Origin of the sequence: Microcoleus sp. PH2017_08_TRC_O_A (genome assembly GCF_020738665.1) — a bacterium.
Lineage (GTDB): Bacteria > Cyanobacteriota > Cyanobacteriia > Cyanobacteriales > Microcoleaceae > Microcoleus.
The window spans coordinates 1-57,671 of the sequence record NZ_JAEQCE010000005.1 but is presented as its reverse complement, the minus strand read 5'-3'; the positions used below and the strand labels follow the sequence as shown (position 1 = coordinate 57,671).

Sequence of the window (57,671 nt, the reverse complement as noted above, 5' to 3'; positions counted from 1 at the left end):
TCCCAAATACAGCCCGAAGCTACCAATAATCATCGCTGGGATGACAATTCCCACAGGCCCCTTAGCCAGAATTGCTAAGGCAATTAGTACGTAACAAGTCAAATACCATTTATTGGGAAATCGCCCAGCATAAATGGTGGAAAGTTCTGCTTTTTCTCTCTGTTCTTCTAGCGTGTAACCGAGAAAAAATGCCAAAAGTGACGAACAAATACAGGCAACTAATAGCATATCAGAAACGCCAGTCCGCCCCCAGGCAATAGTTTGGGGATTTAAAGCTATTAATGCCGCACCAATCCAAGGAGTAGAAAGAAAGAGGGGGAGATTGGGAGATTGGGAGAATTTTGCTTCTTCCTCATTCACTCTTCCTTCTTCCTCATTCCCTCTTCCTTCTTCCTTCTTCCTTCTTCCTTCTGTTTTCGATAGAGTGTAGAATCCGAGGCAAGTCAGGGCGATCGCACAAAAAGCCGACGGAAGGCGCACAGCCCACTCGTTAACGCCCAGAGTGTGGTAAGCCACCGCCATCAGCCAGTAAATCAACGGCGGCTTGTCAAACCTGGTTTCGCTGTTGAAATAAGGAGTGATCCAATCCCCTGTCACCGTCATTTGACGGGCGGCTTCAGCAAACAGCGGTTCGGTTTCGTCAACTAAGCCGATGTTGCCTAAATTCCACAAGAAAGCTACCCAGGCGATCGCGCACAGCCACAACACCGATAGCAACAAAGGTACCATCGGCCGATGCCTGTAATATTCTGACAAATTTTTAATAACTTCCTTCACCCAAACTTCCTGCGATTTTAGATTTAAAATTTTAACTCGCATAGAAGTCTACCGAAAAATTGCCTTCTCGAAACTGGGAATTCGATCTAATCCGGTTCAATTCAAATCTTGCAGCGTTCTCAAGAACAGGCAAGATGCCTGTTCCACAAGACATCAAGCTTCTTGTGGGGTGTCGGGCCCGCTCTTGAAAAACGCAATATCTCAGGTTCAATTCAAATCTTGCACCGTTCTCAACAAAACCGCAGAAACCGGGTTTCTCAATCAAAATCTCAGCCCGCAGCTAAGCTTTCACTGCTGCAAAGTTAATTGCCATTCTTCGGCTTTGGGATTCCAAGCGGGCGAGGCTGTCTCCCCGGCGACGTAAGGCCCCCAGTAGCGGCGGGAACCATCCTGAGCAAAAACCACCAGAATGTCTCCCTGTTTGACTTTTAACTTGCCCTCCGGCAGCGATAGCATCAGTCCCTTACCACCACCTTCCCCCGGCGCAAAATCCCAGTGGGCCGGTTTTCCGTAGGATTTCTCGGTTTGCCGTTTCGACAGCAAGGCCACTCGCACTGGGTGTTCGCTGCGGTTGCTGACTCGCAAACTGCCGGCAGCTTTGCCATTGACAGGGATTGAGGAATTGCTTTCTTCCTCTGCTTCTGGGGGTAACTCGGGTTTGGGCTTGCTAGCGGTGTCTGCGGCACCTGTCGCGACTCTCGAAACCGGGGGTGTTGGGGGGAGTGCGGTGGCTGCTGAGGGCAAATCGCTCGATCGATTTGCACCGTTGGAGATGGTGATTTCAAAACGTCCGAGAAACATTCCTGTAAATAGAACGATCGCCATTCCAATTAATATCTGGTAATTTTGAAGTTTCATAAATTTTATGCTTAAAGGATAGACTGCACCCCTGCAATTAGTCCTACCAATCTTGAATGTAGAATCCGGGGCTACTGTGCCACAAGATACAGCTACACTTAATTACTTGACGGTTCGGGGCTATAAAGCTCCAGATCGCTCAATACCATTTTAGATGTTAAATTTGAGACTTGACATTGCCGGATACTGATCCGGTAAGGATTTGGGGTTGTTCGCGATCGGCATTTTTTAACCCCGCTCAAAAACAGCTACAAGCCCCGATACTCTTGAGGATCTAGCCAAAAACTTGAGACTCCTGTTCAATCTCCCAGCAGATTCAATCCTGCAAGTAAATCTAAAATCTAAAATCTAAAATCTAAAATCGACTGACTCATCCGCATAACTTTTAACTTTTATGCAGAATACCCGAATTAACAGATTGATTGATGTTCTGGGCGAGCAATTTGCACGCTGGGCTAGCAATCCTTGGCGGCGGATTTCGCTGCTGGTAATTAGCCTGCTGTTCGGCAATTTTTTGGGAACTGCTCTTTCGACGATCGCCGGACAAGCCGCTAATTGGGATATTATCGTAGCCGGGATGTTGGTGTTGTTCGCCGAGTTGGCGAACCGACTGGTTTACAGCAGCAGGCGGCTGGTGGCTGGTGCTTTGTGGGTGGAAATGCTCAATGCTCTAAAAATTGGCGTGACTTACAATTTATTTGTAGAAGCTTTCAAACTTGGCTCTTAAAAAATGGTAAAATATTTGTCGCTTGCAGATATTATTTGCCTAAAACTAGCCTCCCCTTAGAAAGTTTTGATACAAGTTTAAAAAAATAATTCCAGTCCGCGCGGCCTCCCAACTCATACAGAATTTTTGAATTAGACCTCTTGCACAATAGCTAGGAACGGGCAAGATGCCCGTTCCACAATTTTTTTTTCTGTGGAATGGGCATCTTGCCCGTTCCAAAATGTGATTAAAACGACTTTTGTAAGATATCTATTATTAAATCATATCGTGTCTGATCGATTAATCGCAGTAAAATTAGTTCGTAGTGCGGACTTTAGTCCGCAGCGTGAAAGCGGACTTCAGTCCGCACTACAAACAGTAAAATTAGTTCGTAGTGCGGACTTCAGTCCGCAGCGTTAGAGCGGACTTCAGTCCGCACTACAAACCATTTTTGTTATGGTAATCGACTCGATATAATATCATCCCATTATCCAATCCTAAAATCTACAATGGTTGGCTCGACTTTAACGCCTGTTGAAATTTTACACCGCTGGCGATCGGGCGATCGCCCGATCGCTCCCGATTTCGATCGCCTCGCCTGTTGGGAACTTGCCGACGATCTGCGATCGCGCGCTTTTAACATTACTCCTGACAACGCAGCCGATGTTGTCCGCCACAAAACCGATTTATTCCTGTCTGTACTCGATCGACTGCATACTTTCCCCGTCAAGTCAAGTGTTTTTCTAGAAAGTTTGTGGAATCTGTGGCTGCCACTGGCGATGCAATTATCGACTGAAAAACAAAGTTTAAACCGGACTTTAATTCAAGGAATTTTAGGAGTCCAAGGAACGGGAAAAACTACTTTATGCCAAGTTTTGAGGCTGATGCTGGGAAAATTGGGATATTCCACAGTCAGCCTTTCTTTAGACGATCTTTACAAGACTTATGCCGATCGCCAAAATCTCCAACAAGCTGACCCGCGTTTAATTTGGCGCGGCCCCCCCGGCACTCACGATATTGACTTGGGAATCTCCGTTTTAGACCAGTTGCGCGCTTCTCACACGGGGGAATTAGCAGCATTTGACAGTCAAAAAATAGAAATTCCCCGGTTTGAAAAATCAGCCTGGGGAGGTGCGGGCGATCGAAGTCAATCAGAACTTATTTCCGGTGCGGATATTGTACTGTTTGAAGGTTGGTTTGTCGGCGTAAATCCAGTCGCCGATCGCAAATTGAACGAGTTTTTGGCGGCGGCGCCGTTTCCGATTTCCACAGAGGGCGACTGTCAGTTTGCGCGCGATATGAATGCGAAGCTGCACGACTATTTGCCACTGTGGAACCGATTAGATCGGTTGATGGTTTTGTATCCCCGAGATTATCGCCTTTCTCAAGTGTGGCGCAATCAGGCGGAACGGGAAATGATGGCTGCGGGGAAGTCGGGAATGTCAGAGTCGGAAATTAATCGGTTTGTGGAATATTTCTGGAAAGCACTGCATCCTGAGTTATATATTCAGTCGATGCTTGAGGGCGATGGCGTGGATTTGGTGGTGGAAATTTTGCCCGATCGCGCGATCGGCAAGATTTGTCGTGCGATCGACTTGATACATTAGCAATACCAATTTTAAACAAATTAGGTACGTAGTTGCGCTTCAGCGCTCTTAGCAAATATCAGCAAAGAGCGCTGAAGCGCAACTACGTACCTTAGAGGGCTAAATTTAAGTCTCGATTCTAAATTAACTGCCGGGAGTACCCATTTCGATCGCCTTTTGCACCAAATCGTCCGTAACATTGCCCGGTGCACCTGTGCGGTTAACTTCCTTAGCCATCGCTAAAAAATCATCGGGATTGCCCTGTGAATCTGCCGGCATTGGGATTTCTTTAGCAGCGGGAATCTCAAATTTAGGCGCAGTTGCAGCAGCGGCAGCTTCGGCGCCGGCACTCGTGCGATCGATATCGCTAACGCTGAATTCTTTTGAAGCTTCGTAGTCGGCTGATACATTAACCTCAGGCAACTTTTGTTCTCCAGCTTCTACGCTTTCAGTTATCTGTTGAGCATCAAATGTTTGAGTGTTATCTAATTCTGTATTCACTTGAGGATTAACTTCAGACATAGCCGACTCCTTGTTACTTTTATTTAACAATTCAATATAATTATTGTCGCTAAAATTCCTATTATTTTCATCTTCCCGCAGATGTATTGTTGGCTTCTATCTCAAGGATGATTTATTTTAAGACCTTGGCTCAGCATTACACCAGTTTCCGAAAACAAGACAACTCTCTGCAAGCTCAAAACCCTTATGAAATAAGTCATTTCAAAATCTAAAATCTAAAATCTAAAATCTAAAATCGCATTACCTCTCGGGGATGGTGACTTGTACCTACAAATGTTGATATTTATATATTCTGGAAGCATTTTTAAGGAATTTTAACTTATGAACTCACCCGCCGCGACCAATACTCACGCTCTCTCAGACGATACTCAAAACATGGTTGATAAAATAAACGGTTTGGGTACAGATGAAAAACTGGCACTGCTCTACTTTATTTATGAAAAAATGGGAGACTCAATTACACCAGCCGCTCCCACTGCTGCGGAACCAGAGTTAGCTCCCATGTTGCTAAATGATTTTTACAACCTTTCCCACGACCAACAACTGAATATAATGCGAGGTATTGTCAACGGTGACGACACGCCTTATTCTCGCGCTTACGGAGCTTTAACTGCTAACAATCAGTTGCTGGTTTGGTATGCTTGGGCTATTGATATGGGGGATAAAATTGTCGATATCCCCGAAGGATATGAGGCAACTGAGGCTGTGAATGGCGTGTTAGATCAAATTGAAGGTCTGGAGTTTGAACAGCAAATTTCGGTGCTGCGCGATGTAGCTAATAATATGGGCTACACCGATGTTAAACCAATTGCTACTCAGGCTCAAGTTGGGAAAACTTCTAGTCTTTAGATCGGACTTTGCTAAAGCCCTCACTATAAAATTGATTGCAGGTTCGTAGTGAGGACTTCAGTCCTTTCCATTCCTAAGCGGTAAGGTGCACACCCTACTGATATCAATTCCGGTTACACCGGAATTGCAGAGGAGACGGCAGTGCCGTTTCCCCACAATTAATAGCGGTAGGGAAACGGCACTGCCGTCTCCTCATTTCGGCTACTAATAATTCCGATGCTACCGGATTCGATAATTCGATATTCGATATTCGATATGACCTTCGTTAAATCCGTTACATCCGTTCCAAAATCGGTTGCCGAACTTGCTTCTGCTATCAATATCAAAAATGTTTGCAGTCAGGAATTGACTTTTTGGGGTTAATTTTTCGCGGGATTTCGATCGCAAATCTCGAACCTTTTTTTAGTTGACTTTCGACCGTAATTGTGCTGTTCATTATCTTGACTAACGAGGCACTAATCGCTAGTCCTAAACCAGTGCCTGGATATGGGCGGGTTGTGCTTTGGTCGGCTTGATGGAATTTGTCGAAAATGTGGGGCAGATCTGTTTCGGAAATGCCGATTCCTGTATCCCGAACGGTGATAATTAGCCGATCGCCCTCTAATTCCCCTACCTCAATGCAAATGCAGCCCTGATGAGTGAATTTAACCGCGTTGGAAATCAGATTCACCAAAACTTGCCGCAGCCGCAACTTGTCATTAACGATACACCGATCCTGCAAGCCCACGCAGACGGACATTGCCACATTCTTTTCGGTAGCTTGATTTCCGAATTCCAGAGCCACATCCATTACTAAATGCGCTAAATCAAATTCTTCAATTTCTAATTCGGTGCGACCGCTCTCGATTTTGGAGAGGTCGAGGATATCGTCGAGCAGGACTAGCAGGTTTTTGCCGTTATTTAAAATTCGCCCCACCATATCTATTTGCTGCGCGCTCAGCAGTTGTTTGTGCTGGCGCAGCAGCAATTGGGAAAAGCCGATAATCGCATTCATGGGAGTTAGCAATTCGTGGGACATGGTGGCCAAAAATTGCGATTTTAACTTTGCTGCTTCTAGCAGTTGCAATTTTTGCTGTTGAATGCGCCGCCCCTGATTTTCCAGTTCTTCCTGTTGGCGAATTAGCAGCTCGTTTTGCAAGTCTAAAAGTTGTTCCTGCTTTTTTAATTTTTCGATCGCCCGCGCGCTGTTAATCGCGATCGCAGCTTGTCTTCCCATCACCGCCAGCAGTTGCACAGATCCGCTGTCAATAGCCGTCCTGTCTTGGACATTACCGATCGCCAAAACGCCCAAACGCCCGGTTTCCCGCGACTCGATCGCCGCAGCACAGGCCGCCGCCGGCACTCCTGGGCCCGACTCTGAGCGCCACAGTTGAGACTCTCCCGTCGCAAACGCTTTCAGCAGAAGCTTGTCTTGTATCTGCGGGGTTCTGCCCGCAGAAAAGTTGGCCGCGCCCCCGACAGCGCTGAGTTTGAGGCCGCTGGAATCCCACTCCGGGAGCGCAACCAGGCAAAATTCAGCTCCGGCGATCGCCTCCACAGTCGCGTCTGCGATCGCTTGCAACAACTCGCACAAGTTACCGTTGCGCTGGCTCAACAAATTTGTAAACCGCTCGATCGCCTGCAAATCACTCCCTGCGTCTATTTTGCCCAAATTTTTGCCTGTGAAGTTAACTTCCGGACACGCTTGGCGGCGCCAAATTTCTGCTTCTGCTGCGAGCGAGCCTTGAGTTTGTGCGATCGCCTCCATATCTGTGTAAGTTCCCACCCACTCCAAAACATCATGACTGTCAGGGTTGGCGGGCGATCCTCTGGCCAAGTTCCAGCGGTAAGTGCCCTCTTGCGCCCGGAGACGAAATTGTATTTCGTAACTTTGGGGCGGCCCAGCATCCGGGCGCGATCGCGCCAACAGACGAGCGCAGTCTTCTGGGTGAACCTGCGCCAGATAGCCGAAACCCAATGCTGCTGCTACTGGTACCCCCGTGTACTCCTCCCAGCGCTCGCCTAAATAAGTCGCCCAGCCGCTGGCATTTGCTTTCCAAACTATATGAGGAATTGCCGACCACAGGCGATCGTTCAGAGTTTCGCCGTCGCAAACTAGGTGTTGGGGGGCTGTTATTTCTGATACCTTGTATAGTATTTCCGCGTCGGAAAAGTCCGAGCGAAAAGAGTTATTGGCGTGATAGTGAGTCATAACTGGTTTTATAAATAAGCATTCAACTTGAGCCCTAACACCGGCTCAAGACTCGTGCTGCTAGCTTTATTAATTTTGACGGCCAATGTGCATCAAAAGTTTTTATACTTTAAATCTATCTCGGTAGTGATATCTTTACCTCTATCAAGGGGCGGACAATGGGATAATTCAGTTACACTGTTTAAACATTGAGAGCTTACCTGTCCCGATCGCGCTTTCCCCGCGCCGCAAAATAATTTAAAAATTTACTTGCAATCTTGGCGGCTGCATGAGTATGCTGGAAAAAGATGTGCGGGCTGTCAAACCCTAAATCAGGACACATTCTCAAATTTACTCAGTTTGGCTGAGTCACTTGACGATATTTTAAAAGTTTAGCGGACTATTGGAAGAAAGATGAGTAAAATTCGCGTTGCTTTAATAGAAGACCACGACCTGACAAGAGTCGGCATCCGCACAGCTTTACAACAGCGTGACACCATAGAAGTTGTCGGGGATGCAGCTAACGCTACAGACGGATTGAAACTGCTTCAGTCTACCAAACCTGACGTGGCAATTGTAGACATTGGCTTGCCAGATTTTGACGGCATTGAACTGACACAAAAATTCAAAAAATCGATAGCAGCCGACTCCGATCCCGATACCAAAGTTTTGATTCTGACTTTTCAAGACAACGAAGAAGAAGTTCTGGCAGCTTTTGCCGCCGGAGCTGACTCTTACTGCATGAAAGATATCAGCTTCGACCAGTTGTTGGACGTAGTAAAAGTAACCCATGAAGGTAACTCTTGGATCGATCCGGCGATCGCTCGTATCGTGCTGAAACAAGCTCGCACTAAGGAGTCGGCTCCAGAAGAGCCGAAGCCTGAGGGCAAAAGAGTCACAATTAAGGCTGCCGAACCCGAGTTCAGTCACATCATTGAAACTTACCCTTTAACCGAGCGGGAGTTAGAAGTTTTGGAACTGATCGTGCAGGGTTACAGCAATGCTGCTATCGCCGAAAAGCTGTACATTACTGTCGGTACAGTCAAGACTCATGTCCGCAATATTCTGAACAAGCTGTGCGCTGACGATCGCACTCAGGCGGCCGTTCTCGCCCTGCGTTCTGGCTTGGTTGGATAAAGCCTCACCAGCAGGCAAAAGCAAGTTAAAAGTAGGGTGCGCCCGCGCACCTTACGCATTAATTTTAGGATGCGTACTGCGCGCCGACCGACTAATTGTTGGCGCTTGTATAGGGTATTATTCGGCGCACTTTACTGCCGAAGATATAGGCTTAAATCTCAGAATCGCCAGCCGAATAATCTGATGTTTTAAAAGCTATATTTAAGTCCGCATCTATCCTTGTGCAGATATTGAAGATCATCTTTTTCTGTGTAAATCTACCTTAAGATAGATGCCAAATACTTCTCAGATTATTAATACTTATAGTTGAGCAAGGTAAAGTTATATATAACAACCGCACCGGACGTTTAGAACGTTCTTAATTGCTCAAACCATTGGTTTTCTTCCTTATTTCTTCTTCTTCCTTCTTCCTTCTTCCTTCTGATAAAATTCCGATCGCACTGTCGGTATGGCGCGATGTCACTTCATAAAATGCGTAGGCTCGGCCAGATACTCATACTTTTAGGAATAGTTAAGCACTTACATAAATTATATCCGCAGAGTGATGCCAGAGTTCGCTTCAATTTGCGAGATTAAAACTATCTACTGCTCCTGAAAAATCTTAAAAAGAGGCATTATGAGCGCTCCAATTGAATTCCAGTTATTTGCTCCCTACAACAAAGGAGCTGCCTTGGTGGGGTCTTTTTCTAATTGGGAAGAAATTCCGATGGCAAAGGACGAAGAAGGTTATTTCCGCACGCGAGTTGAGTTGGAGGATGGCGTTTATCAATACAAATTTCGCGTGCAGTCCAAAAGCTGGTTTCTGGAGGCAGATCAGTGGGTAGATGTGGTAGATCCCTGCGCGACTGATATCGACGATCCCACTCAAAACGGCGCGATCAGAATCAAAGATGGCGATCGCATCGTGGATACCTACGTGTGGCAGCACGATGACAAACCGCTACCAGCCGATCGAGAATTAGTAATCTACGAAATGCACGTTGCCGACTTTTCCGGTGGCGAAGCCGATCCCCTCGCCCGCGGCAAGTACGAGCACGTCGTCGAAAAACTCGATTATCTAGTCGAACTCGGCGTTAACGCGATCGAACTCATGCCCCTCAAAGAATACCCAGGCGACTACAGTTGGGGCTACAACCCGCGCTACTTCTTCGCTGCGGAGTCCAGCTACGGCACCACCGAACAACTCAAAAACCTGATAGACGAGTGTCACGGGCGCGGGATTCGCGTCATCATCGACGGGATTTACAACCACTCCGAATCATCCAGCCCCCTCACCCAAATCGATCACGATTATTGGTACCACCACGCCCCCCGCGATCCAGACAACAATTGGGGCCCAGAATTCAACTACGAATTTTACGACGAAAACTTAGGAACTTACCCGGCGCGCAAATTCATCGGCGATACAGTCCGCTATTGGATTCAAGAATACCATCTCGACGGCATTCGTTTCGACGCAGCCCGACAAATTGCCAACTACGATTTCATGCACTGGATAGTTCAAGAAGCCAAAAATGCTGCTGGCCCAAAACCCTTTTACACCGTTGCCGAATACATTCCCGAAACTCCCAGCATCACCAATATAGACGGCCCGATGGACGGCTGCTGGCACGACAGTTTCTATCACTGCATAGTCGAACATATCTGCGGCGATACCTTTGATTTAGAACGGCTCAAAGATGCGATCGACTGCAAGCGGCAAGGCTTCTTGGGTGCTACCAATGTAGTGAATTATCTGAGCAATCACGATCACGATCGCGTATTCTCAGAATTGGGCGATCGCGGGATTTTGGATGAACCAGCATTCAAGCGGGCGAAGTTGGGTTCTGTATTGTTAATGACAGCAGTTGGCGTACCGCTGATTTGGATGGGCGAAGAATTTGGCGAATACAAAGCCAAAACGATCGAGCAAGCAAAAATTGACTGGACGCTGCTGGGAAATGACATGAATAAAGGTTTGTGGGAATACTACAAAGGCTTGATTCACCTCCGCAAAAACAACCAAGCACTTTACACCGAAAACATCGACTTTTTCCACGAAGATCCCGACTCGAAAGTGTTTGCTTACACTCGCTGGAACGATGAAGGTTCGAGAGTTGTAGTAGTTGCGAATCTGTCGGAAAATTATCTAGCGGGTTACAGCGTTCCTCACTTCCCGGCAAACGGAACTTGGCACGAATGGACGGGCAATTATGATGTGGAATCTGGCGATGACAATATTACGATTGACTTGCCGGAATACGAAGCCAAAGTGTTTGTTTGGCAGTAATCTGTTAGGTAGGTTGTTGGGCTTGGGCCCTCTGATTATATATATGAAAGAGCGTTTAGGTACGTTGTTGGGCTTCAGCCCTCTGATTATATATATGAAAGAGCGCCCAAGCGCAACAACGTACCTTTATTTAGGGTTACTTGCGAGGAATTTTATTTTTTACACGCACCATAGCAGTATTTCTCATTGTGAATCTAAACTACATATTTTACTCAGTTGATTTTCTAGATACAATTGGGTTGCGGCCGCCGCCGGTATGGGTTTGCTAAAGAAGTAACCCTGACCCATATCGCATTGAAGCGATTGCAAAAATGCCAACTGTTCTGCTGTTTCCACTCCCTCAGCAATCACCTGTAAATTCAGGCCCTGTCCCAGGGCGATCGCCACTTTCACAATCGTAGCACCGCTGTTGCCGTTGAGCAAATCTGCCACGAAGGATTTATCTATTTTTAAATTATTCAGTGGGAAGTTTTTCAGAGACCACAGCGAAGAATAACCTGTGCCAAAATCGTCCAGAGAAATTTGAATTCCCATTTGCTGCAACTGCTGCAATACCGACACCGTAAAATTTACATCTGTCATGGCAACTGTCTCGGTAATTTCTATTTCTAAATACTCGGGATTTAACTCGGTTTCTGACAAGATTTTAGCAATGGTTTCTACCGTGTTAGCTTGTAGAAACTGACGACCTGATAAATTCACAGCTACCCGTACTGGCGGCAATCCCAATAACTGCCACTCTCGATTTTGCAAGCAAGCTGTCCGCAGTACCCATTCGTCAATTTGGCAGATTAATCCTGTTTCCTCAGCTAGGGGAATAAATCGATCGGGAGGAATCAAACCGCGTTCGGGATGCTGCCAGCGAATCAAAGCTTCCATGCCGACTATTTGGCAAGTATTTAAGTTGATTTGCGGTTGATAGTGCAGCACAAACTCTGATTGTTTCAAAGCTTTGTAAAGCTGATTTTCTAAATTGAGTTCCTCGGAGACTTGATTGCCGATCGCCCGCGTGTAAAAATGATAATTGTTCCGACCTTTCTGTTTAGCTTTGTACATCGCAGCATCAGCATTTTTCAGTAAGGTTTCTGCATCTTCTCCGTCATAAGGAGCCAAAGCAATTCCCAAACTAGCCTTAGTATAAAGTTCCCGACCGTCAAAATCAAAAGGAGTGCTTAAACTCTGGATTATTCGCTGGCAAACCTTAGTTGCGTCCTCGGGGCTGTTGATATTGTACAGCAGCAAAGTAAATTCATCCCCGCCCCAACGGGCGATGGAATCCCCGAGGCGCAAACAGTTAGTCAAACGCCGAGATACACCTTTCAGCAACTGGTCGCCCACTGGGTGGCCGAGAGTATCGTTAACATTTTTAAATCTGTCTAAGTCTAGAAATATCACCGCCAACATTTCTGCATTCTGGTGAGCGTTAGCTAAAGCTAAAGATAGCCTTTCATTAAACAGTAATCTATTCGCTAAACCTGTTAAGGGGTCGTGAGAAGCTTGATGTCGCATCATCGCCTCGACGCGCCTCTGCATGGCAGCCATGTACAGGTGAGTTCCTAATGATTTTGCTAGCTTCTGTTCCTCGCTGCTCCACTTTTGAGCTTCGCCGATTTTGATTTCTTTCCAAGCTGCAAAGGACTGTCGGGGTCGATCGCTCCGGGCGTCGGAACTGCAACGGCCAGCCCACAAAATTTCGGTTTCTACGGCTGCGCGAAAAATGGTGAGACAGCCGATGCACTGTTGGCGGTATTGCAGCGGTACTGCCAAAAATGACCGAATGTCAGCTTCGAGAAAATTTGCAGATAAAGATTTGACTTGAGGTTCTTGAGCAATATCGGAAATCGCGTACAAGTGCGGGACGATTAAATTAGAAATATTTGTATCAATTGAACTGTAATGCTCGGAATATAGATTTTGATAAATGCCTAATTGGCTGGTACTGTCGGCAGTTTTTGGTTGCTCGTCTTGGTTGGCCCACCCCATGATCTGCTGCCAAAACTCGGTGAGTTCGAGATTGGTGTCTGGAGGCTGCTGCCCGCAGGTATAAAGTTTAGCCGGCCGATCGCCAAATTCGGCGGCAATGTACAAGCGTCCTCCCGAACCGTCCAAATGCTTGACACTTTGTTCGAGAACTGCTTGCCGAATTTCGTTTAGTTCCAGAGGAGAGTGCAGCAAACTGCTAATTTGGTTGACAACGGCTTCGTCGCGCGCTTGCTGTCGGGCTTGAGTGAGGAGAAAAGATTGGGCGATCGCAATTGAAAGCTGATCCACAAGCAACTGTACCATGTTCAATTCTCGATCGCTAAACCGTTTGGGTTGACTGTGGTGACAGGCCAGCAGCCCCCAAAGTTGATTTTGATGTACGATCGGCACCGTCAGAGAAGAACGCACCCCCATAGCCTCCAGATATTCTGCGTGACAGGGGTCTACAGGACAATAGCGAATATCTTCAACCGCTAAAGTTTGGCCGGTTTCGGGACAATCTAAGCGATTAATTATTTTATGCTGCAATCCCACATCTACAATCACTCGCTGCCGCGCTTTGACAAACATTTCGCGCGCACTAGGCGGAATGTCCCCCGCAGGAAAGCGCAAACCCAGCAGAGATGGCACATTTTCGCCGTTGATGGCCTCGGCAATCACCTCGCCGCTACCGTCTGCATCAAAGCGATAAACTTTTACCCGATCGCTTCCTAAAAAGCTGCGGATTTCTCGCGCCGTTGTCGTCAAAATCTCTTGCAGTTCTAAAGAGTTGCGGATGCGATTGGTAATTCGATTGAGTAAAATCTCTTGTTTTAAATTCGCTCTTGACGTTTGTCTAACTCTTCTGCGGGCCATCCCTTTTAATCTCCAGGGCAATTGACAGCATTTTTGCGAGCCACCTTGTTAACTCGCCCTGAACTATAGACTACAACACTTTCGCTCAGTCTGTGGGATTTACGCAACCAGAGAGCCAGAAACCCAGTTTTTAGGAATATTTTGGGTTTTTCTACAAATTTTGGGTACTAAGGAATGAAAATTAAATAACTTACAGTTTTTATTGTTCTTGTGGGATGGGCGTCCCGCCCGTCCTTTCTAGACGGGCGGGACGCCCATCCCACAAATATGTGTAAATTATTTAATTTGCGATCCTAACTGGGTTTCTCAACAGACTTTGATGCGGACTAAAGTCCGAACGATCAAACCAATCTAGAAACCGGGTCGATCGCACAAGCTTCTGACTGAGAGTGCAGAATGCTGGAAGAGTAAACCGGTTGCTCAGTATTTATACTGGGAAATATCCCGTTAAGCCGACTCCCAAATTTCCCGAATTCTCTCCGGCAAAAAGCTCGCTATTTCCTGAATTCGCTCCTGGGACAACTCATCCTTCGTTGCCGAAAATACACCCGCGATCGCAGTTTCCGATTTTACTCCCGAAGGAAGTGAGCCTTCTAGTTCGACCCTCCGTACAAACAAATTGGAATCGATGCCCAAAGGTGCAGGCCCGCGCAAAGGCTCACGCACCCGGCTTAGCAATCGTACCAGCGGATTCGTATCTTTCCAGAGGTCAGCTATTTCTGTTTGGAGGGTTTTGTCGTCCGTAGGTAAAACTTCTTTGTGCAGTTCGGCTTCCACGCGATCGCTGGCTTCTGTTGTCATCAAATCGCGCGGGCGGGCTTTCAACCAATTCTTTCTGGTAAGTTAAGTCGTCTCTGATTGCAATTGTCATCAACATCTCCTAGGTTAATATCTGGTAAACAGTCAGTAAAAAATGATATTTTTACGGGTTTAATTAGCGATAATTACTACTTAAAAACATTGAAATCTAAACCGGAGAAATAAGTATCTCTCAGCAGGTGGAAGTTGTTAAATTTATGTGCCTCATCTAATCTTTCTTTAGGTAGATACACGGAGGATATCAGTAGTGTAATGTTGAGGGAATTCTCAAAAACTGCGGCCACTCTTCAAAGCAAAAATTAAGCTAGGATAGTTTATTAGCAAGCTTTTTCCTAGTAATCGCCTCTTGTTGTCAAAGCTGACGCAACCTTAGGGCGTAAGTTGGCAATTTGCCCGGGGATCAGTAAAATTATGGAGATACTGTGGGAGCGATCGACTGGTGCAGTCTTTGCCAGAACTCGCAGCCATATTGTACAATCTGGTTAGACCGAAGACTGGCCATCTGAGAGCTACAAATACGAGCCAATCTGTTTCAAGTGCCCGAGCGCCACTTGAAGAATGCCTCGGGTACAACTTTTACGATCGTTTTTCGATCTGGATTTATGAACTACCCTACGTGGAATCAGCATTTGGAATCTTCTTTAAATATGGGTCACCTGGCGGTTGACAAGCGTCCTCTCGTATTGGCTGTAGACGACAATCACGATAACTTAGAGCTGCTGACGCAAATACTCGATTTATTCGGCTGCGAGTGCGTAGGAGCCATGGACGGGTACAGTGCTCTTTCGACAGCAGTCTCGCGCTCTCCCGACTTAATCGTACTCGATATTTGTCTGCCCGATATAGACGGTATAGAATTAGTAAAGCGGATCAGAGAAAACCCGGATCTCAGACATATTCCGATCGTGGCCGTCACAGCACTAGCAAAAACAGAAGACCGGGATCGGATTCTCGAAGCAGGCTGCGTTGCATATCTTTCTAAACCTTTCAACATCAAGGATTTAGAACTAATTATCCGCCACCACCTCAACCATCAGCCACTTCTGGTTGAGTTTTAGACTTAGAAGTAGCATCGCGAACTTGAGGTGCAGACTCCAAAATTGCGATCGTTCCGGCGCGACCGGTCTCCAAAGTGGCATCGCTGAGGAGATCGATCACTCCCACACCCAAAACTTCTTTGATTAAGTCTTTCAGTGGCAATTCCAGAACTGACTCTAATTGCGATCGCACCTGGGAAGCCAAATCTTGCTGACCGTTCTGAGCCAGCAGTTTTTCTGGTTGAGTAATCGCATTTTCGATTACAATGATTAATTTGTTATCCAAAAGATTGCAGAGCGCCTGACTCGTTTGGTGTCCGAGTACAGATCGGTACAAAGCTTGAATCCCTTGCCCAAGACTCCGTTCTAATGTGCCGCGAGTAGGTACTAAATTTTCCCCGGTCATATTTTTTATGTACAGCAAGATCGCTCAAAAAAATACTTAATCGTTAACAGTTAACTTGTTAACCGTTAACTGTTCCCAACAACCGTCGCCCTAGCCAACGGGAGCATCTCAGTTTTGCAAAAAGCATTTTTTTTATTATAGTGCTGTCCCCGCTCGCGTATTCTACAACTCGCGAGCGGGGACAGCACTATAAATGCCAAACTGAGATGCTCCCCTAGCCAACAGTAACTTGATTGGTTTCCACCCCAGTTGCACCATTAATGCTTTTAGCAATTGTCACCAACTTGGTTACAATTTCCTGACTGGGAACTGTACCTTTGAGAACCACCGTAGTACCGTGTTGAGCAACATAAACAGTCTCAATGTCCGCCACATCAGGATTTGCATCGAAAGCCTGAGCCACCCGTTTAGCTAAACCGCTTTGATCGTATTCTCCATTCAATCCCATGCGTTCCGGCGGGATTGTTTTAGTCGCAGCCGCAGCAGGTTGAGTTTGAACTTGAGCTTGAGATGGAGCTACAGGTGCTTGGTAAGCAGGAGCTTCCACATTTTCTTGATTTTCCAGTTTTTCTAAACCAAACAGTCTTTTTAGCCAGCCCATAGAAGTTACCCTCTCACAATATTTTTGTTAATTGACATTTGGCACGGCGCCGTACAATTCTTATGCTCAATACCAGGAATTGCGATCGCCATTCAGGACGCATACACCGAGTTGTTGTGGCCATCAGGCTCGGTATAAAAACCCGGTCGATCGAGTTGTATGTGCCAGTCATAAATACAATTTAATCTTCTACAACTTCACCAAACCTCTGCCTGGGGACATAAATTTTTCTCATCTCAAAGAAATACATGAGCCGACCATTCCGGCAAATCAAACTTAAAGTCTTCTTCCCCAACTCCTACAATTTTGTTGTACATCCACTCGTGCCAAGTTCCGGTATCGGGAAAGTTAGGAATACAGTAATCAGATAGATAAGTGTCCGAAAAATTGGCCACCACTACTATTCGCGAACCATCATCGTTCCAGCGATAGTAAGCGAGCACTTTAGCTTCGGCATTTTGGTGGATAAATTCAATGTTTTCGGTGTAAAGTGCCGGAACATTTGTCCGCAATCGAATCAGGTGTTTGTAGTATTCCAACAAATCATGATTCTGCTGATTGTTCAACAAAGACCATTGCAATTTATTCGGCTGGTTGGGGGTTTGGCTAGTGGATTGTCCGAACTCTTCGCCCATCCACAGCATCGGTATTCCTACTGCTGTGACTAGCAAAACTGCTGCCAATTTAGCGCGTTTAAAATATGAGCAGTGCTGTCAATCTCAGTAGCGTAGGGGTCATTAACTTTTACCCATTCGTCGGTTTCAAAACAAGGACTCTGCGACTGCACTCGGAACTTATATTGATAAATACCGCCTGCGAGCTGAATTTTAGTGTGGAAATAACCTCTATCATCTTTTTCTAAGGGAATTTCTTCCCATTTAGAAAAAGAGCCGAGCACTGTAGCTGCTTTGTTGTTGGGAGCGAAGAGTTTGAATTCAATTGCAGCGGCCATGAATACCTTTTACGCAGAACTTATAACTGTGATTAGTATTCATTTTTACAATTTTGCCAATCTGTCGCCATCGTTCTTAAGAGTTAAATCGTAACTCGAATGTTGTCACGAGTTCCGCGCGCACCCTACAGGGTGGTTTTATTGTCATCATAAAAATTAGGTACGTAGTTGGGCTTGGGCCCTCTTTATCTATACGTCTCAAGAGGGCCCAAGCCCAACTACGTACCTTTATCTCTCCGAACCCCTGAATGAAATCAAAATTGTAGCTAAAGTAACTAAAACTTATCGATCGCTGTTTATGAAAATTAATTTAACTTTTGATAACTAGATAAATCGCCTTCAGATATTAATATTTGTAACTAAAGGAACATTTTTTAGCTGACAGAGCTAATACCGTAGAAAGATGTCATTTTAGGCGGAAACAGCGAGGATGAGCTTGTAGTTATCAAGTAAGGGAAACCAGAAAGATAAATACTTTATTCAACTGGATTCTCGGGCGATCGCCTTTAAGTCAAGTTTGAGCGGATCAGAGCAATGATTATTTTTGCTTATACCTTGGTAGCACTTGTTTTTTAGTCAAAGACTGGGAAACTGTGCAGAACCAAAATCAGCTTAAACGACTGCTGCTACCTCAGTAATTGGTAATCGGTGAAAATTTCATCCGTCCCTGTTACCTGTTAGATCTTCCGAGCAGCGGCTAAGATGGCTCTAAAAGTTTAATTTGGGATGTTGACGAATTACCGTTACTGTAAAAACTCTGGAGTGTTAAAAATGCTAAAACAAATGTGTTGGTTGCCCAGATTGGGAGGCAATGGAGAAAAGATATTGCACCTGCGTACCGAAGCTCGTCAAGCGTGGCGGCCTTATACAGCTTTTCCGCAGTTCGCGGTTTCGGACTACATGGAGCCAGGGGGTTCTAAGGGATGGGCAACTTTTCAGAGGCTGATAACTCAAGGGTGGAATTTAGTATCGACTGAAGATGGGCAGCAGTCGTTTTTTGACGAACAAAAAAGTGCTTAAAAAAGCAGAAACGGCAGCAATAAAAGAAGAGGTAAAATCCTCTTCTTTTTATTAGTGTCTTGGACGAAGTATCAGGTTTTTTTAACCCTGAGATCGTGTCCGGTGGATTACCATCACAAAAATGTTCGTAGTGCGGACTTCAGTCCGTAAAAAGCTGCGGACTGAAGTCCGCACTACGAACAAAAAGGTTTGTAGTGCGGACTTCAGTCCGCTCTCATGCAGCTTCTATAACCACTAAACTAAGAGGGCCCAAGCCCAACAACGTACCTCATAGGAGAGCTCGATCCGCTATACTTCGTTCAAGCACTAAGGTGCGATCGATCGCACCCTAGATAATTTTGAGATTTTTGGACAGTTGCAGGTAAGTTGCCCGATCGCCCTTTCTGACTATGCTACCGTTGCTACCCTATCGAGCATCGGCTGGCGAGTTTTCAAATTAAACCGGTATCCGTGGGGGAGGATGTGCAACTTGGCCCCGCAAATCGCCAAAGCCTCATCCTTCAACAGTCCATCCATATTGTCGTGGAGTTTTTCCGACTCGTCGATGACAGTTACAGCCCCTTCGCCAATGACTTCAACCACGTCACCGCTGACTAAAATAGCTGTATTTTCGTCAATCCCAAATCCCAAGACTGCTGGTTGCAACAAGAGTGCAGCAACTAAGCGTCCCAGACGGCCTCGCTGGGCGAAATGCTGGTCGATGACAATTCCCGGCAGGAAACCCATTCCCGGGCCCATTGCTACCACGTCAACGCGAGGATTTGTCTCGGAGTCTCCTTCAATAATCATCATGTCTGGCATCATCGCCGCGCCTGCACTGGTGCCGCCAATAATCGCCCCTTCGGAGTAGCGTTTGTGCATAGCTGCGTCGAGTTTGGTATCTTTCAAGCAGCTAATAATCCGCGCTTGCTCCCCGCCGGTAAAGAATATGCCAGTCGCTTGTTCGATCGCTTCTAAATAATCTGGATTGTCAGCATCTTCGGCTTTCTGGGTGTCAACCACTCGCACATCTTCAGCGCCCAGCCTCTCAAACACTCTGATGTAATTATCTCCGACTTCTCCTGGGAGGCTGGTAGCAGCCGTCATCACTACAATGCGGGCTTTAGTGCCTCCAGCACACCGCAAGAATTCCCGCAGAATTTTGCAATCCCCGTCTTTGTCTTCGGCGCCGCCAATAATTAGCAACTTTCCCTGATTTTCGCTGCCAGCCATACGATCTGCACTCTTAATGGATTATATTTCACTAAAACATAACATTTTTGTTTCCTAACACTGCCAAAAGGTAGAGATTGATACAGAATAAACATCTGATTTTGATAGGTGTTGGAAGCACGCAACTCAAGCATTCCGGTTATTTCGCTCGAATGCGGGGCTGTAACGCGATTTTTTATAAAAAACTAACCCCTCCTCAGGCCATGGAGGAGGGGTCAAAAAATGAGTTTACATTACAGTCTTGGACGCGCGACGGGGTATCAACCCGATTTCTGACTGGAGACTTCACCCATAAACCTCTTATTTTTCGTATCAACCGGGTCGATCGGCGCTTCTAGATTAGTTCGATCGCGAATTAGTGCGATCGCTCGATCAAATTGCTCAATACTGTACGCGCTCGTTCCAAAGGCAGGTGTCGGGGTTTGCCGTTCCAGACAATCTGATATTCGTTGCTGTGTTGACCGTCACCGTACCCAGAAATCAGCTTTAAGTGAAATGCTTCCTCAGCTAATTGATGAACTTGATCCCTGAGAGCAGTTTGTGCAATCTTCATAATTCTCTGCCTCTTAAATCCTTTTTCACAGTCATAGCCAATTTTAATTGGCCGTGTACCTCTCAAAAGTTATAGCTTTTTTTCATTAGTGATTAATAATTTAGTGATTAGTCATTTAGTCATTAGTGATTAGTATTCGTAATGGCGAATTGGTAATTGGGAATTGGTAATTGGGCAATTCTCCCCCTCTCCCTCTCTATCTTCCTCTCCCTCTCTCTCCCCCTCTCCCTGTCTTTCTTCCTCTCCCATTCTCTCCCTCTCTCTGCAATATAGTGGCGATCGCACCCCATGAGGTATGCCAGATTCTGCGAATGTCAGGATTTGTAAACGGTGGCGTCTGTACCTCCAAAAACCCGATCGAGTCTATATGCGCGATCGATTACCGATTACCGATTAGCGGACATACCTCATCTGTCTGAGACTCTACAATATCTATACCCATAGGTAGTACCCAATGCGCCGACAAGAGAGCTAGTGTGACAAGTTAGCTCAAAGGAGGTCAAAAAATGCTTCAAGAAAAAAATACCGAGATAGCCCGCGTCAATGCGCGAAAAACCGATGTTTTTGATATTTTCAACTTCAAACATTACATCGGGCCAAACCCTTATTTAGAAACAGCGGCTTTAGTTTTCGATTTTGCGGTGACGGAGGCGATCGCACCACAGCCGATCGCACATTATCATGAAATTATTGGCGATCGCTACCCGCAACTACTAGGCGAAACCTTCACGAACCACGCCCAACTGTTCGGCCGCACCGCCTCAGAAGTAGCAAAACTCGACATGGGTTTGCACTTCCAACACTGGAACGTCAAACCATTTTCTCACTTTAGCAGAATCAGCATAGAAGCACTTCATGCCCGCAGCGCCAGAGCCGTAGTTTACGCTGTTTGGGATTGGTTTGAAGCCATCAATCAAAATCAAGATTTCCCCCTAGAAGCACAAATTGGCGCGCTGCAAAATATGTTCCGCCAGTCTGTTTACGGAGGCCCGACAGTTTATTCATTAATGCGATCGGCATCCCAAAAAGGCATTCCCACATTTTATTTGTGGGATGAAGGATTGATGCAATACGGTTACGGTAAAAAACTGGTGCGTGGCTCTGCCACAACTTTTGATTCCGACAGTCATTTAGACTCGGATTTTACCACACGCAAAGATGATTGTAAAGCTTTTCTTGCTACCTTAGGATTTCCAGTTCCCAAAGGCGATATCGTCTCCACAGAAAACGGAGCTCTGGGAGTTGCAAGAGAAATTGGCTACCCAGTTGCTATCAAACCAGTAGTCGGTCATAAAGGAATTGGCGTCACCGCAGATATCCGAGATGCAGAAGAATTGCAGGCGGCTTTTAAAAGAGCAGTTAACGCAATTCCCGAAACATGGCCCGTGCGAGTTATTGTGGAAAATAGCATCAAAGGAGCGGATTTTAGGCTGCTGTGCGTTGACGGCAAGTTTGTTTCTGCAACTGAACGTCGGCCCGCTTGGGTAACAGGGGACGGCGAGTCAACTATTCGGGAATTGATCCGCCGCGAAAACCGCAAACCAGAACGCTTGGACACGCCAACTTCGGCGATGAGCAAAATTCAGTCCGACGAAGCGATGGAAATGTACCTGGAACAACAAGGGCTGTCATTGGATAGTGTCGTAGAGCGCGATCGCACTGTATCTCTTCGCAAAGTAGCCAATCTTTCCGCAGGCGGCGTCAGCATCGATGCTACCCGCACCATTCACCCGGATAACATTGTTTTAGCTCAAGATATCGCCCTGCATTTTCGGTTAACTTGTTTGGGGATTGATGTTGTCACAGAAACTCTCGCCAAATCTTGGAAAACCGGGAATTTTGGGATTATCGAAATCAATGCCGCGCCGGGAATTTTTATGCACCTCAACCCGGCTGTCGGAGAAGGGGTTGATGTGCCTTCACATATTATTGATACTTTCTTTGATTCTGGAAAGTCAGCCAGAATTCCGATTATTACGTTCAACCGAATTTCGGTACACGAACTGCAAGAAACAATTGACCACATTCTGTTGCAACATCCTGATTGGACAATCGGTGCTGTTTGTCGCACTGGACTTTTTGTCAACCGTTCTGAAAAGGTTTTGCATAAAAATTACAATCTTAATGTGCAAACTTTGCTGCGAAATCCTAAACTCGATTTGTTGATTGCTGAATATCCCGAAAATGTTTTGGAAGCTGAGGGAATGTTTTATCAGGGCAGTAATATGGTGGTGCTGGATAATCCGGGGGAAACAGAGATGATTTTGCTCAGGGAAAGCACTGATGATGATACTGTGGTGGTGCGGGAAGGCAATAGTATTTCTATCCGCCGCCAAGGTTTGATCGAACAGTACAGTCTGGAGGATGGGGAACCGTTTACTCGGGTGTATTTGAAGGAAATTGGGACTATTTTGTAAGGTGCAAATTGCTACTTGAGTAAGGTGTGGGTTGCATACAATTAAATCAACACAAAGGTGCGAATTGTTACTCGCACAAAGTAATAAGCGCACCTTCGTGTTGACGGTTAAGTGCAAATTGCTATTTAGGCAAGGTGTGTAGCGCCCACTCAAATTTAACAATCAAGTGCGAATTGCTACTTGTGTAAGGTGCATTCGGCGCAATATACTGAGGTAAAGTAATTGTTATATTGTCGTTACCAAACTAATATTTTCGTAGAAACCGAACTTTATGAAGATAAATTCATATTTGTGCGATCTTAAGTTTTGACACAATCTTGTTTCTGCGCTGTCGATCGTGTTATCAAGGAAATTCAGAACTATTTAAACGAATCGCACTCCGGTGCCAAAAACTCTGGAAATATGAATGTTGCGAGCAATTGGTTTAATTCACTGACGAAAAATTTACAGTCGTATCGCCGCTACATTCCAGCAGCGTTGACTCTTTGCACGGGTGCCGGCTTGTCATTGATAGCGGCTGCCGTTGTCTGGAATTGGGAAAATCAGCGGATGGCAGCAGAATTTCATCAGCAAGCCGATCGCCTGAATGCGACTTTACAGCAAAGCATCAACAAAAACTTAGATTTTCTGTACTCAATTCAAGCATTCTACAGCGCATCTGCTGAAGTTAGCAGACAAGATTTGAGGGAATTCGTTCAACCGGCACTGTCCCGAAATGCTGCCGTCTTTTCTGTAAACTGGGTTTTGCGCGTCCCGGCTGCGGACAAAGCAGCTTACGAACAGACAATTCGAGCCGAAGGTTTTCGGGCATTTCAAATCTACGAGCGAGATGCTGACAAAAAGCCTGTACCAGTAAAAGCGCGATCGGAATATTTTCCTGTCACGTACAGAGAAGCCCTGGAAGCAGATACAAAATCACTGGGTTTCGATCTGGCTTCCAATCCCGAACGCAAAGCAGCTTTAGAGAAGTCGGTGAATACCGGGAAAATAGCTGCTTCGGGGAAGATTAAATTAATTAAGAACGATAGACCTGGAGTGCAACTATTTCTGCCAGTACCTGGCCGCGCAAGTTCTCCAGATAACTCGGCAAACAGCCGCGAAAACCTCAGGGGAGTGATTTCAGGTGTGTTTCAGATTACCAATATGGTCAATTTTTATTTAGAATCACTGAATTTAGACCACATAAATTTTTATCTCTATGACAACTCCGCCACAGAAAAAGAACGGTTTTTGATGCGCTACGACTCGCAAACCAAGCAGTTTATAGATAATCCACAACTAGAACATCCAGAGTTAACTAATCTCCGGCAACCTATCTGTGAAAATAAGAGTGCTTGCACTCGCACATTCAACGTAGCAGACCGCCAGTGGATGCTGCTAGTTTTGCCGGGAAAGGGGTACGATAGTCTGAGCGCCCATGAGGGTTCGCTGGCAATTGGCGCGATCGGGCTTTTGATGAGTGGCAGCTTGACGGCTTACCTGTTGATGTCTCTAGGACGTACAGCCAAAGTAGAACACCAAGTGCGCGATCGTACAATTCAACTAAAAGAGCGCACCGCTGAACTAGAAACGGCACTGACAAATTTACAGTCAGCGCAATTAAAACTAATCCAAACTGAAAAAATGTCCAGCTTGGGGCAGTTGGTGGCTGGAGTCGCTCACGAAATTAACAATCCTGTCTGCTTTATTTCTGGCAACCTGAGCCATACAGGCGAATATACTCAAAACTTGCTGGAACTTGTGAAAATATACCAGCAGCAATATCCCAACCCAACGCCAGAAGTACAAGGAAAACTACAAGAGATCGATTTGGAATTCATTAGTGAAGACTTGCCTAAACTCCTAAAATCGATGAATGTAGGAGCCGAACGCATCCGCCAGATTGTGCTTTCTCTGCGAAATTTTTCGCGTTTGGATGAAGCTGAAATGAAGTCGGTCGATCTTCACGAAGGCCTTGACAGTACCTTGATGATTTTGGACGGTAGGCTAAAAGCTAGCGGTGATTTTCCCGGCATTAAAATTATCAAAGAATACGGCAAATTGCCCTTGGTGGAGTGCTGGGCAGGACAATTAAATCAGGTATTCATGAATATTTTAAGCAATGCGATTGATGTTTTGTATGACGGCGAAAAAAATAAACATTTAATCGCAAAATCTTCCTCAGAGTCGCCTTTTTTACCTACCATTGTGATTCGCACTGAACTTTTAAGTTATAATTGTGCGTGCGTGCGGATCGCGGACAATGGAGCGGGCATGACGGAGAAGGTAAAACAACGTTTGTTTGAGCCATTTTTTACTACCAAACCTGTAGGCAAAGGTACCGGATTGGGATTGTCGATTAGCTATCAAATAGTGGAAAAACATCAAGGTTCGCTCAGGTGCGTATCGGCTCCGGGAGAGGGAACTGAATTCTGGATTGAGGTACCCGTGCGGCAACAGCCCGAGCAATCAGTTGCTAATATTTCATCAGCGGTACGCGTCAGTTGACAGTTGACAGTTGACAGTTGACAGTTGACAGTTATATGGCGGTGCCAAGAGTGCGGGCCCTCTTAGGAATGAGAATTAAATAACTTACAATTTTTATTGTTATTGTGGGATGGGCGGGAGAACCCGTTCTTTCTAGACGGGCGGGACGCCCATCCCACAAATATGTATAAATTATTTAATTTGCGATCCTTAATTGACAGTTGACAGTTTAAACAATACCGATGCAACCGGAAACGATATTAGCAAGCACATCCTAATTTACATTTAAATATTACCGAAAACAAATATCTGGGATTTTACGCGCCGCGACAATTTATCATTGTAGTAAGGTCTGATTACCAATTACTAATTACGATGTCTTTACAATTTATTAGCATTCCGCCAACCACCGATCGCAAACCAGTCGCTTTAATTGTCGCTTTGCACGGATGGGGTGCTAATGCTCGGGATTTGACTGCGTTAGCACCGGCTTTCAATTTGCCGGATTATCAGTTTGTGTTTCCCGATGCTCCGTTTCCCCATCCCCAGGTAATGGGTGGCAAAATGTGGTATGACTTGGCAAACAAAGATGCTGAGGGATTGGTAGAAAGCAGGGAATTGCTGAAGGAATTATTGCTGTCTTTGGAAAGCAGCACGGGCGTGCCTTTGTCTCGCACGATTTTAGGAGGCTTTTCTCAAGGCGGGGCGATGACTCTGGATGTGGGTTTGACTTTGCCCGTAGCTGGTTTAATTTGTCTGAGCGGTTATTTGCACTCGTCGATTTCGCCCGTTGCTGGGAGTGCTTTGCCGCCTGTTTCGATCGTGCACGGTACTCAAGATAATATTGTGCCCGTTAGTGCTGCGGTGCGATCGCGCGAGAGTTTGACTGCTTGGGGAGCACCCGTGCAGTATCGAGAATTTAACATGGGACACGAGATTCTGCCGGAAGTTGTAGATGTAATGCGAAGTTTTGTTGTAGAAACTGTGTCTAAATCTGATTAAAGGCTTAGGATATAGTATGGCGGAAGTCTCGGGCAGGGTCAAAAAATGAAAACTTTAACCAAAGCATCGCGCGATATTGCTGTACTTACTTCTCAGGACGTGGCAGAATTGGCTGTCCGTTTGGAGGTTGACGATTATACAGATCCTTTTGAGGGATTGAATGATTGGCATTTGTTGCGATCGCTTGCCTTTCAGCGGCCGGAGATGGTTGAACCCTATCTCCACCTTCTGGATATGGAAGCCTACGACGAAGCATAGGCTTAAAAATCTAGCTCAAAATTTCGACGGGATTGAGGAAGAAGTTAGCAGCATATTTTGTTGCGGATTGAACAGATGAGTTATGGATTTTTGTCTGTTTTCATCTCAACTTCTTTCTTGATTCTTTTTTATTGAAATATGAAACAAGGTTGGTAGTGAGGACTTTAGTCCTTCATGGATGCGGACTAAAGTCCTCACTACCAACCAATCTTATATCCAAATAATATTATAAGTAAGTCGTTTTTTATCTAAAGGGAGCATCTCATTTTTGAAAAAAGCATTTTTCATTATAGTGCGAGCGTCCCCGCTCGCGAGCAGTATAATACTCGCGAGCGGGGACGCTCGCACTATATGCAAAACTGAGATGCTCCCTATCTAAAATATAAAATCCTATGGTGAAAGGTAGACGAATTTTAATCGGCGTTAGTGGCGGGATTGCGGCTTACAAAGTTTGTGAAGTAGTTTCAACTTTAGCAAAAGCAGGAGCTGAAGTTAAAGCAATTCTTACGGATGCGGCCGGGGAGTTTGTCACGCCTTTGACTTTTGCTACTCTTTCCCGCCATCCTGCTTTTACAGACAAGGATTTTTGGCAAGCAAATCACGGCCGCCCGCTGCACATTCAACTCGGAGAATGGGCGGAAGTTTTTGCGATCGCTCCCCTGACTGCTAATACTTTGGCTAAGCTGGCGGGGGGTTTTGCTGATAATTTGTTGACTAATACTGTCTTAGCTTCTACTTGCCCAATTTTGCTGGCGCCGGCGATGAATACTGATATGTGGGAACAGCCTGCGGTGCAGCGGAATTGGCGGGAAGTGTTGACTTATCGGCGCTATCATGCGGCGAATCCGGGGGCGGGAATGCTGGCGTGCGATCGCGCGGGTGTCGGTAGAATGGCTGAACCTCATGAGATTTTGCCTCATATTGAGTCGCTGTTGTATACCAAGGGCGATCGAGATTTAGCCGGTAAACGGGTGTTAATCAGCGCGGGAGGAACCCGAGAACACCTCGATCCGGTGCGGTTTATCGGCAATCCTTCTACCGGCAAAATGGGCATAGCTTTGGCGCAAGCTGCACTGCATCGCGGCGCGGCTGTGACGCTGGTACACAGCATAACTGGGGAATTGTCGCTGTCTGGTGTACGGGCGATCGCAGTTACCAGCGCCCAAGAAATGCGACAGGCGATGCTAGAATGCTTTCACGATGCCGATTTGACGGTGATGGCGGCGGCGGTGGCGGATGTCAAACCAGTCGATCGCAGTAATCAGAAATTGCCAAAGCGATCGCTCCCCAATTCTTTACCGTTAGCGCCTGTAGCCGATATTGTGGCAGAGTTGGGGAACTTGAAGCAGCCGCACCAAAAGCTCATCGGCTTTGCAGCACAAACTGGGGATATTGTCAAGCCAGCGTTGGAGAAATTGCGGGCTAAGAAGCTGGATGTAATTGCCGCAAACCCGATCGATAAAATAGGTGCAGGTTTCGGCAGCAATACCAATCAAGCAATATTAATTAATACCGCCGGGAAGCAAGTAGAAATTGCACCTTGCAGCAAGCTAGAAATGGCTCACCGACTATTAGATTTTGCGATAGAGCGGTGATATGATTCTCGGTGAATTAACGACCATATTTGTAGGGGCGGGTTCACAAAAAATCTTTGATTCACATTCACAATATCTATAAACCCGCCCTGACCGATGCACAGAATGCGATCGACTTCCAACTCGTTATAGATTAGCAGGTTCCGGGCATAATTCTGATTCCACAAAAGTTGTTGATTCCGACTCGGCCGGCAACTCAATATTTGCGATCGTAATTTCTAGTTTAAACCCTAAAGCTTCAAGCAATTCTACCAAACTGTAAATTTCCGAACCGCCGCTTTCAGTCAGCATCTTGTCGAGTTTTTCGTGATGTTCTTTTGCCGACTCCGAAAGAGCATTCATCCTGATTCGAGCCTCAATCACATTTCTGATGGCATTTCTCAAAAGTGCGGGTTCAGGATCTTTTTCTTCCAAAATAGCCCCGATGTAACCAGCAGCTTCTTCAGCCTCTTTGAGAGATTCAATGAGGTACTCGCGGTAGCTATGACTTGTCGGTGCTTTCACGTCTTTCATAATCTTTCCAGTATGCTATGGCTTGTCGAATATCTTGTTCTTGAGTGCTTTTATCTCCGGCTACCAGGATGACCACCACTGTCAACCCAACTTGTCCGAAGTAGACGCGGTAGCCCGGGCCATAATTAATTCTGAGTTCAAAAACTCCTTCTCCTACTGACTTGATATCTCCGAGATTGCCTTGTTGAACTCGGTCAAGCCTAGACTTGATTCTAAATCTGACATTCCGATCGCGAACGGAATCAAGCCACTCGTCGAAAGGAAATTTGCCATCTGATGTACCGTAACTTGTAATTTCCCTGGGTTGTACTTCCACAATTTTATCCTAATTCTTTGCCAATTTCTATAATAAGGCTGTGAAGCGTAGCTATCCCGTAGGGAATCGCCACCGCCTTCCCCAAGCAAATCATACTTAAGACAGAGGCATGAGATCGCCTTTCAGGTAAACCTTGTGCAGGAAACTTTGATTAAAACAGGGAGTTGTAAATGAACTTTAAATCGATCGCAAAAACCAATCTACTACTCAGCAGCCTAATCGTGAGTCTCGGATTCCAAACACTTCCAGCCGCAGCCGCAGTCACCGACGCGCAAGTTTCCGCCCTCGTAGAAGCGCTGCGACAAGCCGCCCCGCCGCAAACCGCAAATGACGGAATGTACAGTCAGTGGCAAGTTTTACCGAATAATATTTCCCGCTGGGCAAAATTCTGTACCAAACAAGATTTAACACCGCAACAATTTGAAGCCGACGCCACAAAAGCCAAAACAATTGTTACCTGTATCGTCGGCGATTTGCTGCGCGACGAATACAAAGCTAGCAGCAACAATGAATTAACCGCTATCCGCCGCGCCGCTTGCTGGTGGATGACAGGAGAATCCGCAGCTTGCAAAAGTGGCGCCACTGCTACTTATGCGGACAAAGTTGTCAGCGTTTACCAGCAGCAGCGGCCTAAAAAGTAAGGTTTGTGCTGCGGGATATCGATTTTTTTGACCGCAGATAACGGCAGATTAACGCAGATGAATTGCGATTTTTTAGCAGAGGTGTAACCAATCCTATCGAGCCATCAGATGTAGGTTTTGGGCTGTGTAGCCTTCGGGCAAGTTAGAAATATGGGTTGCCTTCTGCTAAGAAGCAAGCTATAATCAGTAATGTACGACCGAACTGTTCGATAGAGCAGTGTAGGCCGCGCCAATTTTTTTCATGTTTCGTTCGCAAGAACAAGAAGAGAACCCAACAACAGGGTTCTATTTTAATTTATGGATGAGTAACTTTTCCTTTGATTTTAGCTTTCAATCTTGAAGCAATGGGTGCATCTCAATGCAAGCGAATATATGCGTAGGGGCGAAGCATGACCGCAGAAAATAGGAGATGATAACTAATAACTTATATGCGGTCATGCTTCGCCCTCTTCCTTGCGCCAGATGCACCCGAAGCAATTTCTGGTTTGATTGTTAATTTTAGCTCTGGCTTTTGTGCTGATGGATAGATAATAGCAATTTGATATCCAATTCAATTATCCTATAAGCGCCAAAGATTCTTGAGAACATTAATCTGCTCTTTCTGTCGTCGAGCGATTACTTCTGGCGTCCATTCCTGTTCCCGCAGCACTTGGGTAGTAAGTGCAAAGGGTGAAACACCTGTTTTAGTGGTGAAATACTTCTGTTTTTTTACATCAAAATCATAATTTTGTGCCAGAGTGTTTTTCGCACAAGATAGTAAAACTAAGTTGCCAAGACGATGTACATATTGAGCGTGCTCTTGCTGATTAGCAAACCACTTCATCCACTCACTATTAGCACCTAGATTTTGGGGAAGTACGTGCTCGACAGTAATGTTGGAGAAGTTGTAAGATGCTTCACCTTCTGACAGAGCAGCATCTAAGCGCACCAAAACATAACGACGAATTTTTTGCATTAGGTAAAGGTCACTATCGAGGACTCTAAGGATATTGTTTGACTCTTCAGGAGTAAACTGGAGCGGTGAATAGGAATTGAATAAATCTTCCTCTTGCTCAATAGCAGTAAGCAATCTGCTGTAACGTTCTATGCGCTCATTGATATTGGCGCGGACAATCATTAAACCTGCGGCAAGGCGGTCTAAATCTCTAAAGAAACGCAGCAAATTATCGGGGTTATTACGGTTACGGTTGCGAGATAGGTAGAGAATGGCAGGTGGTACCCAGTCAAAATTATCAATTTTGTTTAACCATTTAAATAGTTGATTAATTTCCTGTGCACGCGCCTCGCTTTCATAGGTTAAGTTGTAAATGTCCGAAAAAGCCTTAGCATAAGGAGCTAAAATTTCATCAATGAATTGCTGAGGCCCAGCCGCAGGATTGATGTTTTCTTGAAACTCTTTAAGGATACTCTTGCTAAGTTTTTTCTTTTCCTTAATCATGCGAATATGAGAAAACAAATCTTTGAATAACTCGCGTCCCAGATTCTCCTCGGTATCTTCCCACTTTTTAGTATATTTTTCTTGTTGACTTTCGGGTATTTTTCCGATAATGTCAGCTTTCAAGATATCAGTTACAGAAAGATCTAATCCCCTATTGTTCAACACAGAGAATATCCGATATGCAGAGTCAAAGTCAGGCGTAGAAACCACTACTAAGAAGCACTGAGTAATGATGAACTGGGCAAGGCGTATACAGCAATGTTCGCCTATTGCATGGAAACGTTGCAAGAATAAATGTGCATTTTCTTTAATCAGCTTCTGACTATCCATCAGCTCAACACTGTTCAACTCTTTGAGCTTGTTAATACCACCTTCATTTTGAATATATTCCTTGAAAAAGTCTGCATCTCGCTCGCGCAAAGTCAAACGGTAACGATTAGGAGTACCCGCAATCAAGCTGCCTCTTTGGTATAGAAAAGTGGTCAAGTCATTGGCGTGTTCTGTTGGCAATGATGCCCTGAGAGCAGCTAGTAGTATGGTGAGAGTCGTTAGACGTTGCTGACCATCTACAATTTCAGCGGCTGGCTGCTCCGATTTAATCAAAACTATGCTGCCTAGAAAGTAGGGGTTGAGTTCATCAATCGTCTCGTTACCATCTCCCAAGAATGTTAGCAGGTCTTCCAGCAGTTCCCCAGCTTCCTCCTTTGTCCAAGCATAGGGACGCTGGTAGAGGGGAATGGTGAACATAAAGTCATCGCTAAAGATTTTTTTAATCGGATGTTGTTCACCCTTGATGCTGACACGGTTCATGCTTGGTTCCTGTGTTAGGTATGGTTGGTAATTGCTTCCCGAAAGTCAATTTTCCCTGTTGCTAGAATACCATGCTCAAGCTTGGAAAGGCGAACTCTCAACTTAGCCTGTGCAGGCTGGTTCCATTCGTCGCGCCGCAGATGTCAATCTGCGGCTGAATCACCCATTTTCTGCCTGACTTCTCATCAACTTTTGCACGCTACCCAACGCCCGATTTAATTCGTAACTCTTTCTTTCCGAATTCTGCAAAAAAGCCTGCTGTTCTTCCTCAATCATTAACACATCCTGCCGCACCAAACCATCTAATAACTTTTGAGCGGCACCGAAACAGCTATCTTTGATAAACTTGCGAAACCACACAGGCAATTTGTGCAGCCGCCAAAACGCATTTAATGAGGTAAAATGAACTAAATAAGCGCGAGTTGCTGTCTCGCTTACCGGGCAAACTAAGCAGTAAATCTTAAAGTCGCTTCCCAATGTTGAAACCCAGTTCGGGTAAACATAACTCACGTCAAGCGGTTCCGGGTGCAGTCGGCGCAGAGACTTAAAAAATAACTGGGAAATTGACCAAATTTTATCTATTTTGTAATAACTTTGTGCTTGATAGCGAGCTGTTACTTGATGCTCGTCTTCTGCTAAACTATCTAATACCGGATTTGCCCAAGCTTGCCAATCATCGTGCAAGTGTCCGTGGTACATATCCATCAAATTTTCAATTAAAAATGAATAGTGTGCCTGACAGTCGATGACTGAGACTGTGGCAATATAATTGAGATGTTCCCACTCGGGCAAATCCAATAAATCTATTTTTTCGGCTTGGGTTTTGTCGCCGGGAAACAGCCAGATAAAACCGTTTTGCTCCTTGACTGGATAGGAGCGAATTTTGCAGTTAGGTAGCTTTTGGTTTTCTGCTAAATAATCGACTTCGGCGCATTCTCCGCTTGCATTTAATCGCCATCCGTGGTAAGCGCATTCGATTAAATCGCCTTTAACTTTGCCGTGGCTGAGTTTAACTTGTCGGTGCGGGCACCTGTCTTCTAAGGCGTTGATTTTGCCTGTACTGTCGCGGAAAAGTGCGATCGCCCGATGCCACAATATCACAGCTAGGGGCTGACTCTGTACCTCTGTGCTGCGGGCGACTGCATACCATTGCTCCAAATTAATGCCCAACTCGCGGATGTGAGTTTTTTCTCCCCTTGCAGATATCGATTCGATCGCATTATTTTGCATTACAAATTTTCCCAAATTACGCCCATAGAACAACCCAATTTTACAAAATAACAGCCGGGAAAGCAACGGCCGTAAATTCTTTTAAATCTCCCTTCTGACAAATACCTGTCGCTCGCTAAATGCTTCAACCAGCTTGGCGACAATCTAAATTTCAACAATCTTGAAGCATCGCGAAATCCGTATTTAGAACAATCGGGAATAAAATCTCTAATTGCACCTATAATGTAGCCGAGGGTGGCTGGTGTTTCGACTTCTGAGACATTATCTAAAAAGACAATTTTACCCTGCCGATTTAACAAGTTCTTAATGCCTGAGAGGGCGACGGGTAGGTTGGGTAGGTGGTGAAAAGTGGTGGCACTAACTATTAAATCAAATTGGCGATCGAGCGCTAATTGACTGGCATCCATTTGGATGTATTCGATATTGGGGGCTGAGCGTTTTTGACTAGCAATAGCCAGCATTTTTGCTGATAAATCTACCGCCACTACACGCTCGTAATACTTAGCTAATTCCCAAGCCAGAATGCCAGAACCGCAGCCAATATCTAATGCTGTACCTTTGTTGGAAGACAGATTTTTAGTAAAAAAATCGTTCTGGCTTTCCAAGGTGGCAGCGAAATCGTATTCTGTTGCAAAATCATCAAACGTTACAGATTTATTGGGAATTTTCCAGTTACTCTTCAGCATCTATTCTTGCTTTATACTCATTCAACATTTTACCCGCAGATGCACCCAAAGCCACGCGGATGTTTTTTTGTTCCCAAGCTCTGACTTTTCTCCTCAGCGAAACCACACCCACAAACCGTAACTCATCTGAATTGCTAGTAATATTACCAACAAACTCAGGAGAGCGATCGCTCCTAATCCTCCGAAAAGACCTACAATTAGTGTCACAACCGCCGCAGCTAACTTTAAGGCAGGACTCCATATCGGGTGAGCGGGTTCGTCCTCATCTCGGCGCAAAGTGGTTTCTAGTAGAGCAATCACAGCTAAAGAAATCGCTAAAGAACCACAAATTAAGCACCGCACGTTCAAAGGCAGCACTGTTGCTTTCGAGGCAATTACATTGTTGATTCCTGCCGCCGTTGCCGTCACCGACATTACCAGCGGCATATGCAAATATCCCCAAGCAAATACCCAACCAGTTGCAGGTTTTGGAGGCCTGCGAGCGACAAAATCAAAGTATATCCACCATATACCGAAAATCAGCGTCATTCCCAGAATTCCAGTGATGGCATGGGCGAATTCAAAGTGTTCTTTGGCGGCTAATCCTTGAACTACGCTGACTACGGCTTCCCCCAAAACTATAATCATAAATAGTCCGTATCTTTCGGGAAGTCTGGAACTGCTAAATTGGGGGAGTTTTGATTGGTGTCTGAGGGTAAATATCGGGGTATTGATATCTACAAATAAGCCAATTACCCACAAGATAAAACGTGTTGGGGGAGGTGCGAAAACGGATAAGATAAAAAAGGCGATCGAAATACTAGAACCAATGACAAACCGTTTCGCAGTTGGGCGGAAACTCGGTTCGTGGTAACCAGCACGCCACCAGAGAACAGTTACGATCGATCGCGCAAATACGTAAGATAAGGCAAAACCCACAGAGGTTTCTCCTAAACCGTGGTGGGAAAATACCGCCAATCCCGCTACAGCCAAAATTAGGAGAAACGTAAACAATCGATTTTCAATTCCTTCTGTCTCAAACCGCTCATTATAGTAAGTTGCACCGATCCAAACCCACCACGCGGGCAAGAATAGCAAGATGTATTTACCCGCGCCTACCCAAGAAACATCGATCGCCAGATTGTGCGATAATTCGGCAATAATAACTACGAATACCAGGTCAAAAAAGAGTTCCAGCCAGCTAACTTTTCGGTGCAATTGCTGTTCTTCGTCGGTGCGGATTTGCGGTTTTTGCCACCAGATTCTTTTAGCCATAAACCAATGTTTTGTGTGCTAATTTAACTCGAAATAAAATAAAAAGGTTCGTAGTGAGGACTTTAGTCCTTCTATGGATGCGGACTAAAGTCCTCACTACGAACCAGTTTTTTTTAAGGTTCGTAGTTAGGACTTTAGTCCTTCTTCTCCTGAGGACTAAAGTCCTCACTACGAACCAGTTTTTATTCGTGCGGACACGATTGAAAATCCGCCCCGCTGCAAACCTTAGATTTTCAGCACGCCTTCGGGATTCACCGTCAAGAGCGATCGCCTCTGCAAACCCTCCTGGTATAAAATAGCATTAGCTGCCAACAAACCGCTGCTCACCGCCCTTTCCATTAAACCGCAAGGAAAAGGCATTTTTACCCAATCTCCCGCAAACAACAGATTGGGAACAGCGCAGCAAGTCTCCGGCCTTTCCGCATAACTACCGGGCGGATAGCCCGAGAAATTCTTTTGATTTACCAACTCCCGGTGCAGCAGAGTTGCTGCTTTTAATTCCGGTACAATTTCATACAATTCTTGCTCAAAAGTAGCCAGCAAAACTTCCTGGTTGGGGAATTCCTTCTCCTTGTAACAATAAGCGTGCAGTTCCACTACGCTACCGCCAGTTTTCTGATGCCACTCGATGAACTGATCCTGGATTTTGTGGTAAAGTGTGATGCTGTCAGTCAGTTTGTAGCCGGAAAGCGAACTAAAATTGCTGTGTTCCCAGGCAAAATCGCGATCGAACCAAAAACGCCCAACCGCAAACGGATCGGCTATTTTCAATTCCTCAATTCGGCTCTGCACCTGCGGATTCACCTCACCGCTGGCCAAACTAAACAAATGCTGCATCCCCGGAACATCCGCCGCAAATACATAATAATCAGCCTTCAATGTTTCCCCTGCATTCTGCGGTTGCGACTTATTAGGAGCGGTGGCTAACTGTATCTCATCGGATTTTTTATCAACTACTTTAAATCGAGGCAAATCCCGTTGAGCAGGCCCGCTCACAACTCGCCCATCAGCATCAAAAACTGCCCCATGACAAGGACAGTGAAATTGACCGTCATTTTGTTTCTGAACCGTGCAGCCTTGGTGAGTACAGCTCAGAGAAATTGCCTCTTTTCCTCCGGGTGCGGCGGCAAACACGCTGTCGCCAGCGCCGAAATATTCCGTAGAGTTGCTGTCAGTTAACAGCGCGTTTCGCTTTACCCAAAAAGGTACTTTACTCTGCACGTCTCCAGACTGATAAGTCAAAGAATCAATCTGACCGTTTTCCCAGTGAATTCCGCTAACTGCGACATCTGTCAATACTTTGCCACCTTTACTTTCAATGGATCTGGCAATCGGCTGCACCAAACTCGTGCCCATATCTTGCCGCGTGCCGTTGAATGCCAAACCTTCGGGATTTCCGAAAAAGTAAAAGTGGAAGAATTGCATTAATTCTCCCACGCTCAATTCGTCGGGAGCGTTGAGACTGGACTTGGCAAAAGGCAGAAAATACAAGTCGTAAAGTCCGCGCGGGAATTCACCTTTTACCCAGTCAGCAACTGATATATTGTCAAGGCGAGCGAAACTTTTTTGAGTTTGAAAACCGCCGATTTCCCGAAAGACTTGCCAGTGAGCGGGTTTTGTCAGATTGATTCCCCACTTGAGCCTATTCGGAGAAGATATCCCCAAATCAACGATATTCCAGGGGAAAGCTGAATGGTTGGGACGGAAAACTTCTGGTTGGTATTTGCCGTCTCGAAATACAACGGCGTAGGATTCTAAAGATACAAAGTTATCGGTAATTTCTAGTTCTTTGACCACACTTTTGAGGTTGTAGTATTGCGGAAAAAAACCGTGAAAACCGTGTTCCATCATAAAGGTTTCGTTGCCGACTTGTATCGGCCAACTAGCAATTTTACCGCCGAGTTGGGGCGATTTGTCCAACAGCGTCACGGCGAAACCCCGCTGACTCAGTTCGTAAGCACAGGCGAGCCCTGCTAATCCTGCGCCGACAACTGCAACGGTTTTGGGTTTATTCAGCATTCGCGGCAAGTCAAGAGTATCTTGCACAAAAACGGCGGGTTCGGGCTTGGACAATCGAGAGTAGCCCAGCAGCCCGCCTGCGGCACCGACTCCGAGGAATTTGAGGGCGGTTCGTCGAGAAACTGGTGGAGATAGCGGTGGATTGGTTGATTCACTCATAAAGCTGGTTCACACAAATAAATCATCCGATTTTAGATTTCAGATTTTAGATTTTAGAGGCGATTCGCGGATGCTTCCGGGGACTTGTACCTAAAAACATCTCAAATCGGCTTTTCTATCTAAAACTGTTCGGTGATGGGACATACGCCATAAGGCATACATCATAAGACCTAATACATTATATGTGAAGAAAAATTCAGACAAATCACTCAGTCGGAGTAGGACGATCGCGCGTTGGCGAAGCCCTCGAAGAGGATCGCAAATTAATCTATCTCAGGTATGATGTTTCCAGGGCTATTGTAAAGTATTGTTACGCCCGATACACCCAAACCCAACCGTACAATCTATCACCTAAAATTCATAGACTTAAACCAGTGACAGTTAAACTATTGTCGAAATTGCGCCGCCGAGAGTTTCTGAAAGCTTTCTCACTTGGCTTAGCCGCCCCTTTTTTGTCTAACAGCGCAGCACATTCTCAAGACTATTCAAATATCGCAAAAAGTGCTATCGGCACCAATCTCACAGCCCGAGAAAACCAAAAACCCGGAACCCCAGACTGGGAGTTAGAAAATCCTGCTACGAAGCGAGAAATCGAAGGTTACGCCTCTCTGACCAGCGTCAATCTCGGCGGCGAAATTAAGTTATTTGTCAACACTAAAGAACCGAATTATAGCATAGAAATATTCCGCACCGGATGGTATAATGGACTCGGTGGCCGCCGGATGAATGACCCAATTGTGCGGAAGGGAATCAGACAGCCTCCGCCGAGAGAAGATGAAGCATCGGGACTGATAGAATGCGATTGGAAAGACCCGTATATTTTGCAAATTAGCGATCGCCCTTCCGACTGGACGAGCGGCATTTATTTAGCTAAACTCACTGCCAGTATCAGCGGGAAACAAAGTTATATTATCTTTATAGTGCGGGATGACGATCGCAAATCCGACATTTTATTTCAATCCAGCGTTACCACTTTCCAAGCGTACAACAATTGGGGTCACAAATCCCTTTACCGCTGGAACAGCATGGCAAAACAAGCTTACAAGGTTTCGTTTAATCGGCCCTACGCCATGAGTCCCAACCGCAAAGCAGCTTACGGCGTAGGTGCGGGGGAATTTCTGACAAATTTTCAGCCAAAAAGGAGAACTTCGAGCGCTGGTTGGGAATACAATATGGTCAGGTGGCTGGAAAAAGAAGGCTACGATGTTACCTATGCCACCAACATTGACACGCATTTTAACTCCCGGTTGCTGTTGTCTCACAAAGCATTTTTGTCCGTCGGTCACGACGAATACTGGTCGCGAGATATGCGAGAAAATATAGAAGCTGCTAGAGATGAAGGCGTCAGCATCGGATTTTTTGGTTCCAATATTTGCTATTGGCAGATCCGCCTAGAACCCAGCCGAATTACTAGGGAAGTAAACCGAACTGTGGTTGCTTATAAAGAAATGGCAGATTTAGACCCTATGGGTGGATTGCAAAAAGAATTAGGCGCCGTTAATTCGATAGTAAAAATAGCTAATACTGGGGAATTAAGCTATGGAACAGAGCAACTAGAAAGCACTCAAATAGCAACAAGTTACAATAAATCGCCAGCACTTAATTCTTTAGTAACAACTCGCTGGCGAGACCACTCTATCGGAAGTCCAGAAGATGCTTTGATAGGTGTTATGTACGAGACATTTCAAGTTAATTCTGATATTGTGATTGATAAAAATGCCCCGGATTGGCTGCTGGAAAAAACTCAGTTAAAACAGGGCGACAAGTTACCGGGACTGTTGGGTTATGAAGTCGATCGAATGTTTGGCAATGCTCCGAAAAATATAGTTCGGGTCGGGCATTCTCCATACCCTCACGGCGGCGGGACTCGCTATGCTGATATGACGGTTTATACAGCAGATTCGGGGGCGAAAGTATTCGCGACTGGTTCGATGCAGTGGGCGTGGGGATTAGACGATTACAATGCGCCGCAGTTGCGATCGCCTGTTTTAAATGCCGGAGCTCAGCAGATAACGCGAAACGTTTTAGCAAAGCTGTTAAATTCAGCCAAAAAGTAAATTATGTAATAACTATCCTCTATCTCCATAAGCGGCAAGGTAAAGGGAAGCAGAGCCTCCGAATCTGCATTACTAGGCTCTTCCTGGTAACGAGCAACGAGCAAACATTGCTTAAGTTATTAAATTGTTATTCCTAATCAAGGTACGTAGTTGGGCTTAAGCCCTCTTTAGGCCTATGGATAAAGAGGGCCCAAGCCCAACTACGTACCTAATTTTTGTGATGACTATAAAACCATCCTGCTTCTTAACGGGGATGCGAGGGGGATATCCAAGTATAAGGAGTGTTAAATGAACCGTATTGGGCTATAGGTCAAAAAAAGCTGTAGGGTGCGGACTACGTACCCTACAACCTATATGTCACAGATTAAACAGTAAATAGATGTATATGAGGTTTTACCGATCGTTAGATTTGCCGTCAAACACCTCTCTGAGTAACGTCAATCCTGCTAAAACGCTCTCCATCTGCTCCTCAGACAAATCCTCGAACATTGGCGAAATATTGCTACAGGTGAGCGCTTGAATTTCTTCGAGCCTCGCACGACCAGTTTCTGTCAGTTTCAGCACCACCGCTCGCCGTTCCTGAGGATGTTCTTTGCGGTCTACAAATTTTTCCTGAACCAAGCGCTCGCAAATTGCAGAAGCAGTCGGTCGAGTTACCCCCAAATAATCTGCTAACTTGGATAAAGAAGAACCTGGATAGCGGTAAAGAAACATAAGACTGCGAAACTGAGATATCGATAAAAAGGGTTCTCCTTGATTTCGCATTTGGGCTCGAATCGACCCCACAATCAGCGGAATGATTTCCACTACTGCCGCAGCGCAGCTATCGGGGGTTATTCCTGTAGAGGATTGTTCCAAATTCATCTTTCTTCCCCCTGAAAAATCTCCACCATTGCTGTACTCAGCAAGGTGGCGTGAGCAAAAGGGATGCTCGGTTGGTGCAGCATACAAATCAAATTTCATGTTTGAGTAAAAAAACCTTGGCGTCAACAGAGGCTTTCTGTGAAGCTCCTGCACTTGCTCGGAGGGTGCTTCAGTGACTTATTTAGGTTTTTAGTTTACTTTTCCCAGGGGGGTGTAAGTAAGTATAGGCGACTCGGGCATTTAATTATGGACGGATCGCTAATTTGCTTTATAGACAGTACAGGTATTCGCTCTGCACCGCAATTGCAGTAATACTAACTGTTAGCTATTCTAACAGTTTAGAATTAATTTGTTTGGCTAAATTTGTCAATTTATATGAAAATCGTGTGTAAATTTGGAAATTCAATCTGTTTATCAATCCCTGACTTGAATTTACTGCAATTAACTGCCACACGCGGCTATTTTCATTGAGGGAGCTGGAAATGTTGTTTTTAATTTGGCATTGATTCTGTTTGGGTTGTCGATAGCTAACATTGGCGATCGACCGCATAGTGTAAAATTATTTATCTAATTAAGTATTATTACATATAAATTAGGAAAAGTGAGTTATATATATCACAGTTAGTTGCTCGATCGGAAAAAGTGCCATAAATTTTGGAGTTTTTAACTGCCGATGGCTCGCGGGCGACACGCCCGTGCCACAATTAACAAAGATGAGTATAAAAAAAACTGAGAAATTTGGTTTGATTGGTAGCCTTAACACTATTTTCGTAATCCGTACAAGTACCTATCAGATCGAAAATTGTTGGTGCGATCGCAAATCAAGTCAACAGCAAAGGAATGAGAATTAAATAACTTATTGATGGTTCTTGTGGGATGGGCGTCCCGCCCGTCCCACTTTCAAGAGTGTAAATTATTTACTTTGCGATCCAAAACTGAAATATACCGCCGCCAACTTGTCGCCACCCAAAATATCGACTTAGCCGAACTCTACCACGAGGCTTGCCATACTTTGCTCCCAGTGATAGCGCTAGTTAAATTTGATGCAACTTAATTTACAACCTAAAGACATAGGACATAAAAAGCAATTATTGAAAAATTTACGGTGAGAGTTCGATCTCAATCCCGAATTTCCGCTGCTTCAGGTTCAACTGTATTGATTGTTAGATTTATTTTTGGGTTGGAGTCTTTAAAAATATGCCACAGGATTTGATCGAGGGTGTTGAAATCAAGGCGGGATTTGCGATCGCAGGGGAATCAATTGCCGCTATTTCTCAAAATAAGCTGCCGTTGTAATTGCTCAACTAGAGCGTCGGTACAAATGTTGGGCTTGAATCCCTTGGAAGGTGGAGTGCTGGAATTTTGAAGAGTTTTTTTGGGAGATGGCTCTGGCTCGGGTTTTGGTTCGTAGGTGTCTAATATTGCGCTGAGTTTTTGGATTTTCTCCCATAGCTCTACTATCAAGGCTTCTTTTGCCTCGCTCGATAGTTGTTTTAAGTCGGGGAGTTTTTCCATTCCTTTATCTAATGTCTATCTTGTCTTCTTGTTAAAGGGGTTGAGCAATTACCTTATTGGTTCTTTTGCATGATTTAGAAGGGTCGAGTCCACCAGGTTTGGTATTAGAATCGGGAGGTGTGTTAGGTGTTTTTGATACTTTCGATCCGGCCCCGGGTTTCGTGTTTTTGTCTGGTGGTGTGATTGGTGTTTTTATATCCGGCTTTCTCTGGGGTTTGGCGTTTTGTGCGATCGCAATTCGATGATTTTTGACCAAATTATTCTCTACTACAGTAGCTGGATGTGCCGGATTTGCCAGCGCTGACGCAGAATCGATCGCCAAAATTAAACCCAAAACTAACTGCAATTGCATTTTACACATAAAAGCCCTCTTCTCTCCCAGTCCCTCTGAGTTCGGAATTTGCTTGTATAAACGCGGTTTCAACCGCCGAGATTTCTCCGAAATTTCAGCCGCCGAGGCTAATTAAGATCGATCGTACACAAACAAGATACCACCCGTCGCAACTAAAGCCAAAACCGCCGGAACCAAAGGCATCCAGCCACCGAAAGTCAAAATTACCAAAGAACCTTGGTACAGCACACAGATCATAACACCGCTAGCGATCGCCAACACCAAGAGCGATCGACCCCGCCAAACCAACAGCCCGCCCGTCACAGCCACCAACCACACAAAAACAGCATCTCCCCACTGTATCCCTTGCAATTGCGGCAAAACCCACAATAGCGGCCTTTTATCAATTACAGCGCTGAGGATTTGACTCACCATGTGAGCGTGAATCCAAACTCCCGACATTTTACCGTAAGGAGTATCAGAATCCTCCCTCGAAACCTCCGAAGTGTGACCAATTAGGACAATTTTACCCTTGACTAAATCAGAGTTTATTTTCCCTTCCAATACTTCTTGAAGCGTCACTTTAAAAGCTGGCTTGGGGTTGGCGCGGTAGTTGAGCAATATTTGACTTACTAGCGCCTTTAAATCTTGATAACCTCCTGTACGAGTAGCCAATCTTTTGAATGTAACATCAGCGATTCGCCACTCTTGATTGTTACTTATCTGTGATTTTATTCCTTGATTTTCCAACAAACGCAAAGCTAACAGAAAGCTGAAGCTAGTGGGAATTTTACACTTGTTAGTAAAACTAGAAAGATTTGGTTTATAGGAAAGAGATTGACGGCGAATACTGCTACCTTTTTCATGGCGCAATTCATCCGGAGTCAAATCGCTAAAACCAAGTTGATTGGTTAATTTAGCCTTAGACAATTCTGGCGGCGGATCGTAATTTATATCATTGGAACCATAACTGCATACAGTAATAATATTAGGATTGCTATCAAATAGGGAAATTAAATTTTTTCTTCCTGGCTCCCTTGCCACATTTCGGTGCATATTCAAACCAATTGCTATAGGTTTAAACTGCTGCAATTTGTCGATCGCCTTTGCTAAAGTAGCATCCGTTTGGGGATAGCCGTACTTCTCGGCATCCTTGTTTGTAACTTCCACAACCAGCAACCGATTGTCGATTAATTCCGGTTCGCGCTGGCTCATTAGTCGATCGAGCATTGACAATTCCCACGGCTCCATCACCCCGAAATAGCGCGTTCCCATCACAGCCAGGGTACAGCCCGCACTCGCCAAAATCACCGACTTCAAACGCGAAAAAACATTAACCGGCGGTCTTTTCCCAGACGTGGGAAGCAAAGTCAAATCCGGGGCCACAGCAGGCGAATCCGGTGCCAGCAAAAAATCGTTCCAAACCGCAGGCTTCGCTGCCGGATGCTGCCAAATTACAGGCAACCAACTAGCACAAGGAAAATCCTTTTCCCAACTCTCCAACCGCCGCCGTGCTTCCCCCGCTGCTGCATACAAAGACTTGCCATCCACAAACTCTTTAAGAAAACACTTTAAAAATTCTTGAGCCACAAAATCCGGCACAAACTCCCGCATTAAAATCATTTGCGGAATCATCTGAAAATCATCTAAATTTCTAGCCAAACCCAACCCATCGCAACAGTTAAAAATTGCAAGTTGCAAACCATTTTTTACCGCTTTCCTCAAGCCGCACCACAACTCATTAATTGTCAAAAAATCAGTTTGATTGATATATATTTTTCCAATATCGTCCTCAGTTTCCCCGTGTCCTGCAAAAAATATAATATCCCAAAATTGCTCCCAAAGTTCGTCGTTAATTTCGTCCTGTTTCGGTTCCACTAGAAACCTCACCTCAGCATTGGGAGACAAATCCTCCAAAATTTTCCTATCTTGCGTGATATCAATCCCAGCGCTGTTTCCCAGAATTGCTAAAATCCTTACCTTAGACTTGCGGATAGGTTGTCCAGGATTTTCCAGTGTTACATAGTTTAATTTACTCAGCGAAGGTTCGGCTTTCGGAAATCTTTCAAACAAATCCCACTGATTCCAAGGCAGTTTGTGCAAGTGTTTGTCATTTGTGCAAATCAGCACCCTTGCCTCTTCATCTGGATTTAAATTGTCCCCAATTATTCTATCTACCCTAGCAAATTCAGGAGACTTGAGCCAATCATTCAGCATCAACACAAGTTTTTTCCCAGACTCTTTGCAATCATTCACAGGACTTCTTGCATTAATCTTTTTCGGTTTTATCCGACGAAAAGACAATCCTTTAGCCACCGTCGATTTCACAGCAGTATTTTTTTTGGCATCTTTGTGCAAAAAAGGGTAAATTAAATGCACTAAATTTTCCTGGTGATGCCGGGAATTTGTTCCCATAGCTCGATATTTTTCCCGCCAATGTTCTTCTTCAAAAGCTGCTATTTGCGGGTTGGCTGGCAATGTTTTACTTTCCGTAAAGTCCGTAGAGGGAAATTGATTATTTTTCCCAATTTTTATGGTGCAGCGAAAACCTTCTTCGCAATCTCCGTCTAATTTCAAAACAATTAACTTATCCACAATTCACACCCCCTCTTGATAAGTGACAATTAGATCAAAAAATTTTCAGTCACGCTGAAATCGCCCAAAGCCAACTTGACACTAAAATGCTCTCCCGGTTCTCCGCTTAACTCAAAAAGCAAATTTTCTGTTTTATTTGCCCTAGCTTGCATCAGAGGTTCACCTTCATCATCCAGCACCATCAACTGCAAATCGTTGGGCAAGTTAGTTTGACCGTTTGTGGGATAAACCTCTACCGAAATATCGATATCTGGTTCATCGGTTGTCATCAATTCCACAAATAAAGCTACTTGCTCTTTTCCCCACTCTAAGTTGAGTAATTTGCCTCGCTTGACTGGTACGCGTACATCTGCTGAAGCACTTTTTTCGACTACTTGGGGACTTCGGAAAGCAAACTGCAATTCTGGTTTTGACTCGAACAGTGTTTGGGCTGTATGCCAACCGCTACCGACAATATTGTGCAACCACTGACTGAGATTTACAGGCTTGAGCTCGTCTAAGTATTCTAGCAGGTTGTCGATCGACTCCAACTCGCTAAGTGGAACTTTTTCTCGATCGCCATTTTTGACAAATCCCAGCAACTTCACCTCTTCGAGAGATTGGCCGATCTCTACAGCAACATAACCGATTCTGTCCGATCGCACTTCTGCCGGAATCGAGACACCTTCTTCACCAGGGCTTACCCAACGGCATTCCAGCTTGCCAATACCTTTGACATCCAAATCCGCAATATCCATGAATTTCTGGATCGCAGGATTCCAAATATTGCTGGCATCCAAATCAGTGTCTATTTCCATACACTGAAAGTAGAAATCGACTGCGTGCACAGCCAAAGCATTGAGATAAACCTGTTTGGCTTTCCCCCGGTCACTTTGTTGCTGTGCAAGGGTTTGAGCGCTGCGGTAGGCTGCTGGGGCGATCGGTATTGTCAAAACTAAATCAACTTCTGTGTTATTCATGATCCATCTCTGCTTTTGGGTTTTGAATGTCCTACAAGTATTCTCGGAATCTGGGCGTGAATTTCTCCAAAGACCTCTGGTAAAAACTGCTCAAACTTGAAATACTTACTCCTAACTCTTCGGAGATTTGCTGCAAGCTTGCATCTTCTATCACTCTCTTGACCAGCAACAATTTAAAGTTGACGTGGGCGTGCTTTCTCATCACTTCGTTTTGAAAAATATCGCCCGGATCTTCTTCAATCATCTCAATTAGACCTGCTGCGATTGGACAAGATTCATGTTCGACCTGCTGCTTTTCCATTTGATTGAAAACGGGTTCCATATCTCCGTAGTATACAGTTGGTAAATCTTTCCTACCTATAACTTTAGGGGTGGTTTCTTGAAAACATTTAACTATCAAGAAGTTTACCCACTGGCTGACCTCTTTTTCAGGTCGGTAGTTGTGAATTTCCCGGGAAATGCGAAACATCAGTTCCTGTTTGGCTTCCAGCAAAATTTCCTGATAAATTGCGTAGGAAAAATTCTTATTCTGCGGACAGTTAATGATTTTATATTTTTCAATTTCCATCACTAATCTGGTCACAGCTTTCTGTCGCCCTAAAGTTTTAGGCTGGTGATTTTTGGCAGCTATGGCTAGCTGTTTGAGCCGATCGTCAATTTCGTCCTTAGTAGGCATCTCTTGTTCCAAGGTTACTCAGAAAAATAGTCTCCAACCAGCTATGCAGGCCACCGGGTTGAGCGAATGCTCCCAGAGCGACTGGTGCGCCCGCTGTCGGAGCCGCCATATCCCCTGCAATGCCTTCTATTTGCCTATCTGTCGGGATCTGCGATTTTTATGCAAAACTTCTGCATAATTTACAAAACTTTACATAATTCGCGAATTTCTGGGCCCAGGGGCGGTCGTTGGTGCGCCAGGAATCAGGCGTTGCGGGCTGTTCACCCGATAGGAGATGTTTGGGGTTTGTGTGGAATGCTATAATCGCGATCGCCAGCAGAGTTAATTATTTACAGGAAGCGCGATCGGCAACCGAGCAGGACGATCGCACTCCGAACCAACGGTTTTTACGATCCAGAGTGGTGCAGCAGTCAAATAAGCCGTTATTATTGTTTCAAAAAATTCGATTTTAACCATCATTCCCAATTCTTTAATCGCAAATCGAAAATGGTCTAACCGCCCCAAAACCATGCACTACCAATCCCAGCAGCACCGTCAAAAACACGCAACTCAGAAAAAAATCAAAAGAGCTATTTTTTACTGTTTGACAGCCATACTTTTCTGCTGGAGCACCGCGAACCTCGCTACCATTGCCCAAAAGCCAGAACCAGGCGGACTTAACGGGCAAGAAATGAGACAAATTCTCGATCGCGGAAACCTCACCGAAGCCGTCACCAGAATCGAAAAAGACTGGGAAGAAGACTATCAAACATACTTTGAACAAGACTTTGCCGCCCGCGAAAAAACCGCCCAATCAATATCAAAAACTCTTTCCCGCCTAGCAGTTCAAACTAAGAAAAAACCAGCTTTAATTTACGCCATCCCGCGCACAGACCAACTAGAACTAATCTTAATATTGCCCGATCGCCCGCCAATTAACCGCAGCGTCCCCTCAGCCCAAAAAGACAAACTGGTGCCAGTCGTCCAAGCATTTACCAGCGAAATCACCAAAGTAGCACAAATTAATACTACCAGCTATCTAGAATCAGCTCAACAACTTTATCAATGGATAATTGCACCGCTAGAAGCAGACTTGAAAATAGCAAAAATTGACACCTTGCTGTTCTGCGTCGGCGAAGGTTTGCGAACGGTACCCCTAGCAGCAATGCACGACGGAAAGCAATTTTTGATCGAAAAATACAGTATGTCGCGGATTCCGGCATTCAAGCTGATAGACATCAATTACGCCGATCTCAGAAACTCCCACGTCTTAGCAATGGGAGCAGAAAATTTCTCAGAAACCGCGAACAAACAACCGCTACCGGCTGTTCCGTTAGAATTAAGTGCGATCGCCCGACAGTGGCCAGGTCAATCCTTTATCAACGAAGATTTTACCATCGTTAACTTGCAATCGCAGCGACTGCAACAAAGATACGGCATCATCCACCTGGCGACTCACGCGGAATTCCGCCCCGGAAGCCCAGATAACTCCTACATTCAATTTTGGGATAACCAACTCAGATTATCTCAAATGAGAGATTTGAAATGGAACAATCCGCCACTGGAACTGTTAGTATTGAGCGCCTGTAGAACTGCCTCGGGAGACAAAGAAGCAGAACTCGGATTTGGCGGCTTAGCGTTGCAATCGGGAGCAAAATCTGCCCTCGCCAGTTTGTGGTATGTGTCAGATGCGGGGACTCTGGCGCTGATGACAGAGTTTTACCAGCAGTTAAAAATCAGCAAACCTCAAGATCCTCCAATCATTAAAGCTGAAGCTCTCAGGCAAGCACAAATTGCTGCGATCAAAGGTAAAGTCACCATAGAAAATGGGCAACTGCGAAGTTCTAGGGGGGAAACTCCGTTGCCGCCGTCTATCCCCAAACTTGAGAGCAAAAATTTATCGCATCCTTATTATTGGGCCGCTTTTAGTACGATCGGCAGTCCTTGGTAATTGTCGGGGAGAAACAGGTAAGATGCCTGTTCCACTATGGGGGAGAAACAGTTATAGCGGATCTAGCTCTCATATGAGGTACGTTGTTGGGCTTGAGCCCTCTTAGTTGAAGGGTTATGTAAGCTGTCAGTCATACCTCATCTTTTTGAGAAAGGCTATAAATCAATACAGTTTACTTAAGATAGTCATTGCGTAATTGTGGGAAGAAACAGGCAAGATGCCTGTTCCACTATTGGGAAGAAACAGGCAAGATGCCTGTTCCACAATTGAGGGAGAAACAGGCAAGATGTCTGTTACACAATTGGGTTTATTTAAAATATTGTGGGGTGGGCTTCTAGCCCGCACAAAAAGTTAAATCTTTTGGGCCGCAATTGAGGGATAAACAGGCAAGATGCCTGTGCCACAATTGGGGGATAAACAGGCAAGATGCCTGTTTCACAATTGGGTTTATTTAAAATATTGTGGGGTGGGCTTCTAGCCCGCACAAAAAGATGAAGCCCGCCCAATTTCTAGACTTTGCCCGATCGCTTAATCAGTACACTAATCACTTGTCCTGGTTTTGACCCTCGCTGCGGAGGACTCCAATCGCCGACGGCTGCAAATCCCAGCCGGTACAACGTGTGGATGGTTTCTAAAACGGCTTTGTGGGAACCGAAAACGGTTATCTGCAAGACTTCCTGTTCCGATTCAAAGTCGTCATTTGGACGATCCTCTTCGAGGGCTTCGCTAACGGACGAGTTATCGTCAGGCAAAAATTCCTGTGACATAATATGGTCTCCTAGTTTTTGGTTTTTCTGGTGAGGAAAACCCAAAAACCCAGCCGCCCCGCATACTAACAAAAGGCAGGGCGGCGACAGAGAATGTTATCCTCGATCAGCCTCCATACTGCTCATCCCAGTTTGGCGGTTAGCTGTCCTTAGCTGTTACAGCAGCTTTGGACAGTGCAACTAGATTTTCGGGCGACGCTGGCTGCTTCCTCTTCGAGCAAAGCAACCTTAATTTCACAGCGTAGCGGCTTGTGGGGCCGCCGTCAATGAATTTTAGATTTTAGATTTTAGATTTTAGATTTTAGATTGAAGAATGGCTCTGTTTGGTAAGTCGATCGCTCTTGGATGGCGATAATTGTACGGAACGATATAGCAACCGCCACTACCGATATTGAGATAAATATATAGAATAGAATCGATATATGCTAGGACTCTTTAGCATAAACAGTTTGATGCTCGTACTATGTAACTGTCAGCGGTCAACTGTCAGCGGTCAACTGTCAACTGTCAACTGTCAACTGTCAACTGTCCATCGAGCCTCTTGACCGATCGAGGTGATACGCTATAAAACATAAAGTAATTCAATATCTGTAGCTGTCGCTCAACCAACCACCACCAACCTGTGACAAATCAAGCGGGAGCCTTCAAGGGGAAACAAAAATGAAAAAATTAGAATTTTTACTACAGAAAGAGGGCGATCGCGCCTGGTTGCCCCTAGAAACCCCCGACGTGGAAATTCTAGAAGGCAAATATCGCGTCGTGGCGCGCATTCAGCACCCCAACACCGACATCGAAATTCGCATCATCCATACATCCTTCGACGAAACAGCCCCCCAGCGGAAAGTCCAAAGCAGATCGGCCCGCACCAACCCCGAAGGATTAGTCGTGATTATTCCCTACACTCGTCTCAAACCGGGAATGTGGGAACTCTCCTGCTTACCAGATCCCAAATCAGAACCAGCAAAATCTTGGCAGTATGGCGTGCAATTAGAAGTATTGCCCGCAGAATCGGAAACTTCCGAACCCCTACCGGCGATCGACTCCTCCGAAGCCGCAGCCTCAGAAAACGCAGCAGCAGTCGATCGGACACCAACCGAAATCCCAGCCCCACCTCCACCTCCACCGCAGCCGACCAAAATCTACCAATTCCCCCTTCCCCAAACGCCTCAGCCGCCGAAACCCCCAGTCAAACTCGAACTTGAACTCGTACTCGATCGAGAAACCTTCATCACCCAACTCGGCCGCCCCTTAATCATTTCCGGCAAAATCGACATTCCCCAACCACCTCAAAAAACCAGAAGAACACCACCTCCCATCCCCGAATCGCAACTTCAAGAACTCCAAAAACTCATCGGTTCAGCACAACTGCAAATTTACCTGCGAGACCCCCAAACCTCACAAATACTCGCCCAAATCGAGCAGCCGATGCCAGAACAAGCTCCTCCCTGCATCTTTGCCTGCGTTACCTACATCCCACCCGACTGCAAAAGTCGCCTAATTTTAGGAGAAGCAATTCTTAGCAGCGGCGATGTAACTTTAGCCACCAAACTATTTACAATTACAGCCGGTTTAGAACACCTGCTAGAAGCAATTAAAGACGATTTCATCGAAGAAAAACATCAAGCCGAACCCTCTCCAACAGCAGTCAGACCACCTCGGAAAGAAGTACATCCATCCTTCCTCCGGGTAGCACAAAAAAGCTTAGATCTGCCATCTCCCGCAGAAGTCGCTATCAATGAATCTTTAAGCAATGAATCCCTACCCCCTCAACTAAATTCCCGCCAGACTCCAAGTGCGGGCGGCCTAGAATTGCCGGCATTCGGTAACAAACTGCCCGACAGCAGCCGATCGCAATTGCTCTCAGAAATCACCAATTCGTCTAGAACATCCGCCGGGGCGATCGACCAACCAACCAAACCCTCAGACATCCCAACTACCCCAGAAAAGGCCGAAGTTCGGGCGATCGACCAAAAACCCCAAAACACTCCCGAACCAGAAACACCAGCCCCAGAACCTACGCCACCCCCCTCACAAAAGGCATTTCAAACCTTAAACGTCCAAAATAGATTTTGGTCGCGACTGAGTTCCCTAGCCAGCACCGGCGAATCCCCCGAATGGCTGAAAGCAACCAGCCTGTCGCCAACTCCAAAAGCCACCCCCAATACCAGCGAAGCCATAACAGTCGTCGAAGAAAGCAGCCCAACTAAAGTGCAACCAGCAATCAGGGAAACCATTTCCCAACCGCAACCTACTGGCCCGGAAGCGAGAGAATTTGTGGTGTTTGACGAGCCCCCGCAGCCGAAACAAGTTGCTCAAAAAACCACCAAAGTAGAAGCAGAAGCAACTCCACCAACTCCCTACGTTTTGTCAGAAGACGAGTCAGTACCGATGCCCATCCTGGAATTGCCGCGCGCCCAAATCCTTGCAGGCCAGGCTGTAATAGTGAAAGTGCAACTACCGGAATTAATGCCGCGGATTTATGTAAAAGTTTGGGTATTCGATCGGCAAACCTACCTAATTCTCGACGGGCCGCGCTGGATTACCGAATTTACAGCTACCGGGTTGGGAAATATGCGAGCTAGTATCGAGTTAGAGATTCCCTACGGCTGCATGGAAATTGAATTTGAGGCGATCGCCGTCGAAATGCAAACTCAGCGGGAAAGTCACAAAGTCAGCGTTCACCGCCAAGTTTTACCGCCAGCCGCGCCCACTTTGCCTCTGGAAGGTTAAATTGTCGATCGCTCGCTCGATGAATAATATTCACATCAACAAGCATAATAAAATTGGTTCGTAGTGAGGACTTTAGTCCTTCTTTCCAATAAAATTGGTTCGTAGTGAGGACTTTAGTCCTTCTTTTCTTATGACTGAAATCCTCACTACGAACTAATTGGACTATCGGTAATCTACCGACGATAATTATAAGGACTAAAGTCCTTACTACAAACTTAATTGCCGACGATAATTATAAGGACTAAAGTCCTTACTACAAACTTAATTGGTATCTTTTCAAGTCGATCGCACTAACTGCCGAAACTTCTTCTTAAACTTATTCTTATACACATAGATCGATCGCTGAAAATCCTCAACTTGCAGCGACATCTCCGCAGCCAAACCCGTGCGATTCCAAGCATCCTCCTGACACTTGCGGCGGCAAAAATTCATCGGTTCCGAGTAAACCTTAGATGTCGATAAAGTCGGCTTCGGCCCGCACCAGTGAATCACAGTCGCCGACTCGCGATCGCCCGCAGGCCCGTTTTCTGCCACCGGAAACCGCTTTCTCAGCAAATCCTGGTCAAAATCCGGCACCAACAACTGCATATCCACATTCTGCACCCGCAGTCGATTTTCCCCGGCCGCCCGGAAAATCATAAAGTTCAAAAACCCCATTTCTCCGTACTTAAATATCCCCGGATTAGCCTCCGTAAAATCTAAAATTTCTATGTATTCTTCCAAGCTAAAAATACCGCGTTTAGCAAAAAAAGTACCCGTGCAGAAATAGTTCGATCGCGATTCCGACCACCGAAACTTCGGGAAATGCTTTTCAACGCCCGGAATATCAAAGAAAAACTCCGAAACATCTGCATCCGAGTAATCGTAACAAGGCTTATCTATCGTAAAATCAAATTCTTTAAAATTAGCCAATTTCAGAACATCGCCCCAGACGATCGTATCGGCATCCAAAACCATAAAATTCGACCAAGGGCTTTCCCAGAAAGCAATCATTTTAGTTTTACCCCACCCAAAACTTCTTTTCCTGAGAACCTCTTGGGAAACGTTTGTGCGATCGATAACTCGCACCCCGTAAGACTTTTCCAAAGCACTCACAGAAAACGTACCATCAATCAACAAACAAATCGGTACATCTCCCAGGAAATATCGAATGCTAGCACAGCAACCCTTAGCAAACAGATAATCCTGGTCGCAGCAGGCAATAATAATACCAAAATCTTCCATAACTCTCACTCTTTTTCTAACTTGCCAACCCACAACATTTGGATTGTTTGTTTTTTCGGCACATCTATTTTCGAGTTGTGCATTTTTGCCAGCTTAGCACTAAAATTCTGCGTTCGCCCGTAAACAAAAACATCGCTAAAACCGCTGGGAATTTTGGGTATCGCGGGTGGGTCTAGCAACTGAGCTTGACGGCGCCCTTCCTGGTCAAGCAACACCAATTGCCACATCACTTTCGGCTCTAACAAATGACTCATTGACAGTATATTTCCCAGAGTGACTTCCGAGATATCACTGACAACCAGCGGCTTAGGAGCGCGATCGATCCTCCGAGCAATTACGGGATTTTCCCGGCCCAATTCCTTAGTCCACCAAGTCTCGGCTTGAGAACTAACAATATTCGACAGCACAGAGCCCGTTAGCAGTACAACTGTCAGAACTTTCCACATCTGCCGTTTCCAGCTTGGCACGCCCAGCGCGCTAATTTTAGTCGCTAACAGGTAAGCAACAGATATTTGCATCGCCAAATAAGTCGGAAATAGATAGCGAGGTTTAGTCGATCGGATTCCTCCCAATATAACATCTGGTAGCATCACTGCCACTGCTGTCACCGCCATCAACACCAGCAAAAACAGCCAAACCTGTTTCTTTGTCTCACAACACAGAAAATAAACCGCATAACTTACGATTGCCAATAAAATCAAAGTCGCTGCCATCAACCCAATCAAATTTATTGATGTAGCCTGAGAATTTAGCCCAAAATCCCAAAAAACACGACCGATATTCCCGCTCCAATTATTAATCAAAGATAGCAAATTACTGTCTCCATTCGCCCAAAGAGTCGCCTCTTTTGCTGCCTTTTTGTTTATTACTAGAATCACCATCCAAGGCAGAAAAGCTACCAAAGACAAGCCAATTGCCATCACGTAATTAACTACCTTGCGATTCAACCTATAACCTTGCATTCCCCATACATAAATTCCGTGTCCCAAAGCGACTAACAGGCTAAACAAGTGTGTGTAAAATCCCAGAATAGTTGCTACTGCATAAATACTCCAACTTAGCTTAGTTTGAAGCCGCATTGCTCTCAGCAGAGACGCACAAGAAACTAAAATCAGCACCGGCCACAAGCTGTAGGGACGAGCTTCTTGAGCGTAAAGCACGTGCAAGGGAGAAACTGCTAGCAATCCCACGGCTATCCACGCCACTTCTGGTGCTGGAAACAATTCTCGGCACAGCCAGTACAGAGCGGGAAATGCTAACAAACTCACCCAAACTGAGAAACTTCTCGTCGATAAAGGAGAATCACCGAATAGTTTTCCCCAATACTTGACTGCCAGAAAATATAGAGGCGGCAGTTGAGGTTCTTCAATGGCAATACCTTTAACTGTATCGCCAAAATTTTTTGCGGGATTGGAGCGCTGATATTTCATCAAATCTTGTGCGCCGACTAACTGAACGCTGCTTATTTCATGCAGCACTTCTGTTTGCGTGTATCCCGAAATCCGCAGGGAAGTAAATACTTCATCATACCAATAAAACTTTGTGTCGATGTTGGTGAATCGAAAAAACAATCCTAATATCAATAAGATAACTACTAAGAAGCCCAGTTTGCTTTTAATCAAAGTCATAGATGGAAGGTGGCAAAAAAGATAGATGCTGCGCCTCAATGTAACATACCAGAGCGAGGTTAAGTGCATTGCCACATCTACAGGTTCTTCGATCGCCCTCTAATAATTTGTGGCATTTATTTATTGTGTTAGTAGCGAATGAGGAATGTCCTGGAGGCACTCCTTGCTCTCATACACCGTTTTTTTTACTGCGATCGATCGCATCAAAGCAAGTATTTTCGTCCATTTGACCGGGTTGATCCGTCCAGGAATGGTGAAGGCTCAATAGCTCCTTGTTCGGTAGCATAAATCACATACAAAAGGTGATTTGAAAGACATCGGCTGTGCCAAAAAAATAACTGGCTGTAAAACTCCTTCGCAGCGAGGGAACAAAACTTTAATTTTAGGTCACAGACATTCAGTCTGCTGCCACTGTCAAACTACAAAAAAATTGTGTTAAAATAGTGGCAAATTCAAGTCGGCGAACGGGGCATCTCAAAAATGCCGATCGCGCTGGCAAGTCTCGACTGGTGGGCGCATCAGAACACCCAAATTGGTCAAGACTGGAATTTTGCCCCCACGGGTGCATCTAGCAGCGTTTAACCTTCCGTTCCCCACTGCTGGCGGAAAAATAACCCCGTCCGGGCCGCGAGGTTTAAAGTTAGGTTAAAAAGCTTGACATAATAGGATCGAAAGCTGTATAAGGAATGCGACAAGCAGCCCTAATCCTACCTATAAGTGTGTGTTAACTCAGACATAAGCAAGGACTATCAGTATTTGTCAGTTTGAGGCGATTGTGGTCTAACCCATACCACTGGTTGTCGATCGCCCTTTGGGAGAAAGCAACTCCAGCAAGTCTGGCGATCGACAGATGAAATTAGCAACTGATGGTATAATCAAGCGTAGTGTAATGTGGGCTTGACCTAAATTGGGGTCTGGGCTGTAAAAAGGGCCAGCCTTCTACGTTCAAGCAGGAACTAGACACGCCTACTGTGCATCAACAGTTATGGATAGGTTCTATTTTTTTGGCAGTTATTGTCAACAGGCAAGGAACCACAAAAAGTATCAGTTGGGAATTGCCGATCGAGTTGAATAGAGTGTGAAGGTGTGAGGAAAATGAACAGAACTTTTTGGAATTTACTTCTAGTATCCCCGGCAATTCTGGGGCTATCATCAGTCGTCAGTACCGCTGCGATCGCTACTGAAGCGACCGCAACCGCTGAAGCCAACCAGGTAGCAACAGCACAGCCATCTGAGTCAAAAATTGTAGAACCAGTTGCAGCAACCCCTGCTGCCCCAGAAAAGCTGGCTTTAAACAGCATCGCTCCGGCGGCCGAAACCCCGATCGCCAACTCCGCAGACGCCGAAAAACTGGCAGCAATCGCACCAGAAACCAGCGCCACAGAACTGCAAACAGCAGCGATCGACATCAATACAGCAGCACCCATCGCCCCCGCCACCACAGCGGCAGCGATCGCTCCCCTACCTGCTGTCACCACAGCCCAACCATTGCCCCAAGCCTCAGACTTGGCAGTGGAAAGCACCCCGACAGCAACCGCCAAAACTGAAGTGCCAGCAATTGCTAGCACCCCAGCCGCCAAGGTAGAAATTGCTCAAACAGCACCCGCAGGCATGGGTGGCCCGATCGTCCCAGCAGCACCCCAAGCCCTCCCCGCCGAACCATCTGGAGCCATGTCCCAAGTGACATCGGTCTCTCAGCTCTCCGACGTGCGGCCGACAGATTGGGCATTCCAAGCCCTGCAATCGCTAGTCGAACGCTACGGTTGTATCGTAGGCTATCCCGACGGCACCTACCGCGGCAACCGCGCCCTGACTCGCTACGAATTTGCAGCCGGCGTCAACGCTTGCTTAGACCAAGTAACCAAGCAAATTAGCTCGGCAACATCGACCTTCGTCACCAAAGACGACTTAGCCATCCTGCAACGCCTGCAAGAAGAATTTGCAGCCGAACTCGCTACCCTGCGCGGACGAGTAGACGGTCTGGAAGCTCGCACCGCAGAACTCGAAGCCAACCAGTTCTCCACCACAACCAAACTGGCAGGAGAAGCCATTTTTCTCGCCAGCGACAGCTTCGGAGATGGTATCGGCCTGCGCGACGACAAAACTTCCACCACCCTCGGCTACCGGGTGCGGTTGAACTTCAACACCAGCTTCACCGGCAAAGACTTGCTCAGAACCCGCTTGCAAGCTAGAAACGTCGCCAACTACGGTGCAGCCACTGCCACTGGTACAAACATGGCTCGCGTCGCCCTCACCGGCGAAGACGGCAGCCAATTCTCCCTCGATCAATTGTGGTATCGCTTCCCAGCAGGCAACGCTACAGTCTGGTTCGGGCCGAAAGGACTGAGGCTCGATGACGTTGCCGAACTGACTACTCCCTTAGAAAGTCCTAGTAGCGGCGCTATCTCCGCGTTTGGACGTTACAACCCAGCAGTGTTCCGCGGCCCCGAAGGAGCAGGTGCTGCTATCAAATACAACTTTGGCGCCGTGAGAGCCACAGTCGCCTATCTTGCCTCCGACGGCGATGCTCCCAACCCAGCTAATGGCCGGGGCGTTTTCGACGGTTCTTTCAGCGCTTTGGGTCAGCTCAACTTCTCCCTAAGCAAATTTATTGACATTGGTGCAACTTACAACCGGAAATACAATCGGGGTGGCGATGTTGCGATCATGGGCGGCACAGGCAGTGCCTTGGCTAACCGTCCCTTCGGTCAAATATCGACTGCATCAGATAACTTTGGGGTACAACTTAACCTCAAACCCAGCCCGCGCTTCCAGTTGGGTGGTTGGTACGGTTACACCAAGGCTCACCAAGAACGTGGCGCAGATCGAGACGCTACTATTCAGAATGGTGCTCTTTTCTTGGCCCTGCCAGATTTTGGCAAGCCTGGAAACCTCCTCGGTTTTATTGCCGGCGTACCGCCAAAAGTTACTGAGAGCGATGTCAGAAGAGATCGCGACACCTCTTATCACTTAGAGGGTTTCTATCGCTTCCAAGTTAATGACTTTATTTCGGTGACACCGGGCGTTTACGTGATTCTGAATCCGGAACATAACAAACAGAATGATGATATCTGGGTAGGAGTCCTGCGGACAACCTTTAGTTTCTAAGGTTCCCTAATATCTAGTTACAAGTAAAAGCGGCAGGCGACTGCCGCTTTTTCTTTTTGGTCAAAAGCAACGGAGGAGACGGCAGTGCCGTGTCCCTACCGAAAATAATATTGTAGGGAAACGGCACTGCCGTCTCCTAATTTTGGCTACTAATAATTCCGATGCCACCGG

At 45.8% G+C, this 57,671-nt stretch carries 49 protein-coding genes (1 of these 49 running past the window's edge); 20 read left to right on the top strand and 29 right to left on the bottom strand.

All coding sequences use genetic code 11. The features are described 5' to 3' along the window. Together JGK22_RS02855 and JGK22_RS02850 are read right to left on the bottom strand one after the other, a co-directional pair. Nucleotides 1-819: the 5' end (the start) of a glycosyltransferase family 39 protein gene (locus JGK22_RS02855; protein ID WP_293312291.1), read on the bottom strand. The gene continues 1,116 nt to the left of window position 1, outside the view; 819 of the gene's 1,935 nt are visible here — the first part of the coding sequence; the start codon lies at nucleotides 817-819; its stop codon lies off the left edge, out of view. A 246-nt stretch (nucleotides 820-1,065) separates the two neighbouring features. Beyond that, nucleotides 1,066-1,635, bottom strand: coding sequence for a hypothetical protein (locus JGK22_RS02850; protein ID WP_293176265.1), 570 nt, complete (start codon nucleotides 1,633-1,635; stop codon nucleotides 1,066-1,068). Nucleotides 1,636-2,029: 394 nt separating this feature from the next. Between JGK22_RS02850 and JGK22_RS02845 the strand changes: the two genes are divergently transcribed. Continuing rightward, nucleotides 2,030-2,362, top strand: a complete 333-nt coding sequence (locus JGK22_RS02845; protein WP_293176267.1) for a DUF565 domain-containing protein — start codon at nucleotides 2,030-2,032, stop codon at nucleotides 2,360-2,362. 488 nt (nucleotides 2,363-2,850) lie between these two features. Beyond that, a complete protein-coding gene (locus JGK22_RS02840; RefSeq protein WP_293176269.1) occupies nucleotides 2,851-3,948 on the top strand; it encodes a glycerate kinase in 1,098 nt (365 codons plus the stop codon). A gap of 123 nt (nucleotides 3,949-4,071) precedes the next feature. On the opposite strand, the gene JGK22_RS02835 is transcribed toward JGK22_RS02840, so the two are convergent. Beyond that, nucleotides 4,072-4,449, bottom strand: a complete 378-nt coding sequence (locus tag JGK22_RS02835) for a hypothetical protein (protein ID WP_293176271.1) — start codon at nucleotides 4,447-4,449, stop codon at nucleotides 4,072-4,074. A 321-nt stretch (nucleotides 4,450-4,770) separates the two neighbouring features. On the opposite strand from JGK22_RS02835, the gene JGK22_RS02830 reads away from it, so the two are divergent. Beyond that, a complete protein-coding gene (locus tag JGK22_RS02830; RefSeq protein WP_293191757.1) occupies nucleotides 4,771-5,298 on the top strand; it encodes an orange carotenoid protein N-terminal domain-containing protein in 528 nt (175 codons plus the stop codon). A 158-nt stretch (nucleotides 5,299-5,456) separates the two neighbouring features. On the opposite strand, the gene JGK22_RS02825 is transcribed toward JGK22_RS02830, so the two are convergent. Together JGK22_RS02825 and JGK22_RS02820 are read right to left on the bottom strand one after the other, a co-directional pair. Continuing rightward, the gene (locus tag JGK22_RS02825; protein WP_293176276.1) at nucleotides 5,457-5,624 is read right to left on the bottom strand and encodes a hypothetical protein; all 168 of its coding nucleotides are present in this window, start codon (nucleotides 5,622-5,624) and stop codon (nucleotides 5,457-5,459) included. Then, nucleotides 5,621-7,489 carry a PAS domain-containing hybrid sensor histidine kinase/response regulator gene (locus JGK22_RS02820; protein WP_293312289.1) on the bottom strand — a complete coding sequence of 623 codons (1,869 nt, stop codon included), beginning with the start codon at nucleotides 7,487-7,489 and terminating at the stop codon, nucleotides 5,621-5,623. Before JGK22_RS02820 ends, JGK22_RS02825 begins: the two co-directional genes overlap by 4 nt. A gap of 393 nt (nucleotides 7,490-7,882) precedes the next feature. Here JGK22_RS02820 and JGK22_RS02815 point away from each other — a divergent pair, with 393 nt between their 5' ends. Beyond that, nucleotides 7,883-8,605 carry a response regulator transcription factor gene (locus tag JGK22_RS02815; protein WP_293149645.1) on the top strand — a complete coding sequence of 241 codons (723 nt, stop codon included), beginning with the start codon at nucleotides 7,883-7,885 and terminating at the stop codon, nucleotides 8,603-8,605. 616 nt (nucleotides 8,606-9,221) lie between these two features. Then, complete coding sequence (locus JGK22_RS02810; RefSeq protein WP_293223762.1) at nucleotides 9,222-10,874, top strand: alpha-amylase family glycosyl hydrolase; 1,653 nt, start codon at nucleotides 9,222-9,224, stop codon at nucleotides 10,872-10,874. Nucleotides 10,875-11,057: 183 nt separating this feature from the next. On the opposite strand, the gene JGK22_RS02805 is transcribed toward JGK22_RS02810, so the two are convergent. Continuing rightward, nucleotides 11,058-13,712: an EAL domain-containing protein gene (locus JGK22_RS02805; RefSeq protein ID WP_293216210.1), complete on the bottom strand. Its 2,655-nt coding sequence runs from the start codon at nucleotides 13,710-13,712 to the stop codon at nucleotides 11,058-11,060. A 447-nt stretch (nucleotides 13,713-14,159) separates the two neighbouring features. Further along, the gene (locus JGK22_RS02800) at nucleotides 14,160-14,513 is read right to left on the bottom strand and encodes a DUF2267 domain-containing protein (RefSeq protein WP_293196313.1); all 354 of its coding nucleotides are present in this window, start codon (nucleotides 14,511-14,513) and stop codon (nucleotides 14,160-14,162) included. A gap of 620 nt (nucleotides 14,514-15,133) precedes the next feature. Here JGK22_RS02800 and JGK22_RS02795 point away from each other — a divergent pair. After that, a complete protein-coding gene (locus JGK22_RS02795) occupies nucleotides 15,134-15,589 on the top strand; it encodes a response regulator (protein ID WP_293176288.1) in 456 nt (151 codons plus the stop codon). Here the strand turns inward: JGK22_RS02795 and JGK22_RS02790 are convergent. The 4 genes from JGK22_RS02790 to JGK22_RS02775 all read right to left on the bottom strand — a co-directional run bounded on the left by JGK22_RS02790 (nucleotide 15,558) and on the right by JGK22_RS02775 (nucleotide 17,527). After that, nucleotides 15,558-15,974: a DUF2294 domain-containing protein gene (locus JGK22_RS02790; protein WP_293176290.1), complete on the bottom strand. Its 417-nt coding sequence runs from the start codon at nucleotides 15,972-15,974 to the stop codon at nucleotides 15,558-15,560. The genes JGK22_RS02795 and JGK22_RS02790 overlap by 32 nt on opposite strands. Nucleotides 15,975-16,188: 214 nt before the next feature. Next, entirely contained in the window at nucleotides 16,189-16,575 is a 387-nt protein-coding gene (locus tag JGK22_RS02785) for a BON domain-containing protein (protein ID WP_293176292.1), read from the bottom strand. A 236-nt stretch (nucleotides 16,576-16,811) separates the two neighbouring features. Then, the gene (locus tag JGK22_RS02780; protein ID WP_293233478.1) at nucleotides 16,812-17,246 is read right to left on the bottom strand and encodes an alpha amylase C-terminal domain-containing protein; all 435 of its coding nucleotides are present in this window, start codon (nucleotides 17,244-17,246) and stop codon (nucleotides 16,812-16,814) included. Beyond that, entirely contained in the window at nucleotides 17,240-17,527 is a 288-nt protein-coding gene (locus JGK22_RS02775) for a glycogen-binding domain-containing protein (protein ID WP_293176296.1), read from the bottom strand. The genes JGK22_RS02780 and JGK22_RS02775 overlap by 7 nt, the downstream gene beginning before the upstream one ends. Before the next feature lie 771 nt (nucleotides 17,528-18,298). On the opposite strand from JGK22_RS02775, the gene JGK22_RS02770 reads away from it, so the two are divergent. Beyond that, nucleotides 18,299-18,547 (top strand): hypothetical protein, encoded by a 249-nt coding sequence (locus JGK22_RS02770; RefSeq protein ID WP_293176298.1) that lies wholly within the window; start codon nucleotides 18,299-18,301, stop codon nucleotides 18,545-18,547. 387 nt (nucleotides 18,548-18,934) lie between these two features. On the opposite strand, the gene JGK22_RS02765 is transcribed toward JGK22_RS02770, so the two are convergent. Next, entirely contained in the window at nucleotides 18,935-19,759 is an 825-nt protein-coding gene (locus JGK22_RS02765; RefSeq protein ID WP_293176300.1) for a cyanophycinase, read from the bottom strand. A 355-nt stretch (nucleotides 19,760-20,114) separates the two neighbouring features. Continuing rightward, entirely contained in the window at nucleotides 20,115-20,312 is a 198-nt protein-coding gene (locus JGK22_RS02760) for a hypothetical protein (RefSeq protein WP_293149664.1), read from the bottom strand. A gap of 506 nt (nucleotides 20,313-20,818) precedes the next feature. On the opposite strand from JGK22_RS02760, the gene JGK22_RS02755 reads away from it, so the two are divergent. From JGK22_RS02755 to coaBC, 5 genes are all read left to right on the top strand, one after another. Further along, a complete protein-coding gene (locus tag JGK22_RS02755) occupies nucleotides 20,819-22,729 on the top strand; it encodes an acetate--CoA ligase family protein (protein ID WP_293191627.1) in 1,911 nt (636 codons plus the stop codon). Nucleotides 22,730-23,131: 402 nt separating this feature from the next. Then, nucleotides 23,132-25,216, top strand: a complete 2,085-nt coding sequence (locus JGK22_RS02750; RefSeq protein ID WP_293196317.1) for a CHASE domain-containing protein — start codon at nucleotides 23,132-23,134, stop codon at nucleotides 25,214-25,216. 354 nt (nucleotides 25,217-25,570) lie between these two features. Then, nucleotides 25,571-26,197, top strand: coding sequence for an alpha/beta hydrolase (locus JGK22_RS02745; protein ID WP_293176306.1), 627 nt, complete (start codon nucleotides 25,571-25,573; stop codon nucleotides 26,195-26,197). A gap of 45 nt (nucleotides 26,198-26,242) precedes the next feature. Further along, a complete protein-coding gene (locus JGK22_RS02740) occupies nucleotides 26,243-26,455 on the top strand; it encodes a DUF2555 domain-containing protein (RefSeq protein WP_106150386.1) in 213 nt (70 codons plus the stop codon). A gap of 392 nt (nucleotides 26,456-26,847) precedes the next feature. After that, the gene (gene coaBC, locus JGK22_RS02735) at nucleotides 26,848-28,050 is read left to right on the top strand and encodes a bifunctional phosphopantothenoylcysteine decarboxylase/phosphopantothenate--cysteine ligase CoaBC (RefSeq protein ID WP_363319089.1); all 1,203 of its coding nucleotides are present in this window, start codon (nucleotides 26,848-26,850) and stop codon (nucleotides 28,048-28,050) included. A gap of 126 nt (nucleotides 28,051-28,176) precedes the next feature. Here coaBC and JGK22_RS02730 read toward each other — a convergent pair whose 3' ends face one another. Then, nucleotides 28,177-28,563, bottom strand: a complete 387-nt coding sequence (locus tag JGK22_RS02730) for a transcriptional regulator (RefSeq protein ID WP_293204753.1) — start codon at nucleotides 28,561-28,563, stop codon at nucleotides 28,177-28,179. Then, on the bottom strand, nucleotides 28,532-28,879 hold the full coding sequence (locus JGK22_RS02725; RefSeq protein WP_293204751.1) for a type II toxin-antitoxin system RelE/ParE family toxin: 348 nt from the start codon (nucleotides 28,877-28,879) through the stop codon (nucleotides 28,532-28,534). Before JGK22_RS02725 ends, JGK22_RS02730 begins: the two co-directional genes overlap by 32 nt. Nucleotides 28,880-29,049: 170 nt before the next feature. Between JGK22_RS02725 and JGK22_RS02720 the strand changes: the two genes are divergently transcribed. Further along, nucleotides 29,050-29,520 (top strand): hypothetical protein, encoded by a 471-nt coding sequence (locus JGK22_RS02720; protein ID WP_293210501.1) that lies wholly within the window; start codon nucleotides 29,050-29,052, stop codon nucleotides 29,518-29,520. A 559-nt stretch (nucleotides 29,521-30,079) separates the two neighbouring features. On the opposite strand, the gene JGK22_RS02715 is transcribed toward JGK22_RS02720, so the two are convergent. The 5 genes from JGK22_RS02715 to JGK22_RS02695 form a co-directional block, all read right to left on the bottom strand. Next, nucleotides 30,080-31,768 (bottom strand): DUF262 domain-containing HNH endonuclease family protein, encoded by a 1,689-nt coding sequence (locus JGK22_RS02715; RefSeq protein ID WP_293196323.1) that lies wholly within the window; start codon nucleotides 31,766-31,768, stop codon nucleotides 30,080-30,082. Between the two features lie 159 nt (nucleotides 31,769-31,927). Further along, a complete protein-coding gene (locus tag JGK22_RS02710; protein WP_293196325.1) occupies nucleotides 31,928-32,998 on the bottom strand; it encodes an aromatic ring-hydroxylating dioxygenase subunit alpha in 1,071 nt (356 codons plus the stop codon). After that, on the bottom strand, nucleotides 32,998-33,684 hold the full coding sequence (locus JGK22_RS02705; RefSeq protein ID WP_293204749.1) for a class I SAM-dependent methyltransferase: 687 nt from the start codon (nucleotides 33,682-33,684) through the stop codon (nucleotides 32,998-33,000). The genes JGK22_RS02710 and JGK22_RS02705 overlap by 1 nt, the downstream gene beginning before the upstream one ends. A gap of 93 nt (nucleotides 33,685-33,777) precedes the next feature. After that, nucleotides 33,778-34,938 (bottom strand): low temperature requirement protein A, encoded by a 1,161-nt coding sequence (locus JGK22_RS02700; RefSeq protein ID WP_293176320.1) that lies wholly within the window; start codon nucleotides 34,936-34,938, stop codon nucleotides 33,778-33,780. 225 nt (nucleotides 34,939-35,163) lie between these two features. Further along, nucleotides 35,164-37,116: an FAD-dependent oxidoreductase gene (locus JGK22_RS02695; protein WP_293176322.1), complete on the bottom strand. Its 1,953-nt coding sequence runs from the start codon at nucleotides 37,114-37,116 to the stop codon at nucleotides 35,164-35,166. Between the two features lie 374 nt (nucleotides 37,117-37,490). On the opposite strand from JGK22_RS02695, the gene JGK22_RS02690 reads away from it, so the two are divergent. Beyond that, complete coding sequence (locus tag JGK22_RS02690; protein ID WP_293312286.1) at nucleotides 37,491-39,173, top strand: N,N-dimethylformamidase beta subunit family domain-containing protein; 1,683 nt, start codon at nucleotides 37,491-37,493, stop codon at nucleotides 39,171-39,173. 393 nt (nucleotides 39,174-39,566) lie between these two features. On the opposite strand, the gene JGK22_RS02685 is transcribed toward JGK22_RS02690, so the two are convergent. Continuing rightward, nucleotides 39,567-40,037 carry a MarR family transcriptional regulator gene (locus JGK22_RS02685; protein WP_293196327.1) on the bottom strand — a complete coding sequence of 157 codons (471 nt, stop codon included), beginning with the start codon at nucleotides 40,035-40,037 and terminating at the stop codon, nucleotides 39,567-39,569. A 922-nt stretch (nucleotides 40,038-40,959) separates the two neighbouring features. Here JGK22_RS02685 and JGK22_RS02680 point away from each other — a divergent pair. Continuing rightward, nucleotides 40,960-41,091, top strand: a complete 132-nt coding sequence (locus tag JGK22_RS02680; protein WP_293270445.1) for a hypothetical protein — start codon at nucleotides 40,960-40,962, stop codon at nucleotides 41,089-41,091. 203 nt (nucleotides 41,092-41,294) lie between these two features. On the opposite strand, the gene JGK22_RS02675 is transcribed toward JGK22_RS02680, so the two are convergent. The 5 genes from JGK22_RS02675 to JGK22_RS02655 all read right to left on the bottom strand — a co-directional run bounded on the left by JGK22_RS02675 (nucleotide 41,295) and on the right by JGK22_RS02655 (nucleotide 46,113). Further along, entirely contained in the window at nucleotides 41,295-41,552 is a 258-nt protein-coding gene (locus JGK22_RS02675) for a hypothetical protein (RefSeq protein ID WP_293185797.1), read from the bottom strand. A 31-nt stretch (nucleotides 41,553-41,583) separates the two neighbouring features. Then, nucleotides 41,584-41,913 (bottom strand): hypothetical protein, encoded by a 330-nt coding sequence (locus JGK22_RS02670; RefSeq protein WP_293185799.1) that lies wholly within the window; start codon nucleotides 41,911-41,913, stop codon nucleotides 41,584-41,586. A gap of 102 nt (nucleotides 41,914-42,015) precedes the next feature. After that, nucleotides 42,016-44,478, bottom strand: coding sequence for a CHASE2 domain-containing protein (locus tag JGK22_RS02665; protein WP_293312284.1), 2,463 nt, complete (start codon nucleotides 44,476-44,478; stop codon nucleotides 42,016-42,018). A gap of 29 nt (nucleotides 44,479-44,507) precedes the next feature. Continuing rightward, entirely contained in the window at nucleotides 44,508-45,437 is a 930-nt protein-coding gene (locus JGK22_RS02660) for a DUF1822 family protein (RefSeq protein ID WP_293216198.1), read from the bottom strand. 31 nt (nucleotides 45,438-45,468) lie between these two features. Then, complete coding sequence (locus tag JGK22_RS02655) at nucleotides 45,469-46,113, bottom strand: hypothetical protein (RefSeq protein ID WP_293210507.1); 645 nt, start codon at nucleotides 46,111-46,113, stop codon at nucleotides 45,469-45,471. Nucleotides 46,114-46,400: 287 nt separating this feature from the next. Between JGK22_RS02655 and JGK22_RS02650 the strand changes: the two genes are divergently transcribed. Together JGK22_RS02650 and JGK22_RS02645 are read left to right on the top strand one after the other, a co-directional pair. After that, on the top strand, nucleotides 46,401-46,565 hold the full coding sequence (locus tag JGK22_RS02650) for a hypothetical protein (RefSeq protein WP_293210509.1): 165 nt from the start codon (nucleotides 46,401-46,403) through the stop codon (nucleotides 46,563-46,565). A gap of 56 nt (nucleotides 46,566-46,621) precedes the next feature. Then, nucleotides 46,622-48,043 carry a CHAT domain-containing protein gene (locus JGK22_RS02645; protein WP_293231260.1) on the top strand — a complete coding sequence of 474 codons (1,422 nt, stop codon included), beginning with the start codon at nucleotides 46,622-46,624 and terminating at the stop codon, nucleotides 48,041-48,043. Between the two features lie 509 nt (nucleotides 48,044-48,552). Here the strand turns inward: JGK22_RS02645 and JGK22_RS02640 are convergent. Continuing rightward, on the bottom strand, nucleotides 48,553-48,810 hold the full coding sequence (locus tag JGK22_RS02640) for a hypothetical protein (RefSeq protein ID WP_293185809.1): 258 nt from the start codon (nucleotides 48,808-48,810) through the stop codon (nucleotides 48,553-48,555). Nucleotides 48,811-49,470: 660 nt separating this feature from the next. Here JGK22_RS02640 and JGK22_RS02635 point away from each other — a divergent pair. Beyond that, complete coding sequence (locus JGK22_RS02635; RefSeq protein WP_293312282.1) at nucleotides 49,471-51,540, top strand: hypothetical protein; 2,070 nt, start codon at nucleotides 49,471-49,473, stop codon at nucleotides 51,538-51,540. A gap of 276 nt (nucleotides 51,541-51,816) precedes the next feature. On the opposite strand, the gene JGK22_RS02630 is transcribed toward JGK22_RS02635, so the two are convergent. Together JGK22_RS02630 and JGK22_RS02625 are read right to left on the bottom strand one after the other, a co-directional pair. After that, nucleotides 51,817-52,764: a hypothetical protein gene (locus JGK22_RS02630; RefSeq protein ID WP_293185812.1), complete on the bottom strand. Its 948-nt coding sequence runs from the start codon at nucleotides 52,762-52,764 to the stop codon at nucleotides 51,817-51,819. A 5-nt stretch (nucleotides 52,765-52,769) separates the two neighbouring features. Further along, a complete protein-coding gene (locus JGK22_RS02625) occupies nucleotides 52,770-54,392 on the bottom strand; it encodes a glycosyltransferase family 39 protein (protein ID WP_293185814.1) in 1,623 nt (540 codons plus the stop codon). A 145-nt stretch (nucleotides 54,393-54,537) separates the two neighbouring features. On the opposite strand from JGK22_RS02625, the gene JGK22_RS02620 reads away from it, so the two are divergent. Then, a complete protein-coding gene (locus JGK22_RS02620; protein WP_293191610.1) occupies nucleotides 54,538-54,660 on the top strand; it encodes a hypothetical protein in 123 nt (40 codons plus the stop codon). Between the two features lie 827 nt (nucleotides 54,661-55,487). Continuing rightward, nucleotides 55,488-57,500, top strand: coding sequence for an iron uptake porin (locus JGK22_RS02615; protein WP_293312280.1), 2,013 nt, complete (start codon nucleotides 55,488-55,490; stop codon nucleotides 57,498-57,500). Nucleotides 57,501-57,671 lie beyond the last annotated feature (171 nt).

Excerpts from the sequence above, each read along its gene's own strand:
- JGK22_RS02640 (WP_293185809.1), bottom strand. The coding sequence starts at position 48,810 with ATGTCACAGGAATTTTTGCCTGACGATAACTCGTCCGTTAGCGAAGCC.
- JGK22_RS02840 (WP_293176269.1), top strand. The coding sequence starts at position 2,851 with ATGGTTGGCTCGACTTTAACGCCTGTTGAAATTTTACACCGCTGGCGA.
- JGK22_RS02655 (WP_293210507.1), bottom strand. The coding sequence starts at position 46,113 with ATGCCTACTAAGGACGAAATTGACGATCGGCTCAAACAGCTAGCCATA.
- JGK22_RS02645 (WP_293231260.1), top strand. The coding sequence starts at position 46,622 with ATGCACTACCAATCCCAGCAGCACCGTCAAAAACACGCAACTCAGAAA.
- JGK22_RS02810 (WP_293223762.1), top strand. The coding sequence starts at position 9,222 with ATGAGCGCTCCAATTGAATTCCAGTTATTTGCTCCCTACAACAAAGGA.
- JGK22_RS02740 (WP_106150386.1), top strand. The coding sequence starts at position 26,243 with ATGAAAACTTTAACCAAAGCATCGCGCGATATTGCTGTACTTACTTCT.
- JGK22_RS02685 (WP_293196327.1), bottom strand. The coding sequence starts at position 40,037 with ATGAATTTGGAACAATCCTCTACAGGAATAACCCCCGATAGCTGCGCT.
- JGK22_RS02635 (WP_293312282.1), top strand. The coding sequence starts at position 49,471 with ATGAAAAAATTAGAATTTTTACTACAGAAAGAGGGCGATCGCGCCTGG.
- JGK22_RS02785 (WP_293176292.1), bottom strand. The coding sequence starts at position 16,575 with ATGGGCTGGCTAAAAAGACTGTTTGGTTTAGAAAAACTGGAAAATCAA.
- JGK22_RS02695 (WP_293176322.1), bottom strand. The coding sequence starts at position 37,116 with ATGAGTGAATCAACCAATCCACCGCTATCTCCACCAGTTTCTCGACGA.
- JGK22_RS02675 (WP_293185797.1), bottom strand. The coding sequence starts at position 41,552 with ATGGAAAAACTCCCCGACTTAAAACAACTATCGAGCGAGGCAAAAGAA.
- JGK22_RS02625 (WP_293185814.1), bottom strand. The coding sequence starts at position 54,392 with ATGACTTTGATTAAAAGCAAACTGGGCTTCTTAGTAGTTATCTTATTG.
- JGK22_RS02705 (WP_293204749.1), bottom strand. The coding sequence starts at position 33,684 with ATGCTGAAGAGTAACTGGAAAATTCCCAATAAATCTGTAACGTTTGAT.
- JGK22_RS02760 (WP_293149664.1), bottom strand. The coding sequence starts at position 20,312 with ATGAAGATTGCACAAACTGCTCTCAGGGATCAAGTTCATCAATTAGCT.
- JGK22_RS02805 (WP_293216210.1), bottom strand. The coding sequence starts at position 13,712 with ATGGCCCGCAGAAGAGTTAGACAAACGTCAAGAGCGAATTTAAAACAA.
- JGK22_RS02630 (WP_293185812.1), bottom strand. The coding sequence starts at position 52,764 with ATGGAAGATTTTGGTATTATTATTGCCTGCTGCGACCAGGATTATCTG.
- JGK22_RS02775 (WP_293176296.1), bottom strand. The coding sequence starts at position 17,527 with ATGGCCGCTGCAATTGAATTCAAACTCTTCGCTCCCAACAACAAAGCA.
- JGK22_RS02850 (WP_293176265.1), bottom strand. The coding sequence starts at position 1,635 with ATGAAACTTCAAAATTACCAGATATTAATTGGAATGGCGATCGTTCTA.
- JGK22_RS02615 (WP_293312280.1), top strand. The coding sequence starts at position 55,488 with ATGAACAGAACTTTTTGGAATTTACTTCTAGTATCCCCGGCAATTCTG.
- JGK22_RS02660 (WP_293216198.1), bottom strand. The coding sequence starts at position 45,437 with ATGAATAACACAGAAGTTGATTTAGTTTTGACAATACCGATCGCCCCA.
- coaBC (WP_363319089.1), top strand. The coding sequence starts at position 26,848 with ATGGTGAAAGGTAGACGAATTTTAATCGGCGTTAGTGGCGGGATTGCG.
- JGK22_RS02620 (WP_293191610.1), top strand. The coding sequence starts at position 54,538 with ATGTCCTGGAGGCACTCCTTGCTCTCATACACCGTTTTTTTTACTGCG.
- JGK22_RS02755 (WP_293191627.1), top strand. The coding sequence starts at position 20,819 with ATGCTTCAAGAAAAAAATACCGAGATAGCCCGCGTCAATGCGCGAAAA.
- JGK22_RS02800 (WP_293196313.1), bottom strand. The coding sequence starts at position 14,513 with ATGACAACAGAAGCCAGCGATCGCGTGGAAGCCGAACTGCACAAAGAA.
- JGK22_RS02715 (WP_293196323.1), bottom strand. The coding sequence starts at position 31,768 with ATGAACCGTGTCAGCATCAAGGGTGAACAACATCCGATTAAAAAAATC.
- JGK22_RS02790 (WP_293176290.1), bottom strand. The coding sequence starts at position 15,974 with ATGACCGGGGAAAATTTAGTACCTACTCGCGGCACATTAGAACGGAGT.
- JGK22_RS02730 (WP_293204753.1), bottom strand. The coding sequence starts at position 28,563 with ATGAAAGACGTGAAAGCACCGACAAGTCATAGCTACCGCGAGTACCTC.
- JGK22_RS02720 (WP_293210501.1), top strand. The coding sequence starts at position 29,050 with ATGAACTTTAAATCGATCGCAAAAACCAATCTACTACTCAGCAGCCTA.
- JGK22_RS02765 (WP_293176300.1), bottom strand. The coding sequence starts at position 19,759 with ATGGCTGGCAGCGAAAATCAGGGAAAGTTGCTAATTATTGGCGGCGCC.
- JGK22_RS02745 (WP_293176306.1), top strand. The coding sequence starts at position 25,571 with ATGTCTTTACAATTTATTAGCATTCCGCCAACCACCGATCGCAAACCA.
- JGK22_RS02670 (WP_293185799.1), bottom strand. The coding sequence starts at position 41,913 with ATGTGTAAAATGCAATTGCAGTTAGTTTTGGGTTTAATTTTGGCGATC.
- JGK22_RS02835 (WP_293176271.1), bottom strand. The coding sequence starts at position 4,449 with ATGTCTGAAGTTAATCCTCAAGTGAATACAGAATTAGATAACACTCAA.
- JGK22_RS02795 (WP_293176288.1), top strand. The coding sequence starts at position 15,134 with ATGAACTACCCTACGTGGAATCAGCATTTGGAATCTTCTTTAAATATG.
- JGK22_RS02770 (WP_293176298.1), top strand. The coding sequence starts at position 18,299 with ATGCTAAAACAAATGTGTTGGTTGCCCAGATTGGGAGGCAATGGAGAA.
- JGK22_RS02750 (WP_293196317.1), top strand. The coding sequence starts at position 23,132 with ATGAATGTTGCGAGCAATTGGTTTAATTCACTGACGAAAAATTTACAG.
- JGK22_RS02845 (WP_293176267.1), top strand. The coding sequence starts at position 2,030 with ATGCAGAATACCCGAATTAACAGATTGATTGATGTTCTGGGCGAGCAA.
- JGK22_RS02710 (WP_293196325.1), bottom strand. The coding sequence starts at position 32,998 with ATGCAAAATAATGCGATCGAATCGATATCTGCAAGGGGAGAAAAAACT.
- JGK22_RS02830 (WP_293191757.1), top strand. The coding sequence starts at position 4,771 with ATGAACTCACCCGCCGCGACCAATACTCACGCTCTCTCAGACGATACT.
- JGK22_RS02700 (WP_293176320.1), bottom strand. The coding sequence starts at position 34,938 with ATGGCTAAAAGAATCTGGTGGCAAAAACCGCAAATCCGCACCGACGAA.
- JGK22_RS02815 (WP_293149645.1), top strand. The coding sequence starts at position 7,883 with ATGAGTAAAATTCGCGTTGCTTTAATAGAAGACCACGACCTGACAAGA.
- JGK22_RS02820 (WP_293312289.1), bottom strand. The coding sequence starts at position 7,489 with ATGACTCACTATCACGCCAATAACTCTTTTCGCTCGGACTTTTCCGAC.